This window comes from Novosphingobium sediminis, from assembly GCF_007991615.1.
GTDB lineage: Bacteria > Pseudomonadota > Alphaproteobacteria > Sphingomonadales > Sphingomonadaceae > Novosphingobium > Novosphingobium sediminis.
Map to the genome: position 1 here is coordinate 1 of NZ_BJYR01000005.1, position 56278 is coordinate 56278.

Annotated in this window: 55 protein-coding genes, 2 tRNA genes and 1 pseudogene (1 of these 58 cut by a window edge); 22 read left to right on the forward strand and 36 right to left on the reverse strand. The window is 64.1% G+C overall.

The window, feature by feature from the left end; all coding sequences use genetic code 11:
- Positions 1 to 73: 73 nt before the first annotated feature.
- The gene (locus tag NSE01_RS03255; RefSeq protein WP_147158204.1) at positions 74 to 1120 is read left to right on the forward strand and encodes an amidohydrolase family protein; all 1047 of its coding nucleotides are present in this window, start codon (positions 74 to 76) and stop codon (positions 1118 to 1120) included.
- Positions 1121 to 1299: 179 nt separating this feature from the next.
- On the forward strand, positions 1300 to 2277 hold the full coding sequence (locus NSE01_RS03260; RefSeq protein ID WP_147158205.1) for an NAD(P)H-dependent flavin oxidoreductase: 978 nt from the start codon (positions 1300 to 1302) through the stop codon (positions 2275 to 2277).
- Positions 2278 to 2320: 43 nt separating this feature from the next.
- Here NSE01_RS03260 and NSE01_RS03265 read toward each other — a convergent pair whose 3' ends face one another.
- From NSE01_RS03265 to NSE01_RS03280, 4 genes are all read right to left on the reverse strand, one after another.
- Positions 2321 to 2845 (reverse strand): AHH domain-containing protein, encoded by a 525-nt coding sequence (locus NSE01_RS03265; protein ID WP_147158206.1) that lies wholly within the window; start codon positions 2843 to 2845, stop codon positions 2321 to 2323.
- 100 nt (positions 2846 to 2945) lie between these two features.
- On the reverse strand, positions 2946 to 3680 hold the full coding sequence (locus NSE01_RS03270) for a hypothetical protein (protein WP_147158207.1): 735 nt from the start codon (positions 3678 to 3680) through the stop codon (positions 2946 to 2948).
- Positions 3681 to 3793: 113 nt separating this feature from the next.
- Positions 3794 to 4273 carry a flavodoxin family protein gene (locus tag NSE01_RS03275; protein WP_147158208.1) on the reverse strand — a complete coding sequence of 160 codons (480 nt, stop codon included), beginning with the start codon at positions 4271 to 4273 and terminating at the stop codon, positions 3794 to 3796.
- A 7-nt stretch (positions 4274 to 4280) separates the two neighbouring features.
- Positions 4281 to 5579 carry a hypothetical protein gene (locus NSE01_RS03280; RefSeq protein ID WP_246135008.1) on the reverse strand — a complete coding sequence of 433 codons (1299 nt, stop codon included), beginning with the start codon at positions 5577 to 5579 and terminating at the stop codon, positions 4281 to 4283.
- A gap of 247 nt (positions 5580 to 5826) precedes the next feature.
- Between NSE01_RS03280 and recJ the strand changes: the two genes are divergently transcribed.
- From recJ to NSE01_RS03300, 4 genes are all read left to right on the forward strand, one after another.
- On the forward strand, positions 5827 to 7602 hold the full coding sequence (recJ, locus tag NSE01_RS03285; RefSeq protein WP_147158209.1) for a single-stranded-DNA-specific exonuclease RecJ: 1776 nt from the start codon (positions 5827 to 5829) through the stop codon (positions 7600 to 7602).
- 101 nt (positions 7603 to 7703) lie between these two features.
- Positions 7704 to 7778, forward strand: a tRNA-Glu gene (locus tag NSE01_RS03290).
- Between the two features lie 74 nt (positions 7779 to 7852).
- Positions 7853 to 7927 (forward strand) — tRNA-Glu (locus NSE01_RS03295).
- Positions 7928 to 7958: 31 nt separating this feature from the next.
- The gene (locus tag NSE01_RS03300) at positions 7959 to 8180 is read left to right on the forward strand and encodes a hypothetical protein (protein WP_147158210.1); all 222 of its coding nucleotides are present in this window, start codon (positions 7959 to 7961) and stop codon (positions 8178 to 8180) included.
- A gap of 26 nt (positions 8181 to 8206) precedes the next feature.
- Here the strand turns inward: NSE01_RS03300 and NSE01_RS03305 are convergent, their stop codons facing one another.
- On the reverse strand, positions 8207 to 8893 hold the full coding sequence (locus tag NSE01_RS03305) for a DUF2490 domain-containing protein (protein ID WP_246135009.1): 687 nt from the start codon (positions 8891 to 8893) through the stop codon (positions 8207 to 8209).
- A gap of 277 nt (positions 8894 to 9170) precedes the next feature.
- On the opposite strand from NSE01_RS03305, the gene NSE01_RS03310 reads away from it, so the two are divergent.
- The 7 genes from NSE01_RS03310 to phoB all read left to right on the forward strand — a co-directional run bounded on the left by NSE01_RS03310 (position 9171) and on the right by phoB (position 16446).
- Positions 9171 to 10355, forward strand: coding sequence for a sensor histidine kinase (locus NSE01_RS03310; protein ID WP_147158211.1), 1185 nt, complete (start codon positions 9171 to 9173; stop codon positions 10353 to 10355).
- Positions 10356 to 10414: 59 nt separating this feature from the next.
- The gene (locus NSE01_RS03315; protein WP_147158212.1) at positions 10415 to 11461 is read left to right on the forward strand and encodes a substrate-binding domain-containing protein; all 1047 of its coding nucleotides are present in this window, start codon (positions 10415 to 10417) and stop codon (positions 11459 to 11461) included.
- A 16-nt stretch (positions 11462 to 11477) separates the two neighbouring features.
- Entirely contained in the window at positions 11478 to 12860 is a 1383-nt protein-coding gene (gene pstC, locus NSE01_RS03320; protein ID WP_147158213.1) for a phosphate ABC transporter permease subunit PstC, read from the forward strand.
- A gap of 10 nt (positions 12861 to 12870) precedes the next feature.
- Positions 12871 to 14142 (forward strand): phosphate ABC transporter permease PstA, encoded by a 1272-nt coding sequence (pstA, locus tag NSE01_RS03325; RefSeq protein ID WP_147158214.1) that lies wholly within the window; start codon positions 12871 to 12873, stop codon positions 14140 to 14142.
- A 1-nt stretch (position 14143) separates the two neighbouring features.
- Positions 14144 to 14971 (forward strand): phosphate ABC transporter ATP-binding protein PstB, encoded by an 828-nt coding sequence (gene pstB, locus NSE01_RS03330; RefSeq protein ID WP_147158215.1) that lies wholly within the window; start codon positions 14144 to 14146, stop codon positions 14969 to 14971.
- 22 nt (positions 14972 to 14993) lie between these two features.
- Positions 14994 to 15677, forward strand: a complete 684-nt coding sequence (gene phoU / locus NSE01_RS03335; RefSeq protein WP_147158216.1) for a phosphate signaling complex protein PhoU — start codon at positions 14994 to 14996, stop codon at positions 15675 to 15677.
- Between the two features lie 79 nt (positions 15678 to 15756).
- Positions 15757 to 16446 carry a phosphate regulon transcriptional regulator PhoB gene (gene phoB, locus NSE01_RS03340; protein WP_147158217.1) on the forward strand — a complete coding sequence of 230 codons (690 nt, stop codon included), beginning with the start codon at positions 15757 to 15759 and terminating at the stop codon, positions 16444 to 16446.
- Here the strand turns inward: phoB and NSE01_RS03345 are convergent.
- The 22 genes and pseudogenes from NSE01_RS03345 to NSE01_RS03445 form a co-directional block, all read right to left on the reverse strand.
- On the reverse strand, positions 16443 to 16715 hold the full coding sequence (locus NSE01_RS03345) for a DUF1467 family protein (protein WP_147158218.1): 273 nt from the start codon (positions 16713 to 16715) through the stop codon (positions 16443 to 16445). The two genes, phoB and NSE01_RS03345, sit on opposite strands and share 4 nt — an antisense overlap.
- 5 nt (positions 16716 to 16720) lie before the next feature.
- On the reverse strand, positions 16721 to 18373 hold the full coding sequence (locus NSE01_RS03350) for a ribonuclease J (protein ID WP_147158219.1): 1653 nt from the start codon (positions 18371 to 18373) through the stop codon (positions 16721 to 16723).
- Positions 18374 to 18429: 56 nt separating this feature from the next.
- Positions 18430 to 19215, reverse strand: a complete 786-nt coding sequence (locus NSE01_RS03355; protein WP_147158220.1) for a type III pantothenate kinase — start codon at positions 19213 to 19215, stop codon at positions 18430 to 18432.
- Positions 19199 to 19966, reverse strand: coding sequence for a biotin--[acetyl-CoA-carboxylase] ligase (locus NSE01_RS03360; RefSeq protein WP_307725963.1), 768 nt, complete (start codon positions 19964 to 19966; stop codon positions 19199 to 19201). The genes NSE01_RS03355 and NSE01_RS03360 overlap by 17 nt, the downstream gene beginning before the upstream one ends.
- Before the next feature lie 15 nt (positions 19967 to 19981).
- On the reverse strand, positions 19982 to 21445 hold the full coding sequence (gene nuoN, locus NSE01_RS03365) for an NADH-quinone oxidoreductase subunit NuoN (protein ID WP_147158221.1): 1464 nt from the start codon (positions 21443 to 21445) through the stop codon (positions 19982 to 19984).
- Positions 21445 to 23025: an NADH-quinone oxidoreductase subunit M gene (locus NSE01_RS03370; RefSeq protein ID WP_147158222.1), complete on the reverse strand. Its 1581-nt coding sequence runs from the start codon at positions 23023 to 23025 to the stop codon at positions 21445 to 21447. The genes nuoN and NSE01_RS03370 overlap by 1 nt, the downstream gene beginning before the upstream one ends.
- Positions 23022 to 25067: an NADH-quinone oxidoreductase subunit L gene (gene nuoL, locus NSE01_RS03375; RefSeq protein WP_147158223.1), complete on the reverse strand. Its 2046-nt coding sequence runs from the start codon at positions 25065 to 25067 to the stop codon at positions 23022 to 23024. The genes NSE01_RS03370 and nuoL overlap by 4 nt, the downstream gene beginning before the upstream one ends.
- Positions 25068 to 25074: 7 nt before the next feature.
- Positions 25075 to 25380 (reverse strand): NADH-quinone oxidoreductase subunit NuoK, encoded by a 306-nt coding sequence (nuoK, locus tag NSE01_RS03380; protein ID WP_147158224.1) that lies wholly within the window; start codon positions 25378 to 25380, stop codon positions 25075 to 25077.
- Complete coding sequence (locus NSE01_RS03385) at positions 25377 to 25994, reverse strand: NADH-quinone oxidoreductase subunit J (protein ID WP_147158225.1); 618 nt, start codon at positions 25992 to 25994, stop codon at positions 25377 to 25379. The genes nuoK and NSE01_RS03385 overlap by 4 nt, the downstream gene beginning before the upstream one ends.
- Before the next feature lie 27 nt (positions 25995 to 26021).
- Positions 26022 to 26507 carry an NADH-quinone oxidoreductase subunit NuoI gene (gene nuoI / locus NSE01_RS03390; RefSeq protein WP_147158226.1) on the reverse strand — a complete coding sequence of 162 codons (486 nt, stop codon included), beginning with the start codon at positions 26505 to 26507 and terminating at the stop codon, positions 26022 to 26024.
- Positions 26504 to 27019 carry a hypothetical protein gene (locus NSE01_RS03395; RefSeq protein ID WP_147158227.1) on the reverse strand — a complete coding sequence of 172 codons (516 nt, stop codon included), beginning with the start codon at positions 27017 to 27019 and terminating at the stop codon, positions 26504 to 26506. The genes nuoI and NSE01_RS03395 overlap by 4 nt, the downstream gene beginning before the upstream one ends.
- Positions 27016 to 28065, reverse strand: coding sequence for an NADH-quinone oxidoreductase subunit NuoH (gene nuoH, locus NSE01_RS03400; protein WP_147158228.1), 1050 nt, complete (start codon positions 28063 to 28065; stop codon positions 27016 to 27018). The genes NSE01_RS03395 and nuoH overlap by 4 nt, the downstream gene beginning before the upstream one ends.
- The gene (gene nuoG, locus NSE01_RS03405; RefSeq protein ID WP_147158229.1) at positions 28062 to 30071 is read right to left on the reverse strand and encodes an NADH-quinone oxidoreductase subunit NuoG; all 2010 of its coding nucleotides are present in this window, start codon (positions 30069 to 30071) and stop codon (positions 28062 to 28064) included. Before nuoG ends, nuoH begins: the two co-directional genes overlap by 4 nt.
- A complete protein-coding gene (nuoF, locus tag NSE01_RS03410) occupies positions 30071 to 31366 on the reverse strand; it encodes an NADH-quinone oxidoreductase subunit NuoF (protein ID WP_147158230.1) in 1296 nt (431 codons plus the stop codon). The genes nuoG and nuoF overlap by 1 nt, the downstream gene beginning before the upstream one ends.
- Entirely contained in the window at positions 31356 to 31523 is a 168-nt protein-coding gene (locus NSE01_RS21135; protein ID WP_170233749.1) for a hypothetical protein, read from the reverse strand. The genes nuoF and NSE01_RS21135 overlap by 11 nt, the downstream gene beginning before the upstream one ends.
- A 5-nt stretch (positions 31524 to 31528) precedes the next feature.
- Entirely contained in the window at positions 31529 to 32197 is a 669-nt protein-coding gene (locus NSE01_RS03415; protein ID WP_147158231.1) for a complex I 24 kDa subunit family protein, read from the reverse strand.
- Positions 32197 to 32547: a nuclear transport factor 2 family protein gene (locus NSE01_RS03420; RefSeq protein WP_147158232.1), complete on the reverse strand. Its 351-nt coding sequence runs from the start codon at positions 32545 to 32547 to the stop codon at positions 32197 to 32199. Before NSE01_RS03420 ends, NSE01_RS03415 begins: the two co-directional genes overlap by 1 nt.
- Positions 32544 to 33755, reverse strand: coding sequence for an NADH-quinone oxidoreductase subunit D (locus NSE01_RS03425; RefSeq protein WP_147158233.1), 1212 nt, complete (start codon positions 33753 to 33755; stop codon positions 32544 to 32546). The genes NSE01_RS03420 and NSE01_RS03425 overlap by 4 nt, the downstream gene beginning before the upstream one ends.
- Positions 33756 to 33769: 14 nt before the next feature.
- Positions 33770 to 34381, reverse strand: a pseudogene (locus NSE01_RS03430) (NADH-quinone oxidoreductase subunit C); the annotation flags it as partial.
- Positions 34382 to 34394: 13 nt separating this feature from the next.
- Positions 34395 to 34955 carry a NuoB/complex I 20 kDa subunit family protein gene (locus NSE01_RS03435; protein WP_170233750.1) on the reverse strand — a complete coding sequence of 187 codons (561 nt, stop codon included), beginning with the start codon at positions 34953 to 34955 and terminating at the stop codon, positions 34395 to 34397.
- Between the two features lie 5 nt (positions 34956 to 34960).
- Positions 34961 to 35335: an NADH-quinone oxidoreductase subunit A gene (locus NSE01_RS03440; RefSeq protein WP_147158368.1), complete on the reverse strand. Its 375-nt coding sequence runs from the start codon at positions 35333 to 35335 to the stop codon at positions 34961 to 34963.
- A 198-nt stretch (positions 35336 to 35533) separates the two neighbouring features.
- The gene (locus NSE01_RS03445) at positions 35534 to 36283 is read right to left on the reverse strand and encodes a prepilin peptidase (RefSeq protein WP_170233751.1); all 750 of its coding nucleotides are present in this window, start codon (positions 36281 to 36283) and stop codon (positions 35534 to 35536) included.
- Positions 36284 to 36403: 120 nt separating this feature from the next.
- Between NSE01_RS03445 and NSE01_RS03450 the strand changes: the two genes are divergently transcribed.
- The gene (locus NSE01_RS03450; RefSeq protein WP_147158237.1) at positions 36404 to 37600 is read left to right on the forward strand and encodes an acetyl-CoA C-acyltransferase; all 1197 of its coding nucleotides are present in this window, start codon (positions 36404 to 36406) and stop codon (positions 37598 to 37600) included.
- 34 nt (positions 37601 to 37634) lie between these two features.
- Here the strand turns inward: NSE01_RS03450 and NSE01_RS03455 are convergent, their stop codons facing one another.
- The gene (locus tag NSE01_RS03455; protein WP_246135010.1) at positions 37635 to 38105 is read right to left on the reverse strand and encodes an SH3 domain-containing protein; all 471 of its coding nucleotides are present in this window, start codon (positions 38103 to 38105) and stop codon (positions 37635 to 37637) included.
- 105 nt (positions 38106 to 38210) lie between these two features.
- Between NSE01_RS03455 and NSE01_RS03460 the strand changes: the two genes are divergently transcribed.
- The 3 genes from NSE01_RS03460 to NSE01_RS03470 are packed head-to-tail and all read left to right on the forward strand — an operon-like array spanning position 38211 to position 41003.
- The gene (locus NSE01_RS03460; RefSeq protein ID WP_147158239.1) at positions 38211 to 39239 is read left to right on the forward strand and encodes a 2-hydroxyacid dehydrogenase; all 1029 of its coding nucleotides are present in this window, start codon (positions 38211 to 38213) and stop codon (positions 39237 to 39239) included.
- Between the two features lie 32 nt (positions 39240 to 39271).
- Positions 39272 to 40579, forward strand: a complete 1308-nt coding sequence (locus tag NSE01_RS03465) for an ammonium transporter (protein ID WP_147158240.1) — start codon at positions 39272 to 39274, stop codon at positions 40577 to 40579.
- Position 40580: 1 nt separating this feature from the next.
- Complete coding sequence (locus NSE01_RS03470) at positions 40581 to 41003, forward strand: ester cyclase (protein WP_147158241.1); 423 nt, start codon at positions 40581 to 40583, stop codon at positions 41001 to 41003.
- Here the strand turns inward: NSE01_RS03470 and NSE01_RS03475 are convergent.
- The 7 genes from NSE01_RS03475 to NSE01_RS03505 all read right to left on the reverse strand — a co-directional run bounded on the left by NSE01_RS03475 (position 41000) and on the right by NSE01_RS03505 (position 49203).
- Positions 41000 to 41719, reverse strand: a complete 720-nt coding sequence (locus NSE01_RS03475; protein WP_147158242.1) for an alpha/beta fold hydrolase — start codon at positions 41717 to 41719, stop codon at positions 41000 to 41002. The genes NSE01_RS03470 and NSE01_RS03475 overlap by 4 nt on opposite strands.
- The gene (locus NSE01_RS03480; protein ID WP_147158243.1) at positions 41712 to 43121 is read right to left on the reverse strand and encodes an NAD(P)H-dependent flavin oxidoreductase; all 1410 of its coding nucleotides are present in this window, start codon (positions 43119 to 43121) and stop codon (positions 41712 to 41714) included. Before NSE01_RS03480 ends, NSE01_RS03475 begins: the two co-directional genes overlap by 8 nt.
- 9 nt (positions 43122 to 43130) lie before the next feature.
- The gene (locus NSE01_RS03485) at positions 43131 to 43883 is read right to left on the reverse strand and encodes a class I SAM-dependent methyltransferase (protein ID WP_246135011.1); all 753 of its coding nucleotides are present in this window, start codon (positions 43881 to 43883) and stop codon (positions 43131 to 43133) included.
- Entirely contained in the window at positions 43880 to 45007 is a 1128-nt protein-coding gene (gene prfB, locus NSE01_RS03490; RefSeq protein WP_147158244.1) for a peptide chain release factor 2, read from the reverse strand. Before prfB ends, NSE01_RS03485 begins: the two co-directional genes overlap by 4 nt.
- A 98-nt stretch (positions 45008 to 45105) precedes the next feature.
- The gene (locus NSE01_RS03495; RefSeq protein WP_147158245.1) at positions 45106 to 45648 is read right to left on the reverse strand and encodes a peroxiredoxin; all 543 of its coding nucleotides are present in this window, start codon (positions 45646 to 45648) and stop codon (positions 45106 to 45108) included.
- A 68-nt stretch (positions 45649 to 45716) separates the two neighbouring features.
- Positions 45717 to 48245 carry a penicillin-binding protein 1A gene (locus NSE01_RS03500; RefSeq protein WP_147158246.1) on the reverse strand — a complete coding sequence of 843 codons (2529 nt, stop codon included), beginning with the start codon at positions 48243 to 48245 and terminating at the stop codon, positions 45717 to 45719.
- A 73-nt stretch (positions 48246 to 48318) separates the two neighbouring features.
- A complete protein-coding gene (locus NSE01_RS03505) occupies positions 48319 to 49203 on the reverse strand; it encodes an N-acetylmuramoyl-L-alanine amidase family protein (protein WP_147158247.1) in 885 nt (294 codons plus the stop codon).
- 264 nt (positions 49204 to 49467) lie between these two features.
- Here NSE01_RS03505 and NSE01_RS03510 point away from each other — a divergent pair, with 264 nt between their 5' ends.
- The 3 genes from NSE01_RS03510 to NSE01_RS03520 all read left to right on the forward strand — a co-directional run bounded on the left by NSE01_RS03510 (position 49468) and on the right by NSE01_RS03520 (position 54494).
- Entirely contained in the window at positions 49468 to 50016 is a 549-nt protein-coding gene (locus NSE01_RS03510) for a hypothetical protein (RefSeq protein WP_147158248.1), read from the forward strand.
- A 59-nt stretch (positions 50017 to 50075) separates the two neighbouring features.
- Positions 50076 to 51014 (forward strand): glycoside hydrolase family 75 protein, encoded by a 939-nt coding sequence (locus NSE01_RS03515; protein ID WP_147158249.1) that lies wholly within the window; start codon positions 50076 to 50078, stop codon positions 51012 to 51014.
- Positions 51015 to 51677: 663 nt separating this feature from the next.
- Positions 51678 to 54494, forward strand: coding sequence for an Rne/Rng family ribonuclease (locus NSE01_RS03520; RefSeq protein ID WP_147158250.1), 2817 nt, complete (start codon positions 51678 to 51680; stop codon positions 54492 to 54494).
- Positions 54495 to 54579: 85 nt separating this feature from the next.
- On the opposite strand, the gene NSE01_RS03525 is transcribed toward NSE01_RS03520, so the two are convergent.
- The gene (locus tag NSE01_RS03525) at positions 54580 to 55212 is read right to left on the reverse strand and encodes a class I SAM-dependent methyltransferase (protein ID WP_147158251.1); all 633 of its coding nucleotides are present in this window, start codon (positions 55210 to 55212) and stop codon (positions 54580 to 54582) included.
- 303 nt (positions 55213 to 55515) lie between these two features.
- Between NSE01_RS03525 and NSE01_RS03530 the strand changes: the two genes are divergently transcribed.
- Both NSE01_RS03530 and NSE01_RS03535 read left to right on the forward strand, forming a co-directional pair.
- Complete coding sequence (locus tag NSE01_RS03530) at positions 55516 to 55698, forward strand: Flp family type IVb pilin (RefSeq protein ID WP_054120896.1); 183 nt, start codon at positions 55516 to 55518, stop codon at positions 55696 to 55698.
- A 213-nt stretch (positions 55699 to 55911) separates the two neighbouring features.
- On the forward strand, positions 55912 to 56278 hold the start of the coding sequence (locus NSE01_RS03535; RefSeq protein ID WP_147158252.1) for a succinate dehydrogenase iron-sulfur subunit. It continues 416 nt past the right edge of the window; 367 of the gene's 783 nt are visible here — the first part of the coding sequence; it begins with the start codon at positions 55912 to 55914; the stop codon falls past the right edge of the window.

Here is a 56278-nt window from a genome sequence, read left to right on the forward strand (position 1 = left end):
CCCCTTCCCTTTCCCGCCTCAACCTGCATACTCCCCTCGCGCGCCCGTCAGAGGCCGACCTTGAGAGAGAGCCATGCCCGAAGAGATCATCGAACCCGATCTGCCGATCATCGACCCGCACCATCACCTGTGGGACCTGAGCCCGCTGGTTGCCTCCTTCCCCAAGCCGCTGCATCCCTTCGTCGAGACGCTGGTTCCGGCCGCCTACTACACCTTCGATGCGCTCCACGCCGATACGCACAGCGGCCACAACATCGTCGGCACCGTGTTCATGGAATGCGGCGCGTTCTACCGCAGCGGCGCGGAAGCATCGATGAAGCCGGTCGGCGAAGTCGAGTTCGTCAACGGCGTCGCAGCCCAAGGCGCGAGCGGGCTCTATGGCAACTACCGCCCCTGCGCCGGGATTATCGGCCATGCCGACATGACGCTGGGCGACGGCGCGGTGCCCGTGCTCGAAGCCCTGATCGCCGCCGGAAATGGCCGCTTCAAGGGCATCCGCCACCAGGCCGCATGGGATGCCGATCCCGAAGTGCTCGGCCCCCCGTTCCACGCGCCGTCAGGGCTCTACCTGAGCGACGCCTTCCGCGCCGGGTTCAAGCACCTCGGCAAGATGGGCCTCACCTTCGATGCCTGGCTTCTCGAACCGCAGCTGCCCGATGTCATCAGCCTCGCCCGCGCTTTCCCCGATCAGCCGATCGTGCTCGATCATTGTGGCACCCCGCTCGGCGTTGGCCCCTACAAGGGCAAGCTCCACGAACGCTTCGACGTGTGGCGCGAGAACATCCGCGAACTGGCGAAGTGCCCGAATGTCTCGGTCAAGCTGGGTGGCCTCGCCATGGCCTTCTGCGCGATGCCGGAAGAAGGTCCCGCCGCCGGAGTCGGCTCCGAAACCCTTGCCGCGATGTGGCGCCCTTACATCGAGACCTGCATCGATGCCTTCGGTCCGGAGCGCGGGATGTTCGAAAGCAACTACCCGGTCGACCGCTGGGGCGCGACCTATCCGGTGCTATGGAACGCCTTCAAGCGCCTCGCCCACGGCGCCTCGGCAGATGAAAAGCACGCGCTGTTCGCCGGCAATGCCGCGCGGTTCTATGGCTTGGAGCACTTGCTCGACGCGTAGTGCTCTGCCCACCCCCAACCCCTCCCGCAAGCGGGAGGGGAGCAGGTCGCGCTGGTTTCCCCCCTCCCGCTTGCGGGAGGGGTCGGGGGTGGGCAGGACCATCACTTCTGCTCGTTTGACAGCCCCGCCCCACCTGCTAAAGCCCATTTAACCGCTCGCTTAAAACGGAGCTTTCCAGGATGCCGCTTCCCCCGCTGTTCAAGAATATGCGCCTGCCCGTCATCGGTTCGCCGCTGTTCATCATTTCCGGCCCCGAACTCGTTATCGCGCAGTGCAAGGCGGGAATCATCGGCAGCTTCCCCTCGCTCAACGCGCGGCCGATCAGCCAGCTCGACGAATGGCTGCACGAGATCACCGAGACGCTGGCCGCGCACAACCGCGATCACCCGGACAGCCAGGCAGCGCCCTTCGCGGTCAACCAGATCGTCCACAAGACCAACAACCGCCTCGACGAGGACATGGCGCTCTGCGAAAAGTGGCAGGTGCCCATGCTCATCACATCGCTGGGTGCGCGCGAGGATATCAATCAGGCTGCGCATCGCTGGGGCGGCATCGTGCTGCACGACGTTATCAATGATCGCTTCGCCCGCAAGGCAATCGAAAAGGGCGCGGACGGCCTGATCCCCGTCGCCGCCGGTGCTGGTGGCCACGCCGGTGCGCTTTCGCCCTTCGCGCTGATGCAGGAAATCCGCCAGTGGTTCGATGGGCTGGTCGCGCTTTCGGGCGCCATTGCGCACGGCCGCTCGATCCTTGCCGCACAGGCGCTAGGGGCGGACTTCGCCTATATCGGCTCGGCCTGGATCGCCACGGCAGAAGCCCGCGCGGCTGAGGGCTACAAGCAGGAGATCGTCGAAAGCCGCGCGCAGGACATCGTCTATTCGAACCTCTTCACCGGCGTGCACGGTAACTATCTCAAGGGCTCGATCATCAAGGCCGGGCTCGATCCGGATAACCTGCCGGTCAGCGATCCGTCCAAGATGAACTTCGGTTCGGGCGGCAATACTGAGGCCAAGGCGTGGAAGGACATCTGGGGTTCGGGCCAGGGCATCGGCGCGGTCACCAAGGTTGAAACCGTGGCCGAGCGCGTCGCGACGCTCACCGCGCAGTACCGCGAAGCCGCTGCCGGTCTCGCTGCCGACAGCGCCCCCTTCCTCTAAGCAACTCAGCCCCCTCCACGCCAGCGGAGGGGGCATTGGGCCTCTAAAGCCTGCTTTCCGTCGCTTCCCACAGCATCTCGGCCATCCGGTCGAGATGGCTGTAATCGAGCGCCGGATCGCGCCGGTTTAGCACGATCTCCTCGCCCTTGGGCGGGCTGAGCAGCCGCCGGCGCAACGCACGTTGCAGCAGATCGAGCCGCATTAGCGCCTCCATCCCTGCAAGCTCGGGATCGTAGCGGCGCGTACGGCTCCACCCGAGTTCGATCTGGCCGACCCGTTCGGTAACCATCTCCGAATACGTGCCATGCGGCCCGCGGTGTAACGGCAGGCCGATCCGCTGCGCGCCGCTCTCGGTCGCGGGCAACAGCAGTCCATTCGCGCGGAAATCGTGAAAGCCGATGCGATCGGGTGTGAGCGCGCCGATCATGCGGCCGAAGGCACGGCGATTGAGCAGCACGCGAGGCAGCAGATGATGGCGTTGCAGCCCGGGCGTATACCCCGCTTTGCCCGGTACATTCACCGATCGGAAGGGGATGCGTCCCCTGGCTATGTGTCCAGCAGGAACCATGCCGCCTTGTTCACACGCGAACCTTAACGCGGTACTTCCGAGCGTCGTTTATGTAAGCCTTCCAAGCGCGCTTCAATCGCCGCTTGCTAGCATCCTTTACCTAGCGCTGCTCGACGTTAAGCTTCCGGTTGCCTTCCGGCTCGATCCAGACTGCGCCCACACCCGCCAGCACGACTTCTTGCGGTGTATCGACAGGCCCGTGGGTAACCAGCCAATCGGTGAGGCGCACGGCAATGCGGCTATGCTGCCGGTTCGGCCCGCCACTGGGGGCGTGGAGCAGGAACTCCTGCCCGGTGAGGAACCCAAGCCCCTCACTCTCGATCCCGTGCTCATGGCGCGCCAGCGCAGTGAGTGCGAGCGCGGGGAACGGGCCGCCCGCAAGCCATACGCCAACTGCTTCGGAAAACCACGCCGGTGACATGGCGATGCGCGCCGGCCGCCAGACAATTGCCTGCAGCCCGGGCAACTGGGTGAGATGCCGCAGGATGGCGGCAGCGACACGCAGCACCGGAAGCAGGTTTTCGGCACCGGCAAGGTGCGGCCCGACCATGAACCAGGTCGCATCCAGCGCGTCGCAATCGAAATCGCCCGGCAAGGCGACCCGGTGCACCACGCCCGGAACATCGCACTTCGGGGCCGGAGCCAGCCCGGTGAGATCGAAGGTCAATCCGTCTCGCAGCAGCTCGGCAGATCCTTGCGGCGCCTGCGCAGAATTGAGCACGGAAAAGCCATCCGGTCCGACAGCGAGGTCGGCTACAGCATCCGCAGCCGGCCGGTCCTCCCGGTCGAACAGCAGCGCGGCAAGAGGCTCACGCCCTGCGACACGCTCGATCACCACCAATTGTGCTCCCTCACTCTGCCAACAGCAAAGACACCAATGTTGGGCAGTCGTCGAGTCCCATGCGTCTAATCTGGAACGGAATTGGATCGTTCAACCGCTCGTGCACCTTAGTACAGGCCCATTGCCAAACCGGCGCCGAAGGATCGGCCCAGATCGCGGCACTTTTGCAACGCCTCTGCCGGCACTGTCTTGGGCGCGAGAATCGCTTCAGTCGTCTGGGCATTGAGGTTCACAATCAGCCCTTCGGCGATTCGGCGCAGCCGCCATCCGGTGACAATCCGCTCGATCTGGCGCTCTGCACCAGATCCATCCGATCCCGCGGCAATTGCCGTGGCAAAGGGGCGTCCCTCGATCTCCCCGAGCAGCGGATAGTAGCAGCGATCGAAGAACTCCTTCATCGCCCCGCTCATCGTGGCGAGGTTTTCCGGACAGACGAACAGATAGCCGCCCGCCGCGAGGAGCAGTTCCGGAGTCGCCTCGCCCGCGCCGAGCAGGCGCACTTCCCCCTCCTCGGCCGCCCCCTCGTGCGCGGCTTCGGCCATTGCACGCGCAGCGCCGGTGCGGCTGTGCCAGATGATCAACAGCATATCGAAATCAGCAGCCGTCCCCATTGCCCCCGGCACTGTTCACCGCGCCGCCCAATGCGCCGCCGATCAGCCCGCCAAGGCCGCCCAATCCGCGCTTTTTCGGCTTGGACTGGCATTGCTGCTCCTGCTGCGATTGCTGCCCCTGGTTGCGCCCGTTGCTGGACGCTGCCTCATCCATGCCCGGCATGCCGAGCAGGAAGCCGGTCATCGAGCGGTGCCGGATATCGGCAGTCCATTCGGGCTTCCACGGCGTTTTGGGATTGGCCGGGCGCGGTGGATAGACGAAGCTTTCTTCGGGGCCGTAGGCATAGAGCGTGACCATCTGGAACTGCGGCGCGGCAGCCTTCACTTCCGCCGGCACCATGCAGGTCGTCGTCGCGGGCGCGAGGACCGTCTTCGACGCCACGAGCTTCGCCACAGTCGCGGGCGAGAGCCAATCGGAAAGGCCGCCACCAAACTCGCGCGTCAGGCTCGAAGACCACCACACCATGTCGGTCATCTCGCTGCCCTTGTCCATTTTCCCACCGATGAGCGAGGCGTGATAGCCGGTCGCATCAGGCAAGGGGTTCCAGCGCAGCAGCGTCGCGCCACTTGGCTGGGCAAAGGTGGATGTGCGCAGCGCGCCCATGAAATCCTTCGTGAGCGTGAAGTTCATATCCGGCGAATAGTTGCCCGCCACCTTGTGCGCCCCGATCAGCGAACTGTCGGTGCGGATTGCAACCTTGCTTTCGTCGTTGGGCCAGGCGCCATATGTCTTGCTGCTGGCGTAGGAGACGCGGCGCTCCATCGGCACGTTGCTGGACCACAGGCCGGGCGGCATCTGCCCCGCGGCGATCTTGGCGAAATCGATGACAACCGGCTGACCGGCCGGCGCATGTTCGCCGCAACCCCAAAAGATCAGTATGCGCCCCTTGGGCCGCTTGAAGTCGCGCTTCTCTGCGGGTTCTTCCGGACCGGACGGCACTTTCACGGGCGTCTTGAGCGGCACGGAGAGCCCGAGCTTGGCGCCGGCTGGCATGAAGTGATCGGCTTTGGGCGGCCCACCTGCGGGCGTCCGGCTCGAACCGAGATCCAGCCAGAGTTCGTGCTGCGGCGCATTGCGGTTGCCGCCGCCGAAAGCCATGCTCATGGCCGCACCCATGCCGCCGCCTTTCATGCCGGCCATGCCGCCCATCAGGCCCGATGTGGTCCCGGCGCGCATCTCGTAACGGGCGATCGGCGCTGCCGTCTGCGCAACGCCAAGCCCGACAAGCACCACACTTGCCGCCCCGGCGGCCATCATCAGACGCATGCTGTTCCTGGTCATCAGCTCAAACCCCTTTCAAGCGAGCGGAACCGCGGCTCCGCTTCGGCAAGTTCGTATGGCGCGACCAGACTTCTCTTTTGCCGATGCGACCATATCCGCAACCCTTCTGTCAATCGCGCTGCGCCGATGCGATGATCTGGCGCACATTCCTGCCACGGAATCCCTGCAGGGGAATGTGGGCAGGGGAATGTGGGCAGGATCTGCCCCACCCTTCCCCGCGCCGCCGCAATCGGTTAGCGCAATCGGCATGATCCCCGTCACGTCCATCACCCGTTCGCTATCTGGCCTCGCCTGGCGCTGGCGTGGTGGCAACATGGACCTTGGTAGCGGGGGACTGGGGCGGCTCGACGATCTGGTCGATCAGTTGCTCATGGCCCGCGGAGTCGAGCGGCACGATCTTGAACGCCACCGCCGCCCAACCTTGCGTAATTTTCTGCCCGATCCTTCGATCTTCAACGATATGGAACCGGCTGCGCAGCGCTTTGCCGATGCGATCATGAAGGGCGAAGCCATCGCGGTCTACGGCGACTACGATGTCGATGGCGCGACCAGCGCTGCGCTCCTTATCCGCTTTCTCGCCAGCCTCGGCATCAAGGCGCGGCCCTATATCCCGGACCGCCTGCTCGAGGGCTATGGCCCATCCGCAGAGGGCCTCGTCAAGCTGGCGCGCGAGGGCGCACAGCTCATCGTCACCGTCGATTGCGGCGCGATGGCCTATGAAGCGCTTTCAGCAGCGCGCGGCGAAGGCGTCGACGTGATCGTCGTCGATCACCACAAGTGTAATCCGGAGCTTCCGCCCGCCACCGCTCTCGTCAATCCCAACCGGCTTGACGAGAGCGACGAGGCGGCAAGCCATGGCCACATGGCCGCTGTCGGCGTGGCCTTCCTGCTCGCCGTGGCCACCTTGCGGACCTTGCGCGCACGCGGCTTTGTCGGTGCGTCCAATGCGCCTGACCTGATGGGACTGCTTGATCTCGTCGCGCTGGGTACGGTGGCGGATGTCGCGCAGATCAAGGGGGTGAACCGCGCGTTTGTCGCGCAGGGGCTCAAGATCATGGCACGCCGCGCCAATGTCGGCCTGGCTGCTCTGATCGACGCAAGCCGACTGACGCGCGCACCGACTTGCAGTGACCTCGGCTTCGCGCTTGGTCCGCGTATCAATGCAGCGGGGCGGATCGGCGATTCGAGCCTTGGCGTGCGGCTGCTGACCACCTCGGATCCGGATGAAGCCCGCACGATCGCAGCGCGTCTATCGGAACTCAACGACGAGCGCCGCGCGATCGAGCAGGCCGTGCAGGAAGCGGCCGAGGCGCAAGTCATGGCGCAGCACAACCGCAGTGTCGTGGTGGTCCACGGCGCGGGCTGGCACCCGGGCGTGATCGGTATCGTCGCTGGCCGCATCAAGGAAAAGACCGGGCGGCCCACCCTGGTCATCGCCGAGGATGGCGATTCGGAAGGCAACGGCAAGGGCTCGGGCCGTTCGATCCCGGGCGTTGATCTGGGTGCGGCGATCATCGCGGCCAAGGCGGCAGGCCTTCTGATCGCAGGCGGCGGCCATGCCATGGCCTGCGGCCTGACCGTGGCAGCAGGCGGCACCGAGCGCCTTGCCGACTGGCTCGACGAGCGCCTTGCCCGCGATGTCGCGGCGGCACGGCTGAGCCAGTCGCTCCAGCTCGATCTCAGCCTCGCACCTGGTGGGCTGACACCTGATCTCGTCGAACGGCTCGAAGCTGCGGGCCCCTTCGGCATGGGCTGGCCCGGTCCGCGCGTTGCTGTCGGTCCGGTGCGGCTGATCAAATGCGACATTGTCGGCGCCGATCACGTGCGCATGATCGCGGGCGGGAACGACGGCCGATCGTTCAAGGCCATGGCCTTCCGTGCGGCGGAAACCGAGATGGGGCAGGCGCTGCTCCACGGCGCGCGGGGCCGGGCATTCTGGCTCGCCGGCCGCGCGAAGATCGACGATTGGGGCAGCCGGCCGGCCGCAGAACTCCACGTCGAAGATGCCGCGTTCGCCGACTGAACCTACCCCTTTGGCCATCCCCACAAACTGCCACAGACAGGGGTTGACCAATCCGATCCATCGCCCTAGACGCGCGGACCTGCCACGCGGCCTCAGCCAGTGGCCCCTTCGTCTAGCGGTTAGGACGCGGCCCTTTCACGGCTGAAACACGGGTTCGATTCCCGTAGGGGTCACCACTGAGCTACCCAGCGCTTTGCGCCGGGTGGGAACAGAATAATCGGGGCGGGACCGCCGACCCGGTTCATGGCAAGGCCCCTTCGTCTAGCGGTCAGGACGCGGCCCTCTCACGGCTGAAACACGGGTTCGATTCCCGTAGGGGTCACCAGCCGGCAAGGTCGGCTTTTTCACGGCACGCGATGGACCTCGATTCGCTCAGCACGTTTTCCGAATTTGCGAGTGTCGGCGCGTTTGCGCTGATCTGCGGCGTGCTGGCGGGCCTGCGCGAACGCAGGGAACGCCGCCGCCGCGATCTGGACCGCATCAGCGCCGTTCCCTGGCAATTCATTTCAGCACTGTGTTCGATGCTGGCGATCATCTGCCTCGCAACCGCCGCGAAAGTCTATTTCGCGGGCGGTTGACGATTGGTGCGCGCGAAAACGCCGCGTCAGAAGTTTCCGGTCAGCGCCAGCAGGAATGCGTGGTCATTGTTGTCTGGAGCGCCGCGCACGAAGCTGTGCTGCAGCATGTAGCCCGTCTCGAACTTGACCTTCTTTGTAATCGGCGCCCCGATACCGACGAAGTTGCGCATCCGCTCCTCGCCGCGCACGCGCTGGAACGCTGAGGTATTGAGATCGAAAAAGCTCTCGTGGCTAACCACCAGATTGACCTTGCCCGCAATCGGCATCACCGCCTTGATTTGCGGACGCAGCCGCCACGCGGGGCCACCCTGCCCCTCGCGCCAGCGCTCCTCCAGCCGCAGGCGGCCGGAGAATTTCACGTTGCCGAGCTGCAGGAAGTTGTCGACGTTTACCTGCTGACGAAAACGGTGCTCCATGCGCGTGAAGTCGCCGTGGTCGTACTGCGGATTGTGGGTGTAACCCAGCCACAGCGTCACGTTCTTGGTCGGCTTGTAGCCGATCATCAGGTGGTTCTCGACTTCGTAGAGCCCGCGATTATCGCTGACTCGCACTTCGATTTCGTTGCTGGCGCGAAAACCGCCGCCGAGATCGACGTTGAGGTTGGCCGTGGCCCAAGCTTGGGCATCGTCGCGCGCGTGGGACGTGTGCGCCGCGCAAACGACCATGGCAGCAGCAAAGGAGGAGGCGGCAATGCGGGAGAAATTGCGGAGCAAGTTTGGAGCCCTTCGTTGAAGTGCTCGCGAACTATGAATGTTTGATGACATTCATGTTACAGAATGTGTCTTTCCTGACATGTTTTTGACGAGCCAGCTGCATTTGTGACAGCATTCGCCCCAGGCGGCGGGCACCGGCAGTGAAGCACCGTCCGCAGCTTGCAAGCATCCACCTGCCTCGCCTAATGGGCCCTGCCGGAAATACGCTTCGGCGCCGGACCGTGATCGTCATCACTTGTCACGGCTCGGTAACAGCGGTGGTATCAAGCAGCTCCTGATGGATTCGCCGAATCTTCCCTGGCCGAGTATGGCCGTAGCGCTCGCGACAGTGATTGCCATGGTCGTGCTTGGCACGAATCCTGGCCTTGGCGTGGCCGTGCTGATTCTATGGTTTGGCACCTTGTGGCTTTCCCGCCCCGAACCGGTCGTCGCCACGCGCGCGGCCGATGAAGGTTCCGTTTCACGCCAAGCCATGGTGGAACTGGTCGAACCGTTCAGCGTGCCGGTCCTGATGCTCGATGGGCAGCGCATCGCTGCGGCCAATGCAGCCGCTCGCGAAGCGCTCGGCGCACATATTGTCGGGCAGGACGCGCGCGTCGCCTTGCGCCATCCCGAAGCCATCACCCTGCTCGCCAAACCGCAGGGCGATGCCATTGTGCGCGGCCTGACAGGTGCGCGCAGCCTGTGGCACGTGCGCCGGGTCACCATCGACCAGCGCTACTCGCTGATCGAAATGGTCAACCGCACCGCCGAGGCGGATATCAGCCGCTCGCACACCGATTTCGTCGCCAATGCCAGCCACGAACTGCGCACGCCGCTTGCATCCATCATCGGTTACATCGAAACGCTGGCGGATCCCGATGCCAAAGTCGATGCCGCCACCGCAGCGCGCTTTCACGCCACAGTTCTGCGCGAAGCACGCCGGCTGCAGAATCTTGTCGAGGACCTCATGTCGCTCTCGCGCATCGAGGCTGAGAAGCATGACCTCCCGCGCGAGGCGCTTGACCTTGGCCAGCTTGCCGCCAGCATCGGCTCCGAGGTTGCCTCCAACGTCGGCGAGGCACGGATCGATGTTGTGGCCGGGCCGGCGATGGTAACCGGCGACCGCCAGCAACTCGACCAGCTGATTCGAAACCTCATCGACAATGCGCTGAAGTATGGCGCTCCGGATCAGCCGGTGCGCGTCGAAGTCTCGAGCAAGGATGGCGAAGCCGTGCTTTCCGTGACAGACCGGGGCGAAGGCATTCACGCCGATCATCTCCCCTATCTAACGCGCCGCTTCTACCGGACCGATCCGGGCCGCAGCAATGCCGCAGGCGGAACTGGTCTCGGCCTCGCCATCGTGAAGCACATTGTTGAAAGGCATCGCGGACAACTCGACATTGCGAGTCAGCTGGGCAAGGGCACCACGGTCACCGTGCGCCTTGCACTTGCGGCGACCGCTCCACCAAGGCTGTCATAAAACTGTCATGCAATGGTCACATGGGGCCGATCGACGCTGCGTCTAAGGGAAAACACAAAATGACTGCGAATCGCCTCATTTCCGGATCGGTACTGGTTCTTGCCACGCTTGGCCTCGCCGCATGCGGCGGCAACCAGGCGTCCAGCCGCGATCAGGTCCGCGCTGTTGGCTCATCCACGGTCTATCCGTTCGCGAAGGCGGTTGCCGAAGCGCTTGCCAAGGAAGATGCCTCGATCAAGTCGCCGATCATCGAATCGACCGGCACGGGCGCGGGCATGAAGCTGTTTTGCGCGGGCGTCGGCCCGCAGCACCCCGATATCGAAGATGCCTCGCGCCGGATGAAGAAGTCCGAATTCGAGGACTGCCAGAAGAACGGCGTGAAGGAGATCGTCGAGATCCAGGTCGGCCTTGACGGCGTCGCTTTCGCTGAAGGCACCGGCGGCCCCGGCATCGCGCTGACCCCGGCAGATGTCTACAAGGCGCTCGCAAAGACCCCGTTCGGCAAGCCCAACACCGCCAAGACCTGGAAGGACGTGAACCCCGCCCTCCCCAATGAGGCGATCCTCGTCTATGGTCCGCCTTCCACCTCGGGCACCCGCGATGCGCTCAAGGAACTGATCCTGACCAAGGGCTGCGAGAGCGATCCGGCGATGAAGGCGCTGAAGGACAGCGACAAGAAGAAGCATGATGCGGTCTGCGGCGATGTGCGCGAAGACGGCGCCTATGTCGATGCGGGCGAGAACGACAACCTCATTGTCCAGAAGATCGAGGCCAATCCCAAGGCTATCGGCATATTCGGCTATTCCTATCTCGAAGAGAACCGCGACAAGCTAAAGGGCCTTACGATGGGCGGCGTCTCGCCGACCTATCAGACGATCACCGACTACTCCTACCCCGGCGCCCGCCCGCTCTACATCTATGTGAAGAAGGCGCACCTCAAGGCGATCCCGGGCCTGCAGGCCTACGTGAACCAGTGGGCGAAGCTGTGGAGCAAGGACGGCGTGCTGGCCAAGGCGGGCATGGTCGTGGCGCCTGACGATGTGCTGGCAGCCAGTGCAAAGGCAGCAAGCGAACTGCCTGTGCTCGATGGCTCGCAGCTGAAGTAAGGACCGGCAGAGGCCCATGTCACCAGCCATTCTTTTCGTTCTGGCCTTTGGGCTGGGTCTGGTTGGCTGGCTGGCCGGGCGCTCGCGGGCGTGGGCCTTCCGCAAGGCTGCGCCGGGTGGTCGCATTAACTCGCTTCCCGACTTCCACGCGTGGTACGTCGGGTTGTGGGTCGCTGTACCGACAGTGCTCTTCGCGCTCCTGTGGGGCGCGATCAGCCCTGCACTCGTGTTGCAGCATGTCCTCGCCGATCCTGCGGCCGCCGCTCTTCCCGCGTTCGGGTTCGAGCGCGAGGCGATCATGGGTGAGGCCCGCGCTGTCGCGACTGGCGCGGCGCAGGCGGTGTTCAACAGCGAGGCGCAAGGGCTTGTTGAGCCCTATCGCGTCGCAATCACGCGCTATGAGACGATTGGTCTGATCGTCACACTGATCGTCGCCTTCGCCGGCGGCGCTTTCGCTTTCCTTCGCCTGCGTCCCGATTTCACGGCCCGCACCCGGGTCGAACGGTCGGTCATGGCGCTGTTGCTGCTTGCCTCGCTGGTCGCGATCCTGACCACGATTGGCATTGTCGCCAGCCTTGTGTTCGAGACGGTCCGTTTCTTCGGCATGGTCTCGCCTCTCGATTTCCTGCTCGGTGCGCACTGGGCGCCAGACCCGATGAGTACCGGTGCGCCCGAAGGCAGCTCGTTCGGAGCGATCCCCTTGTTCTGGGGTACCATCTATATCGGCGCGATCATCGCAATGGCCGTATCAATCCCGCTCGGACTGATGAGCGCCGTCTATCTCACCCAGTATGCCGATGCTTCGGTGCGCAAGGTGATGAAGCCCCTGCTAGAGATCCTCGCTGGCGTGCCAACCGTGGTCTACGGCTATTTCGCCGCCCTCACCGTTGCGCCAGCCGTCCGCGATGTGGCGCAAGCAATCGGCATTGCCAATGCCTCGACCGAAAGCGCCTTGGCGGCGGGGCTTGTGATGGGTGTCATGATCATCCCCTTCGTTTCCTCGATGGCGGACGACAGCATTGCCGCCGTGCCGCAAGCCATGCGCGACGGCAGCCTCGCGATGGGCGCAACCCGCGCCGAAACCATCCGCAAGGTGCTCATCCCCGCCGCTCTGCCCGGCATTGTCGCGGGCATCATGCTGGCAGTCAGCCGCGCGATTGGCGAAACGATGATCGTCGTCATGGCGGCCGGTGCTTCTGCCAACCTCACGGCCAACCCGTTCGCATCGATGACGACAGTCACCTTCCAGATTGTAGCGATGCTCACCGGCGAAGGCAGCTTCGATCACCCCGCGACGCTTTCTGCTTTCGCGCTCGGCATGGTGCTGTTCCTTGTCACGCTGACGTTGAACTTCATCGCCCTGCGCGTGGTGAAGCGCTACCGCGAAGCCTACGAGTAGGCCCATTCCCATGTCGACCGACAACACGTCCGCCCTCGAGGATCTTCGCGCAAGCCGTCAGGCGCGCATGGAGGCCGGCCTTGCACGCCGCTTCCGCGCAGACCGCTGGTTTCGCATCGCGGGGCTCGGCGCCGTCAGCTTTTCCGCGCTCATCCTCGTGTTCCTGCTCGTCTCCATGGCCTCCAGTGGCTGGGCTGGCTTTCACCGTACCGAGCTGCGCTTCTCCGTTCCTGTCCACGGCCATATAGAAATCGACCCGGCACGGCTCGCCCAACCCGATCCGCTGGGAGGGCTGGAATCGGCCGGACTGCCCGGCATCGTCAATGCAGCCGCGGTGCAGGCCTTGGGCCCCGGCGGTGACAGCCTGCTGGATAGCGGCGCCTGGCGCGATGTCGGCGCAACACTGATCGCCAATCCTTCGCTCCTCATGAGCAACGAGATCACCGTATCCCTGCCCGCGAGCGACGACCTCGCCAATGCCCTGCGCGGCGGCGGTGATGCAGCCCTGCAGAAGGTGGCGGGCGATCTTTCGCGCAAGGGCGTGCTGGTGCGTGCTTTCGATACCGGCTTCCTTGTCCGCGCCGATGCCACCAATCCGCAGAGCGTGGGCATCTGGGGGGCGCTCAAAGGCTCGATGATGACGATGTTCATCACGCTCGTTCTGGCGTTCCCGGTGGGCGTGCTTTCGGCGCTCTATCTGGAAGAGTACGCCCCGCGCGGCCGCTGGACCGATCTGATCGAGATCTCGATCAACAACCTCGCGGCGGTGCCGTCGATCATCTTCGGCCTCCTTGGCCTTGCCGTGTTCCTTGCCGTGTTTCCCAACTACCGCTCGGCCCCGCTGATCGGCGGCATGACGCTTGCGCTGATGACCATGCCCGTCATCGTCATTTCCGGACGCAACGCCATCAAGTCGGTCCCGCCCTCGATCCGAGACGCCGCGCTCGCCATGGGCGCGAGCCCGGTGCAGGTCGTGTTCCACCACGTCCTCCCGCTGGCCCTGCCCGGCATTCTCACCGGCACGATCATCGGCATGGCCCGCGCGCTGGGTGAAACCGCACCGCTGCTGATGATCGGCATGCGCGCCTTCGTCGCCAGCCCGCCGAGCGATTTCACCTCGCCCGCCACGGTGCTGCCGGTGCAGATCTTCCTGTGGTCGGACGAGATCGACCGCGGCTTCATCGAACGCACCAGCGCTGCAATTGTCGTGCTGCTGATCTTCCTCCTCGTGATGAACGGCATCGCGATCTACCTTCGCAACCGCTTCGAGAAACGGTGGTAACATGAACGCTCCTGTCCCGGCTGCTGAAGCGGCGAACTCGTCCGCAGCGCCCGTTTTTCCCGATCCGGTCAGCCCCTCGAAAATCAGCGCGCGCGGCGTTTCGGTCTATTATGGCCAGAAGCGCGCGATTGATGACGTGTCGATCGAGATCCCCAAGAACTACGTCACCGCGTTCATCGGCCCCTCGGGTTGCGGCAAATCGACATTCCTGCGCAGCCTAAACCGCATGAACGATACGATCCCCGGCGCCCGCGTGGAAGGTGAGATCCTGCTCGACGGGATGGACATCTACCGCTCGGCGATGGACGTCGTGCAACTGCGCGCGCGCGTCGGGATGGTGTTCCAGAAGCCAAACCCGTTCCCCAAGTCGATCTACGAAAATATCGCCTATGGCCCGCGCATCCACGGCATTGCGGCAAGCAAGGGCGAGCTTGATGGTATCGTCGAGCAATCGCTCCAGCGCGCTGGCTTGTGGGATGAAGTGAAGGACCGCCTTGGCGATAGCGGCACCGCACTCTCGGGCGGCCAGCAGCAGCGCCTGTGCATCGCGCGCGCGATCGCGGTCGATCCCGAAGTCATCCTGATGGACGAACCCTGCTCTGCGCTCGATCCGATCGCCACAGCGCGCATCGAGGAACTGATCGACGAACTGCGCGGCCGCTATGCCATCGTCATCGTCACCCACTCGATGCAGCAGGCCGCGCGCGTCTCCCAGCGCACCGCGTTTTTCCATCTCGGCAAGATCGTCGAATACGGTACAACCTCGGACATCTTCACCACCCCGCGTGAAGAGCGGACCAAGGACTACATCACCGGCCGATATGGCTAGGCCGCACGGATAAGGAACTGCGATGGCTGAGCATACCGTCAAGGCGTTTGACGAGGACATCACACGGCTGCGCGGCCTTGTTGCCGAGATGGGCGGCCTTGCCGAGCTTTCCGTGGCCGAAGCGATGGATGCGCTCGTCACCGGGAACCAGGACCTTGCCGACGGTGTGATCGCCCGTGACAAACGCATCGACCAGCTTGAAGGCGAAGTCGACCGGCTGTCCGTCCGCGTGCTCGCCCTGCGTGCGCCCATGGCCGATGACTTGCGCGAGGTGATCGCCGCACTCAAGATCGCCGGCGTTATCGAGCGCATCGGCGACTATGCGAAGAACATTGCCAAGCGCGTCGGCCATATCGAGGGCCGCAAGCGGTTCGAGCCGCTGACCCTGCTGCCGGTGATGAACGAACTGGCCGGCGACATGGTTCACGACGTGCTGACCGCATATGCCGCGCGCGATCCCATCGCCGCCTCCGAAATCGTCAAGCGCGACGCAAAGGTCGATGCCTTCTACGATAGCGTGTTCCGCAACTTCGTGTCGTACATGGTGGAAAACCCGGCCACGATCAGCTCGGTCGCGCAGCTGATGTTCGTTGCCCGCAATATCGAGCGGATCGGCGATCATGCCACCAACATCGCCGAAATGGTCTACTACGCCGCAACTGGCACCTACCTGCCCGAGCGCGACGACGTAATCCCACCGGCCTGATGATCCTCCGTCACGACCGCGTAACAATTGTCGTGTCTGCGCAAAGTCACTGTCAAGACTGACGCATCAGGGGGTATCGATGTCCGCGCCGAAGCTGCTGCTGGTAGAGGATGATACCGCGCTTGCCGAACTGGTCGAGTACCGGTTTCGCGGCGAAGGCTACGATGTGCGTACCACCGACGATGGTGACGAAGCCCTGCTGCTCGCCGCCGAGGATACTCCCGATCTCGTGCTGCTGGACTGGATGATCGGCGGCACCAGCGGGATCGAGGTCTGCCGCCGCCTGCGCCGCAACAAGGCGACTGCGCACGTACCCATCATCATCCTCACCGCCCGCAGCGACGAGGATGACCGCGTGCGCGGGCTCGAAACCGGTGCTGACGACTATGTCACCAAGCCGTTCTCTCCGCGCGAACTGATCGCGCGGGTCGGCGCTGTGCTGCGGCGTGTGCGCCCGGCGCTAGCTGGTGAGACGATCACCGTCGGCGATCTCGCGCTCGATCCCACGGCCCACCGCGTCACCCGGCGCGGTGAGGCGATCAAGATCGGTCCCACGGAATTCCGTTTGCTCCGCCACTTCATGGAGCACCCGGGCCGCGTATTCTCCCGCGGGCAACTGCTCGATGCGGTCTGGGGCAGCGGAAGCGACATCGAACTGCGCACGGTGGACGTCCACATCCGCCGCCTGCGCCAGGCCATCGCGATCCCCGGCGCAGCCGATCCGGTGCGCACCGTGCGCTCTGCCGGCTACGCGCTCGAAGGGGTCTAAACCCCCAGAAGCGGGGTGATATCGAGGTTCTGGATCGTGATCCAGTGGTTCACGTAGTTCGCGTAGTAGAGCCAGAACAGCACAGTCGAGAGCACCGAAGCCCGCAGAATGATGCGGCGCGGGTTGAAGTTTGCCGGGGCGCTCGGCGCTTGTCCGGGCACTTTTGCCACCCCCATCTCGTCCGCTGTGCGCACGCCGAAAGGCATCACGAGAAAGGCCGAAAGGACCCAGAACAGCGCCCAGATCGCGATGATCGACGTCAACTTCATGTGCCTCAACCTTCCCGCAGCATGACCTGGACGACCGGCTTCTTGCCCGACCAGCGCTGCGCCGCGCGCCGCACCGTCAGCCGCACAGTTTCGGCAATCGCCGCCCGGTCGCGCGCCTTCTCACCCTTCAGCGTCCCCAGCGCCTTGGCAACATCGCCCTGCGCTTCGGCCACGAACTCTTCCATGTCTTCTTCCAGCGGCAGGCCGACCGCCGCGATCTCGATGGCGGACTTGAGCTTGCCAACCGGCGAAACCGCGAGCGCCGCCACGACGACGCCGCTTTCTGCCAGCTTGCGCCGCTGCCCCATTGCACCGCCATCTGCCGGTGCAATTATGTCGCCATCAAGCACAAGTCGCCCGGCGCGTACTTCGGCGAGCTTTGCAGGCCCGTCGGGTGCGAGACGCACCACATCACCGTTCTTCTGGACAATGGTGCGCTTGATACCGCTTGCCTTGCCCAGGCGTGCCTGCTCCGCCATGTGGCGCATCTCGCCATGCACAGGCACGAGGATTTCCGGCCTGATCCAGCTGTAGAGCGCTTCCAGCTCAGGCCGTCCCGGGTGCCCCGAAACGTGAATCATGCCCTGCCGGTCGGTCAGGATTTCCACGCCCTTGGCCGCCAACTGGTTTTGGATGCGCCCGATGGCAAGCTCGTTGCCGGGGATCTGGCGGCTCGAGAAGACCACGGCATCGCCCTTCTCAAGCCGGATCGGGTGGCTGTCCGAAGCAATCCGGGCCAGCGCCGCGCGCGCCTCGCCCTGCCCGCCGGTTGCCAGCACAAGAACTTCGCCTCGCGGCAAGTCCATCGCGTCGTCCATCCGCACGATGTCCGGGAAGTTCTTGAGGTATCCGCTCGCTTGCGCCACGCCGATGATGCGGTCGAGCGATCGTCCCGCCACGCAGAGCTGCCGCCCGGTCGCCACCGCCACCTCGGCTAGCGTCTGCAATCGCGCCACGTTGGAGGCGAACGTCGTCACCACCACGCGCTTGCCCTTGAGGCCCTTCACCATCTCCATCAGACCGTCGCGCACCGCGCCTTCGGAGCCGGAGGGCTTGGGATTGAACACGTTGGTCGAATCGCAGACGAGCGCGAGCACACCTTCGTCGCCCAGCGCGGTCAGTTCGCCTTCGGTCGCAGGCACTCCGATCAGCGGCTCGTCATCCAGCTTCCAGTCGCCGGTGTGGAACACGCGGCCATGCGGCGTCTCGATCACCAGCGCATTGCCCTCGGCAATCGAGTGCGCCAGCGGCACATAGCGAATGTCGAACGGCCCGATGCTCAGCGAACCATCGTTGGGCACCACATTCAGCGTCACGTCTTTGGAAAGCCCCGCCTCGGCCAGCTTCTCAGCCACCAGCCGCGCGGTGAACGGCGTCGCATAGAGCGGCACGCCCAGATCTTGCGCGAAATAGGGCACCGCGCCGATATGGTCCTCATGCGCGTGGGTCAGCACCACGCCGAGCAGATCCTCCCGCCGGTCCTCGATGAACGACAGGTCCGCGAAAACAAGGTCCACGCCCGGATAGTACGGATCGGCAAAGGTCATGCCGAGATCGACCATCAGCCACTTGCCGTTGCAGCCGTAGAGATTGACGTTCATGCCGATCTCGCCCGATCCGCCGAGCGCGAGAAACAGCAATTCCTTACCGGGTTTCACAATAATTCCAATATACTAGTGGCTCAGAGGCCAAGGGCTCGCCGCAAATGCGATGGTCAGCGTGCGGCAACGCGTTCGGCCAGAATGGCAATGCCATCCAGCGTCAGGTCCGTATCGACATGGTCGAAAATCGAGGTGTGCTGGTCGAACAGCACCGCCAGCCCGCCGGTGGCAACCACCTTGGCAGGACGTCCGATTTCTTGACGCAAACGCGATATCAGGCCTTCCATCATGGCCACATAGCCCCAGAACACGCCGATCTGCATCTGATCTTCAGTGTTACGGCCGATCACGCTGCGGTTGTTGCCCTGTGGCGGCGCGATGGCGATGCGCGGCAGCTTGGCCGCCGCCGTTACCAGCGCATCTAGCGAGAGGTTGATGCCCGGCGCGATGATGCCGCCCTTGTAGGCCCCGTTTGCATCGACCACGTCGAAAGTGGTCGCAGTCCCGAAGTCCACGACGATCAGGTCGCCCTCATACTTCGCATGCGCCGCCACGGTGTTCACCGCGCGGTCTGCACCCAGCGAGCGCGGCTGTTCGACATCGGCGACAAAACCCCACTCCACCGGCGGCTGCCCGGCGACCAGCGGGTCGATACCGAAATACTTCTGCCCCAGCACCTGCAGGTTGTGCAACGCGCGCGGCACCACTGTGGAAATGAGGATCTGTCTCACGCGGTCAGGATCAAAGCCCTGTAGCTTCATCAACTGAAGGAGCCACACCGCATACTCGTCCGCCGTGCGCCGCGGATCGGTCGCCACGCGCCAGCGCGAACGGATCTCCCGCCCGTCGAACAGCGCGAACACGACGTTGGTATTGCCAACGTCAACCGCCAGAAGCATCTTGTCCTCCTACGTCAGAGCGGCTTGCGCCGATAAGCTCGACGTCTCCAGCGTGGATCGCACGTACCGAGCCATCCGCCAAGCGCAGAAGGACGGCTCCGTCGGGCTCCAGCCCTGCAAATCCGCCGATCACGTGGCCTTCTTCGCTGAGGTTTACCCCCAGTAGCGTACCTTTGGGGAGCGAACGGACAAGCCATGCCTCGCGGAGCATCGGCCAGCCGCCTGCATGCCATGCCGTGAGGTCCTCCGCCCAGGTTTCGGCCAGCGCAGATGCAAAGGCATCGCGGCTCACGTCGTAGCCAAGCCCTGCCAGCGATGCGGTCTTGCGGCCCGGCACATCCGGAGCTTCGGCGAGGTTGACGCCGATACCAACGACGACGGCATCGCGCTGCCGCTCCAGCAGAATCCCGCAAAGCTTGGCTTCGCCCACCAGCAGGTCGTTCGGCCACTTTAGGACCAGCCCGGACAGTGCCGGAACCACCGCCATCAGCGCCCGGTGCACGCTGAGCCCGGCCACTAAAGCCAAAGTTTGCGGCAAAGCCTCGGCATCGCGTAGGGCAACCGCGGTCGACCCCATGAAGTTGCCGAAGCCATCGGTCCAAACCCGCCCGGCGCGCCCGCGCCCGGCCGTCTGCCGGTCTGCTACCAGCCACTGCCCTTGAACCGGAGCTTCGCCGTGCGATAGCCGCTCCAGCAGCGCCGAATTGGTCGAGGCGGTCTCCGCCACCACCCTGATCAAGGGGTCAGGCACCGGAGGCTCAGCCGATCACGCGATGTGGAAGAGCGCGGCGGCCGCGTTGCCCGCCAGCACGCCCAGCGACTTCGTGAGCAGGTAACCGAGCGGCGAAATCGCGACGACCGAAACGAAAAGCAGCACCCGCTGCGCCATGTCGCTCTGGCCGGTCACCACATCGGTAGCCTCGTCGAAGTACATCACCTTGACGACCTTGATGTAGTAGAACGCACCGATCACCGAGGCAGCGATACCGATGGCGGCGAGCGAAAGCAGACCCGCCTGCACTGCCGCCTGGAACACCACGAACTTGCCCCAGAACCCGAACAGGGGCGGGATGCCCGCAAGGCTGAACATCACGGCAGCCAGCGCCAGCGCCAGCATTGGCCGGGTCTTCGACAGGCCTGCCATCGCTGCAATGGATTCAACCGGCGCCCCGTCCGCATCGCGCAGCATCAGCACCGCAACGAAGCCTGCGACCGACATCGCAACATAGATCGCGAGGTAGACCAGCATCGCCGCCGCACCCGCCTGGTTGGCGCAGGCAAGGCCGATCAGCATGAAGCCGACGTTGTTGATCGAGGAATAGGCCAGCAGCCGCTTGATGTTGTCCTGCCCGATCGCACCCAGCGCACCGATGACGATCGAGAGCAGCGCGACAAAGATCACGATCTGCTGCCACACGCCCGGCTGCGAACCGAACGCAAACAGGCTGACGCGCATCAGGAGACCGAGTGCTGCCACCTTGGGCGCGATCGCGAAGAAGGTCGTAACCGGGGTCGGCGCGCCCTCGTAGACGTCCGGCGTCCACATGTGGAACGGTGCTGCACTCACCTTGAAGGCAAGGCCCGCGAGCACGAAGACGACGCCGAACACTGCACCGGTCGAGAGTGTGCCTGCCAGCGCGCCGTGGATTCCGGCGAAGCTCGTGCTGCCGGTGAAGCCATATGTCAGGCTGATGCCGTAAAGCAGGATACCCGAGGCAAGCGAGCCCAGCACGAAGTACTTGAGGCCCGCCTCCGCCGAACGCTCATCGCTGCGCAGGAACGAAGCGAGAACGTAGGCGGCAAGGCTGTTCAGTTCGAGTCCGATGTAGAGCGCGAGCATGTCGGTCGCCGAGACCATCATGCCCATGCCCATCGATGCGAGCAGCACGAGCAGCGGAAATTCCGCGCGCATCGCCTTCTCGCGCTCGAAGAACGCCGGAGCGACGATCAGCGTGACCGCTGCGCCGATGTAGATCAGCAGCTTGCCAAACGCGGCAAAGGCATCGCCCGAGAACTGGCCGTTCCAGGCACTCGCCGCGGGGCCCATCACGGCCTGCGTCAGCGCAGGCACGGTCAGCACCGCGCAGACGGTGAGCACGGCAACCGCCGCAATCGAGATCACCCGCGAAGCCTTGTCACCACCCCAGGCGGCAGCGAGCAGCAGGATCAGGCTGGAAACGCTGAGGACTTCCTCGGTCCCGGTGATCGCCAGCGAACGGAGCAGTTCCATCAGCGTGCTCCCTCGTGCCGGGCCGCGTGAGCGGCTTGTTCACCGTGTTCCATTGCATCCCCATGTTCATGTGTCGCAGCGGCAGGCGGCATGGCCGCCAGCTGCACATCGGCATCGCCCCTCGGCCGCGCTTGCGCCAGCCGCGCATCCAGCGCCGCGATATCCTTGCGCATCGGCGCGAGGAAGGTTTCCGGATAGACGCCCATCCACAGCACCACGGCTGCCAGCGGGATCATCATCGCCCATTCGCGCTTGTCGAGATCGGGCATGGCGGCCGCGTCCTCGTTCTTCTGCACCCCGAACACCACGCGGCGATAGAGGTAGAGCATATAGGCCGCGCCGAGGATGATGCCGGTGGTGCAGATCAGCGCCACCCAGCTCGACTGCGCGTAGATGCCCATGAGCGAGAGGAACTCGCCAACGAAGCCGCTCGTGCCCGGCAGGCCAATCGAGGCCATCGTGAACAGCATGAAGAACAGTGCATAGGCGGGCATGTTGATCGCCAGCCCGCCGTAGCGGTCGATCTCACGCGTGTGCAGCCGGTCGTAGATCACGCCCACGGCAAGGAACAGCGCGCCCGCCACAAGACCGTGGCTGAGCATGATCAGCATCGAGCCTTCCAGCCCCTGCCGGTTGAACGCGAACAGCCCCACCGTGACAATCGCCATGTGCGCGACCGAGGAATAGGCGATCAGCTTCTTGATATCGTGCTGCACCAGCGCAATCAGCGAGGTGATCACCACCGCAGCCATCGAAAGCCCCCAGACCAGCGGCGCGAACTGCGCGCTCGCCTCAGGGAACATCGGCAGCGAGAAGCGAATGAAGCCGTAGCCGCCCATCTTGAGCAGCACGCCCGCCAGGATCACCGAGCCCGCAGTAGGCGCCTGCACGTGCGCGTCGGGCAGCCAGGTGTGCGTCGGCCACATCGGCATCTTCACCGCAAAGCTCGCGAAGAGGGCCAGCCAAAGCCAAGTCTGCGCCTTCACCGGGAAGCTGTAGGCCATCAATGTCGGGATATCGCTCGTGCCCGCCTCGTTCACCATCCACATCATCGCGATCAGCATCAGCACCGATCCGAGCAACGTGTAGAGGAAGAACTTGTAGCTGGCGTAGATGCGGTCCGCCCCGCCCCAGATGCCGATGATGAGGTACATCGGGATCAGGCCGGCTTCGAACATGATGTAGAACAGGAACAGGTCCTGCGCGGTGAAGACGCCGATCATCAGCGTCTCCATGATGAGGAAGTTGGCGTAATATTCGCCCGCGCGCTTCTCGATCGCGTTCCAGCTTGCACCGATGCAGATCGGCATGAGGAACACGGTGAGCGCGATCAGCAGCAGCGCGATCCCGTCGATACCGAGCTTCCATTCAAAGCCGGCGAAGATCGAGGCATGCTCCTGGAACTGCCAGGTCGGCCCGCCGATCTGGTAGTGCGACCACAGCACCGCGCCCAGCACGAGATCAAGCAGCGTCACCGCCAGCGCGATCATCCGCGCGCTCTCGCGTCCGGCCATGAGGCAGGCCACCGCGCCGACCAGCGGCACGAGGAGCATCAAGCTGAGAATTGGAAACCCGATCATCGTGCAATCACCCAGCTGACCGCGCCGACAAGGCCGACGAGCATGACCAGCGCATAACTGTTGAGGTATCCGGACTGCAGGCGCACCGCGATCCGGCTGCTCCGGGCGACCACCCAGGCCGCGCCATTGGGGCCAAAGCGGTCGATGATCCCGATATCGCCTTGCTGCCAGAACACCCGGCCGAGCGCCATCGCAGGCTTCACGAAGACCGCGTTGTAAAGCTCGTCGAAGTACCACTTGTTGTAGACGAAGCGGTAGAGCGGCCCGATCGCCGCGCTGAACGCCGCCGGAATGCCCGGATTGGCGATATAGGCCACATAGGCCCCGGCAAGGCCGGCCACCATTACCGCGAACGGCGCCCACTTCACCCACTCCGGCACGCCGTGCATCGCGTGGATCAGGTGCTCGCTGAAGGCCACGCTGTTCTTCCAGAACTCGCCCTCGCCTTCGCTGATGAACGAGCCGTGGAACACGAAGCCCGCGAGAACCGCACCGACCGAGAGCAGCACCAGTGGCAGCAGCATGACCAGCGGGCTTTCATGCGGATGATAGCCGCCGGTCCCGTCAGAGGCATGGCCGTGCGCATGGTGGTCATCGTGGCCATGTGCGTGGTCATCATGACCATGCCCATGCGCATCATGCACCGCGTGCTGGATATGCTCGCTCTGCTCCCAGCGCGGCTTGCCCCAGAACGTCAGGAACATCAGGCGCCACGAATAGAAGCTCGTCAGCAGCGCCGCAAAGATGCCCATGAAGAAACCAAAGTGGCCCGGAGCCGTCCCGCTGGCATAGGCAGCCTCGAGGATCGAATCCTTCGAATAGAAGCCTGCGAAGCCGAACACATCGACAATGCCAACGCCGGTGATCGCCAGCGTGCCCATCATCATCGCCCAGAAGGTGATCGGGATGTGCTTACGAAGGCCGCCGTAATAGCGCATGTCCTGCTCGTGGTGCATCGCATGGATCACCGAGCCCGCGCCGAGGAACAGCAGCGCCTTGAAGAAGGCGTGAGTGAACAGGTGGAACATCGCCGCACCCGGCGCACCGACGCCCGCCGCCACGAACATGTAGCCCAGCTGCGAACAGGTCGAATAGGCGATGACGCGCTTGATGTCCCATTGGGTCGTGCCGATGGTGGCAGCAAAGAACAGCGTCGCCGCGCCGACATAAGTCACCACATGCATCGCCGTCTCGCTCGTGGCGAACATTGGCGAGAGGCGGCAAACCATGAACACGCCTGCGGTCACCATGGTCGCCGCGTGAATCAGCGCCGAAACCGGGGTCGGGCCTTCCATCGCGTCCGGCAGCCAGGTGTGCAGGCCCAGCTGCGCCGACTTGCCCATCGCGCCGATGAACAGGAGGATGCACAGCACCGTCATCGTATCGAAGCGATGGCCGAGGAAGCCGATCGTGCTGCCCGCCATGCCCGGCGCTGCCGCCAGGATCGCGGGGATCGAGACGGTGCCGAACACCAGGAACGTGCCGAAGATACCCAGCATGAAGCCGAGGTCGCCCACGCGGTTGACCACGAAGGCCTTCATCGCGGCCGCGCTGGCGCTGGGCTTGCGGAACCAGAACCCGATCAGGAGGTACGAGGCAAGGCCCACGCCTTCCCAGCCGAAGAACATCTGGACGAGGTTGTCCGCCGTCACCAGCATCAGCATCGCGAAAGTGAACAGCGAGAGGTAGGCGAAGAACCGCGACTGGTCGGGCTCCTCATCCATGTAGCCCCATGAGTACAGGTGGACGAGCGCCGAGACGCTGGTCACAACCACCAGCATGATCGCGGTCAGCGTATCCACGCGCAGCGCCCACTGGAAGTCGAGATCGCCCGAGCGCACCCACTGGAGCACCGGCGTCACGCTTTCCTGCGCACTGCCGTTCAGGAACGAGATGAAGATCGGCCACGAAAGCGCGCAGCTGGCAAACAGCGCGAGCGTCGTCACGAGCTTCGCCGGCACCTTGCCGATCAGCCGGGCGCCAAGTCCTGCGACCAGCGCTGCCAGCAGCGGCAGGAATACGATAAATTGGATCGGATGCACGGCCCCGTTACCCCTTCATCCGATTGACGTCATCAACCGCAATCGTGCCGCGTCCGCGGAAGTAGATCACGAGAATGGCAAGCCCGATGGCTGCCTCTCCCGCCGCCACAGTCAGCACGAACATAGCGAAGATCTGGCCGACGAGGTCGTGCAGGAACGCGCTGAACGCGACGAAGTTGATGTTCACCGCCAGCAGGATCAGCTCGATCGCCATCAGGATGACGATCACGTTCTTGCGGTTGAGGAAGATGCCCAGCACGCCAAGCACGAACAGGATCGAGCTGACGGCCACATAGTGTTCGATACCAATCACAGCGTCACCCCCTGGCCGACAACCGGCTTGACGTTGACCGTCGCCTCTTCCGGACGGCGCGCAATCTGGCGGCCCACATTCTGCCCGCGCGTATCGCCGCGCTGGCGGTGCGTCAGCACGATCGCGCCAATCATGGCGACAAGCAGGATGATCCCCGCCGCCTCGAACAGGAACAGGTAGCGCGTGTAGAGCAGCGCACCGATCGCGGCCGTGTTGGAAAGCCCTTCCGGGGTCGCCGCATTGCCGCTCGACACGCCAAGCTGCAGTGCGCCGGCGTGCCAGACGCCGAGGCCAAGGCCGAGTTCGACGAGCAGCACCAACGCGATCAACAGCCCCAGCGGCGCATTCTTGATGAACCCGGCGCGCATCTCCGAAAAGTCGATGTCGAGCATCATCACGACGAACAGGAACAGCACCGCGACCGCACCAACGTAGACAATGACGAGCAACATCGCGATGAATTCGGCGCCGATCAGCACCATCAGCCCCGCCGCGTTGAAGAACGCGACGATGAGCCAGAGCACGGAATGAACCGGATTGCGGGCGAAGATCACGGAGATCGCGCTGAACAGCATGATCGCCGTAAACATGTAAAAGGCGAAGGCCTGGATCATGATCTGAAATCCATTTGGGGGCGGCCCCTAGCGGTACGGTGCATCGGCTTCAAGGTTCGCGGCGATGGCCCGCTCCCACTTGTCCCCGTTGGCGAGCAGCTTGGCCTTGTCGTAAAGCAGCTCCTCGCGCGTTTCGGTCGCGTATTCGAAGTTCGGACCCTCGACGATGGCATCGACCGGGCAGGCTTCCTGGCAGAAGCCGCAGAAGATGCACTTGGTCATGTCGATGTCGTAGCGCGTGGTGCGGCGCGATCCGTCGTCCCGCGGTTCCGCCTCGATGGTGATCGCCTGCGCCGGGCACACCGCCTCGCACAGCTTGCACGCGATGCAGCGCTCTTCGCCGTTGGGATAGCGGCGCAGCGCGTGCTCACCGCGGAAGCGGGGCGAAAGCGGGTTCTTCTCGAACGGGTAGTTGATCGTCGCCTTGGGCTTGAAGAGGTACTTCAAGGTCAGCCAGTGCGCCTTCACGAACTCCCACAGCGTGAAGCTCTTGATGATCTGTCCAAGCGTCATTGCCCGAAATCCACTTCGCTGTCCTCGTCCTTCGGCGGCTTGCGGCTAGGGTCCACGCACGAACCCGTCACGAACCAAGTCGGCTTGATCAGCGCTGGCCGTTCCTGACGGGAAAGCACGAGACCCGCCACGCCCTTGTCCAGATCAATATTCGTCAACTCGACCCACAACCAATGATCGGAACCGTTCTCCAACGTCTGCCGCAGTGAATAAGGCCAGAGCAACCGGCGCGCCTCGGTCGGGCCTTGCGCCCCCTTCAAGGGACCCGGCTTGCCCGTCTCGACCGAGTAGCCGGTCAAATCGTCGCCGCGATAGGCAAACAGGTCGGCCTTGCTCAGATCATCCGGCTGCGCCACCGGAAAGCTGACCGCGAAGGGAGCAGCCCCCCGCGTAGACTCCCAAGCCGCCTGGGTCGGCTCGCTCAGCGTCGACAGCTTGGCCGGCGGATCGTCGAACGTGCACTGGAATGTCGCCACCGCCGAGGCGGCGGCAAGCATGGCAAGCCCAATCATGCCGCAACCCCATACCGCGTCGCCATCAGATACCCACTGATCGCGAACACGAAGAACAGCGACAGCGGCAGGAACACCTTCCAGCCCAGCCGCATCAGCTGGTCATAGCGGTACCGCGGCACGGTCGCCTTCACCCAGCTGAAGATGAAGAAGAAGAACAGGATCTTGAGCAGCAACCACACCAGCCCCGGCACCAGATAGAGCACCGGAATATCGAGCGGCGGCAAGTACCCGCCCCAGAACAGCGTGGCGTTCAGCGTGCACATCAGCAGCACGTTGGCATATTCGCCAAGCCAGTAGAGCGCGAAGGCCATCGACGAGTATTCGGTCTGGTAGCCCGCGACGAGCTCGCTCTCGGCTTCGGTCAGGTCGAACGGCGCGCGCGCGGTTTCGGCCATGCCGGAGATCAGGAACATCACCCAGACCGGGAACAGCAGCGGGTTCGCCACGAAGCCGTTGATGATCCAGACGTGGTCCTTCTGCGCCTTGACGATATCGTTCAGGTTGAACGAGCCCGCCCACAGCACCACGCAGATGAGGATGAAGCCGATCGAGACTTCATAGGAAATCATCTGAGCTGAAGCGCGCATCGCACTGAAAAACGGGTACTTCGAGTTGGACGACCAGCCCGCGATGACCACCCCGTAAACCCCCAGCGACGAGATCGCGAGGATATAGAGCAGGCCGACATTGATATCCGCCAGCACCGCGCCCGAATTGAACGGGATCACCGCCCAAGCCATCAGCGCCACGGTGAAGGTGATGATCGGCGCGATCAGGAATAGACCCTTGTTCGCCGCCGAAGGAATGATGGTTTCCTGCAGGAAGACCTTCAGGCCGTCCGCGAACGACTGGAGGATGCCAATCGGCCCCACCACGTTCGGCCCCTTGCGCAGCGCCATCGCCGCCCAGATCTTGCGGTCGGCATAGATCACGAGCGCCACGGCCAGCATGACCGGCAGCGCGATCAGCAGAATTTCGGCGATCGTCGAGACCGTCCAAGCCGCCTCGAACGAGAGGCCCGTCCACTGGAAAAACGGGATCATTCCGCGGCCTCCGCAAAGCTCTCACCATGGAGCAGTTCTGCCGAGCAGCGCTGCAGTGTCGGGCTCGAACGCGCGATGGCGTTGGTGAGGTAGTGGTCCTTGATCGGGTAGCCCGCGATCACGCCTTCCGCCTTCGCGCCAGCAGGTGCGGCAGGCAGCGCTCCATAGTCGGCAAGGCCTTCGGTGCCGAGCGCAGGCACTTCGGCGACCATCGCCGCGCGCAGTTGCTCAAAGCTGTCGAAGCCGACCGAGACACCCAGCGCATCGGCCATCGCGCGCAGGATCGTCCAGTCCTCGCGCGCATCGCCCGGCGCGTAGACCGCGCGTTCGGAATACTGCACCCGGCCCTCGGTGTTGACGTAAGTGCCGTCCTTCTCGGTGAAGGCAGCAGCCGGCAGGATCACATCCGCCGCATGCGCTGCCTTGTCGCCGTGATGGCCGATATGCACGATCATCGAACCGGCAAACGTGGTGTAATCCACCTCGTCCGCACCCAGCGAGATCACCAACTTCGGCTTCGCGGCCACCAGATCACCCAGCCCGCCCGGCTGAGCATATCCCAGCATCAGCCCGCCCATGCGGCTTGCCGCCATGTGCAGCACATTGAAGCCGTTCCACTCGTCGGTAACCAGCTTGAAGCGCTCGGCAAAGGCAAGGCCCGCTTCAAGCGCGCCCTTGGCCAGCCCAGCGCCGCCAATGATGATCGCAGGCTTCTTCGCCCCCTCGAACGCGGCGACAACTTCCGCCGGCACATCATTGAGAATGGCGGAATCTTCGCCGAGGAAAGTAGCCGGATAGGTCGGCTCCCACGCCGCGCCGATCACGAAGACCTTCGCGCCCTTCTTGGCCGCCTTGCGCAAGCGCGTGTTAACCAGCGGCGCTTCATCGCGCACGTGGCTGCCCACAATCAGGATCGCGTCCGCTTCCTCGATGCCGTTCAGCGTCGAGTTGAACGCCACTGCAGCCATGTTCGTCGTGGTATAGGCAAGGCCGGTCTGGCGGCCTTCGAGCAGGCTCGAACCCAGCGCGCGCGCCAGAGCCTTGGCCGCAAACATCGTCTCGCAATCAACCTGATCGCCAGCAACCACGGCAACCGAAGCGCCCGGATTGATCCTGGCGACAGCGTCAAACGCCTCGGCCCAAGTCGCGGCTGTCAGCTTGCCGTCCTTGCGCAGCCACGGCTTGTCGAGGCGGCGACGGGTCAGGCCGTCCACGACATAACGCGCGCGGTCCGAAAGCCATTCCTCGTTCACGTCATCGTTGACGCGCGGCAGGATGCGCAGCACTTCGCGGCCCCGGCTGTCGATGCGGATGTTGGAGCCGACCGCGTCGGACACATCGATGCCGAGTGTCTTCTTCAATTCCCACGGCCGCGCTTCGAACGCATAGGGCCGCGAGGTCAGCGCGCCGACCGGGCACAGGTCGATCACATTGGCCGAAAGCTCGTGCTTCGCCGCGCCTTCAAGGTACGTCGAAATCTGCATCGCTTCGCCGCGATAGAGCGCGCCGATCTCGTCCACGCCCGCGATCTCTTCCGAGAAGCGCACGCAGCGGGTGCAGTGGATGCACCGCGTCATCGTCGTCTTGATCAGCGGCCCCATGTACTTCTCGGTCACCGCGCGCTTGTTCTCGTCATAGCGCGAGGCACCGCGGCCATAGGCGACCGACTGGTCCTGCAAATCACACTCGCCGCCCTGATCGCAGATCGGGCAATCGAGCGGGTGGTTGATGAGGAGAAACTCCATCACCCCTTCCCGCGCCTTCTTGACCATCTCGCTGTCGGTGCGGATTTCCTGGCCTTCGGAGGCCGGCAGCGCGCACGAAGCCTGCGGCTTCGGCGGCCCGGGCTTCACTTCGACGAGGCACATGCGGCAATTGCCCGCGATGGACAGCCGCTCATGATAGCAGAACCGGGGGATTTCCTTCCCCGCCAGCTCGCACGCCTGCAGGACCGTCGCGCCCGCAGGAACCTCGAGCTCTACGCCGTCTACCTTGACCTTTGGCATTACTCTGCCGCCTCCGACATTTCTGGCCGAACATTTTCCTCGATCCGTCGTTCCAGCTCGGGCCGGAAGTGGCGGATCAGGCCCTGGATCGGCCAGGCGGCCGCATCGCCGAGCGCGCAGATCGTGTGGCCTTCTACCTGCTTGGTCACCTGCTGCAGCATGTCGATTTCCTCGACCGCCGCATCGCCGGTGCGCAGGCGTTCCATCACGCGCCACATCCAGCCGGTGCCTTCACGGCAAGGCGTGCACTGGCCGCAGCTTTCGTGCTTGTAGAAGTAGGACAGACGGCTGATCGCGCGGACGATGTCGGTGGACTTGTCCATCACGATCACCGCCGCTGTGCCGAGGCCCGAGCCGACCGCGCGCAGGCCATCAAAGTCCATCGGCGCGTCCCAGATTTCCGCTGCCGGAACGAGCGGCACCGAGGAACCGCCGGGGATCACCGCCAAGAGGTTGTCGCGCCCGCCGCGGATGCCGCCGCAGTGCTTCTCGATCAGCTCGCTGAACGGGATCGACATCGCTTCCTCGACCACGCAGGGCTTTTCGACGTGCCCGCTGATCTGGAAAAGCTTGGTGCCCTTGTTGTTGTCGCGCCCGAAGCTGGAAAACCATGCGGCACCGCGCCGCAGGATCGTCGGCGCAACCGCGATCGATTCCACGTTGTTGACCGTCGTCGGGCAGCCATAGAGGCCAGCACCTGCCGGGAACGGCGGCTTGAGGCGCGGCTGGCCCTTCTTGCCTTCGAGGCTCTCTATCATCGCGGTCTCTTCACCGCAGATGTAGGCGCCCGCGCCCCGGTGGACGAAGACGTCGAAGTCATAGCCCGAGCCCGAAGCGTTCTTGCCGATCAGGCCCGCGTCATACGCTTCCTGCACGGCAGCAAACAGCGTCTCGGCCTCGCGGATATATTCGCCGCGAATGTAGATGTAGGCCGCCCGCGCGCGCATCGCGAAGCCCGCGACAAGCGCGCCTTCGATCAGCTTGTGCGGATCGTGGCGGATGATCTCGCGGTCCTTGCACGAACCCGGTTCGGATTCGTCGGCATTGATGACGAGGAAGCTCGGACGGCCGTCCTTGCTTTCCTTGGGCATGAACGACCACTTCATGCCGGTGGGGAAGCCCGCACCGCCGCGCCCGCGCAGACCCGAGGCCTTGATTTCCTCGATGATCGCGTCCTGGCCGCGCTCCATCAGGGCCTTGGTGTTGTCCCAATCCCCGCGCGCTTGCGCCGCCTTCAGGTTCCACGGCTGGTAGCCGTAGAGATTGGTGAAAATCCGGTCCTTATCAGCGAGCATCGTTCGCTCCGTTCTTCGGCGCATCACCACGCGTCGCGAAGGCAATCAGCAGTGCGGCCACGCCAATAGCCCAGCTGCCGAGCGAGCCATTCCGCGCGAGATCGAGCATGCCCAGCGCCATCAACACGGCACCAACGGCGATCAGGATGTGCTTCATGCCCATCACCATTCCCCCCGGTAATCGTGGTTCGCATCAACCATCGCGGTCAGCGTCGTCGGCCCGCCGAGCGGCTCGACCGTGTGGCGCCCCGGCGCCTGCGTTCCGGTCTTGGGCTGCTTGCCCGCGGCGAGGTCATCGAGGATGCGCGTCATGTCCGCCGCGGTCAGGTCCTCGTAGTTGTCGTCGTTGATCTGGACCATCGGCGCGGAGGCGCAGTTGCCCATGCATTCCACTTCGGTCAGCGTGAACACGCCGTCGTCCGTCGTGTGGCCCTTGTGCAGCCCGCGCGCCTTGCACGCCGCCAGAATGTCGTCAGACCCGCGCAGCATGCACGGCGTTGTCCCGCAGACCTGCACGTGGAAGCGGCCGATCGGGGCGATGTTGTACATGGTGTAGAATGTTGCGACTTCGACCACGCGGATGATCGGCATGTCGAGCTGCTTGGCGACATATTCCATAACCGGAATCGGCAGCCAGCCCTGCGTGTTCTCTTCCGCGCCCACCTGGCGCTGCGCCAGATCGAGCAGCGGCATCACGGCGCTGCGCTGACGGCCAGCCGGATAGCGCGCGATGATCGTCTTGGCCTTCTCTGCATTCTCCGCCGACCACGCAAAGGCGCCCCAGCGCGCGCGCAGTTCGGGGGTATCAGGTTCGATATGACGGTCAGCCATCAGCGAATGAACTCCACGCGAGAGCACTTCTCGCCTTCGAAAGAATAGACCGCGACAACGTCGAACGGCTCGACCAGCGCCGAACCATCGGTCGCAGGTCCGCGCGTCACATGTTCGCGCATCAGCACGTAGGTGCCGATGGCCTGCGCATCGACGATCTCGGCATGGTTCTGCGGCCAGCGCGCAAACGCGGCGGCAAGGCCGGAACGCGTCCCTTCCTTGCCTTCCCGCACGACAGCCCCGCGATAGTTCGCCTCGCAGGCGTCGTCGGTCATGTACGAGACGTAAGTGTCCACGTCCTGCGCGTTGTAGGCGGCAATCATGGCCTTGGCGGTGGCGAGGTTGCTCACCGGTCGCACTCCCCGAAAACCACGTCGATGGCGCCGATGATCGCGGTCACGTCGGGCAGCATGTGGCCCTTGGTCATGAAGTCCATCGCCTGCAGGTGGCTGAACGCGGTCGGGCGGATCTTGCAGCGATAGGGCTTGTTGGTGCCGTCGCTCACCAGATAGACGCCGAACTCGCCCTTGGGGCTTTCCGTCGCGACATAGACTTCGCCCGCCGGCACGTGGAAGCCTTCGGTGTAGAGTTTGAAGTGATGGATCAGCGCTTCCATCGACTGCTTCATCTCACCGCGCTTGGGCGGCACGACCTTGCGGTCGGTGCTCGAAACCGGGCCTTTGGGCATTTCCGCAAGGCACTGCTTCATGATGCGGGCCGACTGGCGCACTTCCTCAACGCGGACCATGAACCGGTCATAGCAATCGCCGCGCGTGCCCACCGGCACTTCGAAGTCCATGCGGTCATAGACGTCGTAGGGCTGGCTCTTGCGCAGATCCCACGGAATGCCCGAGCCACGGATCATCGGACCCGAGAAGCCCCAGGCAATTGCATCATCGCGGCTGACAATGGCGATATCGACATTGCGCTGCTTGAAGATGCGGTTGTCCACCACAAGGCTCATCGCATCATCGAACAGCTGCGGCAGGCGCGTATCGAGCCAGTCGGCAATGTCGGTCAGCAGCTTGAGCGGCACGTCCTGATGCACGCCGCCGGGGCGGAACCACGCCGCATGCATGCGCGCGCCCGATGCGCGTTCGAAGAAGTTGAGGCAGTCCTCGCGGATCTCGAACAGCCACAGGTTCGGCGTCATCGCGCCGACGTCCATGACGTGGCTGCCGAGGTTCAGCATGTGGTTGCAGATGCGCGTCAGCTCGGCAAACAGCACACGCAAATACTGCGCCCGCAGCGGCACTTCGATGTTGAGCAGCTTCTCGACCGCCAGCACATAGGAGTGCTCCATCGCGAGCGGCGAGCAATAGTCCAGCCGGTCGAAATACGGGAGCGCCTGGAGGTAGGTCTTGTGCTCGATCAGCTTTTCGGTGCCGCGATGGAGCAGACCGACATGCGGATCGACGCGCTCGACGATCTCGCCATCGAGCTCCATCACCATGCGCAGCACGCCGTGCGCGGCCGGGTGCTGGGGCCCGAAGTTGATCGTGTAGTTGGTGATGACCTCGTCGCCGGTGGTGGGCGACTGTTCAAGGCTCAGGCTCATGCCTTGTTCCCTTCAGCCTTTTCATCGCCGGGCAGCACATAGTGTGCGCCTTCCCATGGGCTCATGAAGTCGAATTGCCGGAGGTCCTGCGCCAGCTCGACCTTCTCGTAGACGACGCGCTTGTCCTCTTCGGAATAGCGCAGTTCGACATAGCCGGTCAGCGGGAAGTCCTTGCGGAACGGATGGCCCTGGAAGCCGTAGTCCGTCAGGATGCGGCGCAGGTCCGGGTGTCCGGCAAACAGCACGCCGTAAAGGTCGTAGACCTCGCGCTCGTACCAGCTTGCGTTCGGCCACAGCCCGGTAACGGTTGGCACCGGAGTCGCCTCATCGGTCGAAACCTTGACGATCAGTCGGTGGTTCTTCGTCAGCGAGAGCAGGCAGTAGACCACCTCGAACCGCTCGGGCCGCGAGGGATAGTCCGCACCCGCGATGTCCATCAGTTGCTGGTATTCGTGGGTGTCGCGCAGCGCGCGCAGCACGTCCACGATCCGCTCGCGCACGATGTGGATGACGATTTCGCCATGCTGCTCGATCGCCGAAACAACGTCGGCACCCAGCGCGGCAGTCAGCGTTTCGAGCACCCCGTCGAAGGGCGAATAGCGCGGGGCGGAATGAAGCACGGTCATGTCAGCAAACCCCTCAGCGCTCGATCGTCCCGGCGCGGCGGATCTTCCGCTGCAGCTGCATCACGCCATAAAGCAGCGCTTCGGCGGTCGGCGGGCAGCCGGGGACGTAGATGTCGACCGGCACGATGCGGTCACACCCGCGAACCACCGAATAGCTGTAGTGGTAATAGCCGCCGCCGTTCGCGCAGCTGCCCATCGAGATGACGTACTTGGGGTCCGACATCTGGTCGTAGACCTTGCGCAGCGCCGGGGCCATCTTGTTGCACAGCGTGCCGGCCACGATCATCACGTCCGACTGGCGCGGAGAAGCGCGCGGGGCGACGCCGAAGCGCTCCATGTCATAGCGCGGCATGTTGACGTGGATCATCTCGACCGCGCAGCAGGCAAGGCCGAAGGTCATCCACCACAGCGAGCCGGTACGGGCCCACTGGAACAGTTCCTCGGTCGAAGTGACGAGGAAGCCCTTGTCCGAAACCTCGGCGTTCAGGCTGTCAAAAAACGCGGCATCGGGCGCACCGGGAAGGTCCGCCGCCGTTGCCGGGATGATCGAAGATTGCGGCGCAGAGGGTGTCATTGTGCTCATTCCCAGTCCAACGCCCCTTTCTTCCATGCGTAGATGAAGCCGATGACCAGTTCGAAGAGGAACACCATCATCGTGCCCCAGCCGGCCCAGCCGCTCTGCTTCAGGCTTACCGCCCAGGGAAACAGGAAGGCAGCTTCGAGATCGAAGATGATGAACAGGATCGCCACGAGGTAGAACCGCACGTCGAACTGGCTGCGCGGATCCTCGAACGCGGGGAAGCCGCATTCATATTCGCTGAGCTTTTCGGCGTTGGGGTTGTGCGCGCCCGTCAGCCGCGACACGCCCATGGGGAGGAACACGAAAACGCACGAAAGCGCCAACGCGATGCCCAGGAAGATGAGGATCGGCAGATATTGCGCGAGATAGGGCAGTGATTGGGCCAAGGGGCTGACTCGCCTGTTTCTATGTCGCCCGCGCCCTAGTCCCGGCAGGCGTCCCGCGCAAGTGCGGCATAGCCCGATGAGGCTCAAATATCTCGCTTTTGTCTGTGGATGACGGGCATTTCGGCAGTTTTCCGCGCCATCCGGCACTGCATACGAATGATCAGGAAGTGATAACGATTTGCAGTATCACAATCCTTGCCATAGGAAGACCGGCCAGGCAGCCAGCGCCAGCAAGGTCCCTAATGGTAGCATTGTGTCCGGCGTAATCCGCTGACCAGCGCGCCAAAGCACCGCCGCAATCGCCAGACCACCAAGGCTCGCCACCAGCAATGTATGGATCACGCCGAGCGGGCCGAGCCAAAGCCCGATCGCGCCCAGCAGCGGCGGATCGCCGCCACCGAGCCCCTCCTGCCCGCGCCACGCGAGATAGCCCTGCCCCAGCAGCCAAAGTGCCGCAAACCCGAACACCCCGCCCACCATCGACTGCACGAGGATCATCACGTCATTGGCCCAGTACCCCATGACCAGTGCGAAAAGCGCGCCGCTCGCCCCCAGCAGTGCAGAAAGCTGGCGCGGCAACCACAGGTGCCTCAAGTCCAGCATCGCCAGCAGCAGCAATTGCCAGCCAAGCAGCATCGCCCAGATCGGAAAGTAGCTGAGCAGCACGGCAATCGCGCCGATCAGCGCTGCGCCCACTTCGGATGCAAGCTGCCAGCGATCGATGGCCGAGCCGCACTCCCGGCACTTGCCGCCCTGGATCACCCAGGACAGCACCGGGATCAATTCAAAGGGTTCAAGCTGCTTGTCGCAGGTGTCGCAGGCCGAGCGGTCTGCCACGATTGGCCGCCCGTCGGGCAGGCGAATGAGTACGACGCCCATGAAGCTGCCGATCACCGCTCCGAGGACCATGGCAGCAAGGATGAAAACTACGGTCAAGCCCAACACCCTGCATAGCTTTGCGTCATGCGCGCGAATTGAATTCGTCATTCCCGAAGGCTACATGAAACGACACAGCCCGGGGCCTGGCGCGGTCCCTTAACACAGGAATAGTTTCCAATGGCCCAATTCTCCGCTGCCGATCCGGTTGTCATCCTGTCCTTCGCGCGCACCCCGATGGGCGCGATGCAGGGCGCCCTCGCAGATGTCTCCGCCACCCAGCTTGGCGCCACAGCCGTCAAGGCCGCGGTCGAGCGTGCCGGGATTGCGGGCGAGAAGGTCGACCGGATCTACATGGGCTGCGTCCTCCCCGCCGGGCTCGGTCAGGCCCCGGCGCGTCAGGCTGCGATCCATGCGGGGCTTCCCGCCTCGGTCGAGGCAACGACGGTCGGCAAGGTCTGCGGCTCGGGCATGCAGGCGATGATCATGGGCGCCGAAGCGCTCGCTTCGGGCAGCATCGACATGGTCGTCGCGGGCGGCATGGAGAGCATGACGAACGCACCCTACCTGCTCAAGAAGCACCGCTCGGGCGCGCGCATCGGCCACGATACGGCCTATGACCACATGTTCCTCGATGGCCTTGAAGATGCCTACGAGCCCGGCCGCGCCATGGGCACCTTTGCGCAGGATACCGCCAACGAATACCAGCTGACGCGCGAGCAGCAGGACGCCTACGCCATCGAATCCCTGCGCCGCGCCCAGACCGCGATTGCCGAAGGCGCTTTCGCCGCTGAAATCGCCCCCGTCACGGTCAAGTCGCGCGCCGGTGAGACCGTGGTCGATACCGACGAAGCGCCCGGCAAGGGCAAGCCGGACAAGATCCCGGCTCTCAAGCCCGCCTTCGCCAAGGACGGCACGATCACTGCGGCAACCTCATCGTCGATTTCGGACGGCGCCGCCGCGCTGGTGCTGACGCGCGAGAGCGTCGCAGCCGCCGATGGCCTGGCTCCGGTCGCCCGCGTCGTCGCCATGGCCGCGCATGCACAGGCGCCGAAGGACTTCACCACCGCTCCGGTGGGCGCAATCACCAAGCTGCTGGACCGCGCCGGTTGGAGCGTGGCGGACGTTGACCTGTTCGAAGTGAACGAAGCCTTCGCCTGCGTCGCCATGTTCGCGATGCACGACCTCGGCATCCCGCACGAGAAGATCAACGTCCACGGCGGCGCCACCGCGCTTGGCCATCCGATTGGTGCATCGGGCGCGCGCATCGTCACCACGCTCATCGGCGCGCTCCAGCGGCACGGCAAGAAGCGCGGCGTTGCAAGCCTCTGCATCGGCGGCGGCGAAGCGACAGCAGTCGCGATCGAGCTGGTCTAAGCGAGAATCCTTAGGGGCCTGCGAAAGCGGGCCCCTATTCCGCGCCCCAGACGGCGGCCTTGGCCACGAAGCCGCGCTTGCCGTCGATATCGAACTTGCACCAGGCCGGGCCGCAATCGCCCAGCTTGCCTGTCACACCGGGCTCAGCCCGCCACAGCAGACGGCCGGTGCCATCGGAATTCTCCCGGATTTCCGCGATTGCGCCCTTCACCGTGGCAGTACGCGCGCGTGTTAGGAACTGCGCGAGCATCCAGCCGCGCGCACCGTCGACATCCTGCACAAGGCGCCAGCCGCCAATGATCCGCAGCACCTTCATCGGCAGCCCCGCGCGAACATAGACCCAGCTGATGCGGTATTCGCGCCCCGGACCCACGCGCAGATTGGCAGGCTGGCCACGCAGCGAGGCCCAGTAGGGGCCACTATCGTCGTCTGCCGCGCGCGCGGGCGCGGACATCAGCGCCGAGAGCAGGATCAGGATCGCAAATCGCTTTCCGGGCAGGGGCACGCTCAACTTTCCTCCATCATCGCTGCCCGGTCTGCGATACAGCATTCGTCGAACCGGGCAACCGGGTGCTTGACCGGAAGCGTTGAGGCGGCATAGCGATAGGCCATGTCCGCTACCGCTCACAGCACCGACTACCGGCCCACTCGCCGGATCGAAGGACGCCCCCGCGTCTTCGTTACCCGCCGCCTGCTGCCCGAGACCGAGGCGCGCATGTCCGAGCTGTTCGACGTGACACTCAATCCCGACGACCGCCCGCTTTCGCAGGACGAAATCCGCGCCGCGATGCAGGAAGCGCATGTCCTTGTTCCTACCGTCACGGACCGCATCGACGCCGAACTGATCGCCTCTGCCGGCCCGCAGCTAGGCCTCATCGCCAGCTTCGGTGCGGGCACCGATCACATCGACCTTGCCGCCGCCCGCGCGCGGAAAATCCTCGTCACCAACACGCCCGGCGTCTTCACCGATGATACGGCAGACATGACGATGTCGCTGATTATCGCTGTTTCGCGCCGCCTTGCCGAAGGTGGCCGGGTGATCCGCTCGGGCGATTGGGCCGGTTGGGCGCCTTCCACGCTGCTTGGCCACCGCATTTCGGGAAAGCGCCTTGGCATCATCGGCATGGGCCGCATTGGCCAGGCCGTTGCCCACCGCGCCCGCGCCTTCGGGCTCGAGATCGTTTACAATAACCGCCAGCGCCTGCCCGAAGCGTTCGAGCGCATGGTGGGCGCGCGCTATGAGGGCGATATCGACACGCTGGTGCGCGAATCCGATATCGTCACGCTGCATTGCCCCTCCACGCCCGAGACGCACTTCATCATGGACGCGCGCCGCATCGCGCTGATGAAGCCCGAAGCCTATCTCGTGAACACCGCGCGCGGCGATGTGGTGGACGAAAACGCGCTGATCGAGGCGCTGCAGGCTGGCCGTATCGGCGGCGCCGGGCTCGATGTCTTCGCGCACGAACCCAAGATAGACCCACGCCTCCTCGCACTCGGCAACGTTTCGCTCCTCCCGCACATGGGCAGCGCAACTTTCGAGGGGCGAACCGCCTCGGGGGACAAGGTTATTGCCAATATCCGTTTCTGGGCCGATGGACATCGTCCGCCCGATCAGGTCCTCGAAGGCTGGGCGTAAGACCTAAGCGAATCGCGTGGGGGAGTAAGTCAATGAAGAAGGTCTTCGCGGTGGCTCTTGCCGCCGCCGCGCTCGCGCTGCCCGCGCTTGGCCACGCACAAGCCGCGGAAGCCGTCGATGCGGCCGATAGCGGTGATACTGCATGGCTGCTCGCCTCCTCGGCGCTCGTTCTGCTGATGACACTTCCCGGCCTCACGCTGTTTTACGGCGGCCTCGTCCGCGCGAAAGGCTTCCTCGCCGTCGCGATCCAGGTCGGCGCGATTGCCGCAATCAGTTCGCTGTTGTGGATCGTGGTGGGCTACACGCTCGCGTTCGGCCCGGTTTCGAGCGGCTGGCTTGGCGGCGGTTCGGCGTGGATGCTGGGCCAGCTCGGCAATGTCCGCGAAGGCACGCTCATTCCCGAAAGCGGTTTCGCGCTGTTCCAGATGATGTTCGCTGCGATCACGCCTGCACTGATGGTCGGCGCATGGGTCGATCGCGCCCGGTTCGGCTGGGTCGTCGCGTTCTGCGCGCTGTGGGGCCTCATCGTCTATGCCCCGGTTGCACACTGGATTTGGGGCGGCGGCTGGCTGGCATCACGGCTCGGCACGATGGACTTTGCCGGCGGCATCGTCGTCCACACCACCGCGGGCGTTTCCGCGCTGGCCGCTGCGCTGCTCCTCGGCAAGCGCACCGGCTTTCCGCGCATGCAGATGCTGCCGCATTCGCCAGCGCTCACCATGATCGGCGCAGCCATGCTGTGGGTCGGCTGGTTCGGCTTCAACGGCGGCTCCTCGCTGACCGCGACCGATGACGCGGCCTCCGCCATCATCAACACCCACGCTGCAGCTTGCGCCGCCGCGTTGGCCTGGCTCGCGATCGAAAAGATCAGCATCGGCAAGCCCACCTCGGTGGGCTTTGCCACCGGCGCGGTGGCCGGTCTCGCCACCGTCACCCCGGCTGCCGGCTATATCGCTCCGGGCGCGGCCATCCTCTTCGGGCTCGCCGCAGCGGCGGTGTGTTATCCGATGATCCTGCTGGTCAAGCGCCGGCTGATCATCGACGATTCGCTCGATGTCTTCGCCGTTCACGGCATGGGCGGCATTGTCGGTTCGCTGCTGCTGGCAGTGTTTCTCGAACCCTCGCTCGGCGGAATCGGGTATAACGCGGGCATGGGCCTTACCCGCCAGCTCTTCGCGCAGGCTGCCGGTGTCGGCGTGGTCGCCGCATGGAGCGCGCTCGGCACCGTGATCTGTGCTCTTGCCGTCGCCATGGTCATCCCGATGCGCGTGACCGAGGACGAAGAGCGCGAGGGCCTCGACCTTACCAGCCACGGCGAACGCGCTTGGGAGTTCGAGTAACGTGGGCCGCAAGGCCCGCCTCGCTGCGTTTATCGAGCAGGTCTGGAATCAGGGCGAGGCTACGGCCGTCGAGGCCTATCTCGCCCCGGCCTATACGATCCACCACGATCCCGGCGACCCGTGGGAAGGCCGCACGCTAGACCCTGCGGGCTTTGCTGAACGCCTGATCCAGTCGCGGGCCCCCTTCCCGGACCAGCGCTTCACCGTGCTGCGGATGGCGGAAGACACAGATGCGGTGATCATGACATGGACCTGGGAAGCGACGCACCTCGGCGATTTTCCCGGCTTTCCCGCCACCGGCAAGATCATCCGAATGTCCGGTGCGACCGCCTATGGGTTCGATGAGGCTGACCGCCTGACCGGTCACTGGCAGATTGCCGACCGCCTCGGCGTTTTTCAGCAGTTGCAGGCTAACCGGGGTTAACCCAGCTCCTCGCGCAGCAGTTCCAACACTCTGCGCACCGCGCCGCTGGAGCTTGCCATTTCGAAGTGCTTGCAGGGCACTTCCACCACCCGGTCGGCCTGCCCTGCCTCACCCGAAGCGCTGCGCGGTGCGACAATGCCGTCGCGCTTCGACCACACCGCAATCGTGCGCACGGACGGCTTCACCGCCGGATCCTCAGGGAACGGCACGGCGTCCACCTTGTGATCGTTGAGCGCCTCATAGACGCGCCAGGCGTTGTTCGCCCGGCGGTCACCGGAAAACGGCGAACCCAGCGTCATTACCAGTCGGCACGCTTCGGGATGGCGCTGCGCCAGAACGCGCGCAAACATGCCGCCGAGGCTCCAGCCGATCAGCACGACCGGCTCACCCGCTCGCTCCGCCAGTTCGCAGACTTGCTCTTCCAGCCGCGCGATCTTGGCGGGTTGGGCGCCGGTGTTGACACCCTGCCCCCAGCCTTCGACCACGAACCCGGCCTTTTCCAGCGAATGGCGCAGCAGCGCAGTCGCACGATCCGAGGAAAGCAGCCCCGGAACGACGATGACCGGGCGCCCACGGCCAAACGGGGCGACCGCGACCGGCGGGCGCAATGGCGCCGCGTGGATCTTGGGCAAAGCGAGGAATTCGAGCGCCCAGCGCCAGCGCGGCGGCGCTTTTGCCGAAACTGGCTTCGCCTCTGCCGCCACGCCTTCAGTCACCGGTCAGGATGCGGTCAACCAGCTGCTTCACGGTGGGCGTGAAGTTGTTGGAATAAAACGGGTCCTGCTTGAACCGATAGGCCGCGTGTCCGGCAAACATCAGGTTCTCGTCAATCGGCCCGCCATGCGCGATGTCTTGCAAGGTCTTCTGAATGCAGAAGCTGCGCGGATCGGCGAGGCGTCCGGTCGTGTAGTCGTCGTGGTCCTTCCACGAGGAGAACCCGCAGTGCGAGAGGCAGCCCATGCAGTCCTTCTGGTCCTGCTGGATTTCCCCGCGCTCCGCCGTAGTCACGAAAACGATCGTATCGTCCGGCGTGCGCAGAGCATGGGTAAAGCCCGCACCGTACCACGTGCGTGCACGGTCGCGATCCGCCGGCGTCACCCAGAAATTCTTGCCCTTCACGCCCACGTCGAGCTGCACGGTGTGCTCGCCCGCCGAGACCTTGGAGTAGGGAATCTGTCGCTCGCTGCGGGCTTCGAGCGCGCGCAGGAACGGGTTGCGGACGGCCGAGGAATAGAAGCCCGTCGGCGAGAAACGGTGAAGCAGCACGTCGCCCGGCTCCAACGTGCGCAGGTGGTCCTTCCAAGCCTGCGGGATCGGGCTTTCCTGCGTCAAGAGCGGCCGTGTGCCGAACTGGAAGGCAATGCTGCCAAGCTCGGGATTGTCGATCCAGTTGTCCCATTCACGCAGAAACCAGACCCCGCCAGCCATCACGATCGGCACCGAATCCGGCACACCTTCGGCCCGCATCACATCGCGCAGCACTTTCACACGCGGGTACGGATCTTCCGGCTTCTTGGGGTCCTCGGCATTTGACAGGCCGTTGTGGCCGCCTGCCAGCCACGGATCTTCATAGACCACCGCGCCGAGCAGTTCGGGCACCTTGTGATAAGCCCGCTTCCACAGCGCGCGAAAAGCGCGGCCGGAGGAAACGATCGGCAAGTAGTTCACCGCATAGCGCGCGGCGATTTCCGCCAGCTTGTAGGGCATGCCCGCGCCGCAGGTCACGCCTGCCACGAGGCCGCGGGTCTTTTCCAGCACGCCCTCGAGGATCGGCTGCGCGCCGCCCATTTCCCACAGCACGTTGATGTTGATCGCGCCCTTGCCGCTCGCCAGTTCATAGGCGCGCCGCACCTGCTCGACCGCGCCATCGATGCCGTAGCGGATCAGCTGTTCATGGCGTTCCCGGCGCGTCAGCTGGGTATAGACTTGCGGGATGATCTTGCCGGTTGGATCGTAGCTATCCGCGTTGACCGCACTAACCGTGCCAATGCCGCCCGCGGCGGCCCAGGCGCCCGAGCTCATGTGATTGGTTGCAGCAACACCCTTCCCACCCTCGATGAGCGGCCACACTTCGCGGCCACCATAGCGGATCGGACTCAAACCCTTGAACGCAGACATCATCTTCCCTTAGACACCCCCAACCTTGCCATCGGCGCCCTTGGCACCAGCATGGCACGATCGCATCCGGCTCGGCTCAGGCGGCCCGCTGCCCGCGGGTACAAACTGAGCATAATAGCCTGATACATCCGGCTTACGGCGAAACGCAGACAAGCGAAAGCCCGCTGTCTCGAATTCGCAAAAAAGGAGCGCAGGCGGCGTACCGTGCTGGTCGGTAGGCCGGTCTGCATCAACCACGATGACCGCCCCGCCCGGCTTCAGTGCGGGCCACAGCCGCCACAGGAAGGGATAGGGCTCGGCGATCTCGTGGTACATGTGAATCATGAACACCCGGTCGAAGCTGCGCACCGGCAGACCGGGATCGTCTGGCGCGCCCTGCTTGATCGATACTGTCGTCAGCTGCTCGCGCTCGATCCGCGCGCCAAGGCGCCCCAGCGCGCCTTTATCGATGTCCTGCGCCAGCACGCGGCCCTTTTCGCCGACGCGTGCCGCCAGGCGCACCGTGTAATAGCCCTCACCTGCACCGATGTCCGCGACCGTCATGCCAGGGGCCACTTCGGCATCGTCCATCACGCTTTGCGCTTCGCCCTGCCTGTCGCGCAATTCCTCGTTCGACCACTGTGTCGACACGACTTTCGCCACCAGGCGATCCGCGCGCGGAAACGCGCGGTTCTGCGGGGCGCGATCAGCGTCTCCGGCATCTGCCGCGTGGCAGGCCGAGAGCACCATCAGCCCGGCCGAAATGGCCGCAAGCCGTGTCAATCGTCGTCTTCCACCGTCACCTTCTCGCCCGTCACCCGCTGCGCAAGCGCGGCGGCCATGAACGGATCGAGCGCGCCATCGAGCACGTCGGTCGGATTGGTGCTGACCACGCCTGTGCGCAGGTCCTTCACCTGCTGATAGGGCTGCAGCACATAGGAACGGATCTGGTGGCCCCAGCCGATTTCGGTCTTGGCGGCATACTCGCCGCTCGCCGCTGCTTCTCGCTTGGCGAGTTCGGCTTCATAGAGCCGCGCCTTCAGCATCCCCATCGCGGTCGCGCGGTTCTTGTGCTGGCTGCGGTCGATCTGGCTCGCCACGATGATGCCCGAAGGCACGTGGGTGATGCGCACGGCCGAGTCGGTCGTATTGACGTGCTGCCCGCCCGCACCCGAGGCGCGGTAGGTATCGATCTTGAGGTCGGCCGGGTTGATCTCGATCTCGATGTTGTCGTCGATCTCGGGGTAGACCCACACCGAACTGAACGAGGTGTGCCGCCGTGCCGAGCTGTCATAGGGGCTGATCCGCACGAGCCGGTGAACGCCGCTCTCGGTCTTGGCATAGCCATAGGCGTTCTCGCCCTTGATCAGCAGCGTCGCGCTCTTGATGCCGGCGGCTTCACCAGCGTGATAGTCCAGCAGGTCGACCTTGAACCCGTGCCGCTCGGCCCAGCGCGTATACATGCGCTGGAGCATTTCGGCCCAGTCCTGGCTCTCCGTACCGCCCGCGCCGGCATGGACTTCGAGGAACGCGTTGTACCCGTCTGCCTCGCCCGCAAGCAGCGCCTGGACCTTGTCCGCATCCGCCCGCTCAGCCAGCGCGGCAAGGCTCGCAAGCCCTTCCGCGACGGTCGCGTCATCGCCTTCCATCTCGCCAAGCTCGATGAACTCGACAGCATCGGCCATTTCGCGGCTGATCTCGTTCACCGTGCCGATCGACGCTTCAAGCCTGCGGCGCTCGCGCATCACCACTTCGGCCTGCTTGGGATCATCCCACAGCTTCGGATCCTCGACCCGCGCATTGAGCTCGTCGAGGCGGCGGACTGCACGGTCCCAGTCGAGGAACTTGCGCACAAGGCGCAGCGCAGCCTCGATGCGGTCAATATGGGCCTGCCCTTCGGCACGCATGACGGTTTTTACTCCAGATTGCGGGAGCCCAGCCGCTTAGCGAAGCGGCGCGCCTTGTAAAGGGCGTAAGGGCTCCGGAGGCCAGTTCCGGCCCGCGCTTAGCCCTTCTTGAGCTTCTGGACCGCTTCCAGCGTCAGCTTGACGTGATCCTTGTAGTCCATATCCGAATGAACCAGCACGATCTTGCCGGTCTTCGAAATCACATAGCTCGTCCGCTTGGTCAGCCCGCTCGAGATGCCCGCAACCTTGAGCGACACGTCATAGGCCTTGATCACGTCCTTGGTGGCAGTGGCCACCGCGAACTTGTCACGGCATTCGGCGGTGGAGAACTTCTGCAGGGTGGGCAGATCATCGTTCGACATGCCGAGCACGGTAGCGCCGGCCTTGGCGAAATCCGCCGTCGCTTCGGCAAAGGCGTGCGCTTCCATCGTGCAGCCCGAAGTGAACGCCTTGGGGTAGAAGTAGAGCACCACCGGCCCCTTCTTCAGCAATTCCTTGAGGTTTACCTTCATCTGCTTGCCGGCCAGCGCGCCCATCGTGGTGAAGTCCGGCGCGGCGGTGCCTTGCGCGAGTTCCGCATTCGCAGCGGCGGGGACAAGGAGGGCGAGCGCCGCGGTAGCGGCCAAAACATGCTTGATCATGGATCGAAGCCTATCAGCAACAATGCGGAGCGGGAACCGGCAATTGGTGAAGGGCGCCGCCGCCGCCCCTAGTAGATCCCGCCCTTGTCCTCGACAAAATCGCCTTCCTCGACCGGCACGTCATCGCCGCCGGCATCGCCCTTTGCCGCGCGGGCCTTGCGGATCGCCTCGAGCACCGCATCCTTCAGCGTCTGGTCTTCCGGTCGGAATGTGCGCGTCGGCTCGCTGTTGGGCTTGAACGCTTCCCAGATCACCGAGGCCCGACGAACGTCGTCATCCGGCGTCCCGCCAAACACCTGCCGCCCGCTCACCCGGTCGATCTTCACCATGCGGATACCTTCCGGCACGGTGAAAGGCGTGTCGCTCCAGCGCTTACGGGTCTGGAGGATGAAGTCCTTGAAGATCGGCGCTGCGATCCGTCCGCCCTGGGCATAGCCGCCAAGGCTGCGCGGCTGGTCATAGCCGAGGTAGAGCGCGCCAACGATATCTGGCGAACCACCGGCGAACCAAACGTTGGTCGGGCCGGAGGTCGTGCCGGTCTTGCCGAACAGCGGCAGGTGGAGATCGGCAAGCGTCAGCGCGGTGCCGCGCACGACCACGCCTTCCAGCATGTGCACCACCTGATAGGCGGTGCGCGGATCGAGCACCTGCCTGCCCGTTGGCTTCATCCGCGGCATGGGACTGCCGTCCCACTGCGCCATGTTGCAACCGCTGCAGTCGCGGTTGTCAGCCTTCCAGATCACCTTGCCATCACGGTTCTGCACGTAATCGACTAAAGTCTGCTCATGCTGACGGCCATGATTGGCGAGCGCGGCATAGGCATTGGCTATTTTCGCGGCGGTCGTGTCGCCCGCGCCCAGCGCCATCGAGAGATAGGGCTGGTAATCGCCGACGCCCACGCTCTTGATTGTACGCACAACCTTGTCCATGCCGACATCGTTGGCGATGCGCACGGTCATCAGGTTGCGCGATTGCTCGAGGCCCCAGCGCATCGTGTGGCTGCCCGAGCCGCCTTCGTTGCCGAAGTTCCTGAAGCACTTCTGCCCCAGCGCTGCGCCCTGATAGACGCAGAACGTGCCGTCGAGCACCATCGAGGCCGGCGTCATCCCGTTGTCGAGCGCGGTTGCGTAGACAAATGGTTTGATCGTCGAACCCGGCTGACGCACCGCCTGCGTCGCGCGGTTGAACGAGCCAAGGCGCGCATCAAAGCCGCCCTGCATAGCGAGCACGCGGCCGCTCTGCGGGTCCTCCACCACCATGCCGCCCGAGACTTCCGGAACCACCCGCACTGACCAGCCGCCGCCCGAGGGCGCTGCCGCGATCACGTCACCCGCCTTCATCGCCTGCGGCATCGCCCAGAGCGGCCCGGTGCTGCCATCGGCAAACCCGATCCGCCCGTCGTTCCCGCGCCGATCCAGCACCACGCCGATGCGCCAGTCCTGATAGCGGATGGAAAGGTTGCTCGTGATGAGTTCGGACTGCCAATTGCCGGAAGCGTCGATCCTGGCGATCGGTCCGCTCCAAGCCCGCCCGCCGCTGAACCGCACGAGGCCCGCGCGCAGCGCATTCTGCGCCGCGGTCTGCAACTCGGTATCGAGCGAGGTGCGCACCCACAGGCCGCCGGCATAGACGCTGTTCGGGCCATCCTCGGCATTCTCGCCGAACTTGTCGATCAGCTGACGCCGCACTTCCTCAAGGAAGTAGCCCGCATCCGCCGTGTAATTTTCAGCGCGGCGCTGCACCAAACCCAGCGGCTGCGCCTTGGCCTCGGCTGCCTCGGCCGGCGTGGCCCATCCGTTCTTGACCATCTGGTCGAGCACATAGGCGCGCCGCTCCAGCGCTTTCTCGGCAAACTTGGCGCGGCCATACGTTTCCGGCGCCTTGGGCAGGATCGCGAGGAACGCGACCTCATGCAGCTTGAGATCGCCGACATCCTTGTCGAAATAGGCGCGCGAGGCTGCCTGCACGCCGAAGCTCTGCCGCCCCAGCGGAATCTCGTTTAGGTAGAGCTCGAGAATCTGCTGCTTGGTCAGCACGCTCTCGATGCGCCGCGCGAGGATCATTTCCTTGAGCTTGCGCGTCACCGAATATTCGTTGCCAATCAGGATGTTCTTGGCGACCTGCTGGGTAATCGTCGAACCGCCGCGCGCGCGTTCGCCCGATCCGAACTTCATTGTGTAATCGACCATCGCGCCGATCAGGCCGGTGAAGTCCACCCCGCCGTGGCTGAAGAACGACTTGTCTTCCGCCGAGAGGAACGCGTGGATCAGCGGCTCGGGAAAATCGACATAGCGCAGCTGCACCCGCCGCTCACGGGCATAGCTCGATACGATCTCGCCATCGTTGCCGCGCACCATCGTCGGCAGCGGCGGCTGATAGGTGAGCAGCTTGTCTGCAGAGGGCAGCGTGCGGATCACCGTGACCCACAGGATCGCATAGAGCAGCACCAGCACGGCCAGCGCATAGCCCGCTCGCCGAACCCAGATGTTGCCGCGCCACAAGTCGCGCGCCCGGATCAGCAGTCCCGCCGCGTCACGCTGGATACGCCAGCGCACCGAAGTGCCGTCGGAACCGGGAAGGTCAGGATCATTCGCCATCTGCGTCGGGCCTTAGCATGGCCTTTTGCCCGATTGCCAGTGGGCGCGAACAACAAGCGGGACCACTCACCGCTCACGGAACCGCAGGCGCAACAGTCGTCCGCGCGAGATAGATCTCGATCGCCGAAGCCACCGAGGCCGCAAACCCCTTGCGCCACCCCGCATTGCCCAGCGCGCTCGCGTCGTTCGGAGAGCTGATGTAGCCCGCCTCGATCAAGGCGGAGGGCAGGTCGAGCGATTTCAGCACCACGAATGCCGCTTCGCGATCAGGATCGGTATGGAAGCGCACCTTGCCCTCCCCCTCGCGCAGCACCAGCGCGGCGAAGGCCTTCGAGCGTTCGCGCATCTCGCGCTGCGACAGGCTCACCAGAATGGCCGTGACCGCATCGGACTTTCCGCCAAGCTCGACGCCGTTCACGGTGTCGGCCTTGTTTTCCCGCCGCGCGACAGAATCGGCAAGGGCGTCGGAGCCGCGGTCAGAAAGCGTGTAGACCGTCGCTCCCGTGGCATCGGGCGATTCAGAGGCATCGGCGTGGATTGATACAAACAGATCAGCCTTGAGCCGCTGGGCGATCCCCGAGCGTTCTTCCAGCGCCAGAAAACGGTCGCCGTCCCGCGTCAGCGCAACGCGGACACGCCCATCCGCAAGAAGCGCATCGCGCAGCGCCAGAGCGAGCGACAGGGTAATCATCTTTTCGCGTTCGCCGCGCAATCCGCTCGCACCGGGATCGTGCCCGCCATGCCCGGCGTCGATTACAACAAGAGGCCGGCTGGCGTCTGCTGGGCCTTCGACCTTGGGCAAGCCGATCTGCCCCGTGCGCGAAGGCAAGGCAATGCGGATCACGGTATCAGGAACCCGTGCGGGCGCGACATACGCAAACGCAAACAGGATCGCGGCAGCCGTCAGCGCAGCCAGCGGCACCCCCAACACCACCCCGATCAGGACCCTTCTCTTCATCGCCTGCGGCTATGCATTGCAGGGGGCGCGACGGTCCAGCGCGAATTGGCGGAGCGGTGTTTCAACGCAGGCTTCGCGCCCGCCCGATAGCGGCGACCACGCATTCGCGCTTTCGCCATCGATCACGATTCCGACACCAAGGCGCACAGAATTGTATTTCGGAATAATATCGACGGTTAACAGATCGAATATTAAAATGCGATTGCACAGCGATAACGGTATATTATCCTCTGAGTTAAACGACTCGTGGGGGAGTAAACAGCCATGCCGATATCTGGTAATGGGTGGGAAATATTGATCGAACGCCACTCGATTCAGTCGAGAGCACAAGGCACAAGACCTCGGACCCGAACCGTTGGAAGCTATCAGGTTTTCAACAATGGCGTTCCAGTTCAGGGACTTTCGGGCACGACGGCTGAATCGCAAGGCCCGAGTTCAAATACAACTAAAGGTGTGCGTATCTTGTCTGGCACCTACCCGCTCGCCACGCAGAATGGCGGCAAGTACGCGACCATTCATTACAATCCCAACCCCAATCACACCGCTTTGCGACGGCCGGGCGTCGAACTGTTGAAGACCGGCCATCGCAGCGAAATCCTGATTCACCGGGGTATCGGCTTCCTCGCATCGGTGGGATGCATCAACTTGTGCAAGATCCTGCCCGATGCTTCGGAGCCCATTTCCTTCCCCGGCAGCCGCGCAAGAGTGATCGCCATGATCGACAATATGCGCAGCTTCCTCGGCGCCAACTTTCCCCACGATGACGGCTTCTCGATTCCGCAGGCAACGGCCGTGATCGTGGGCGACCCCTGATCCAATCGAGGCCCGATCCACGGCCAGCGCTTCGACAATTCGCAAGACGGGATTTCACGATGAACGCAAAATTTCTCGCAGGTCTGCTGGTCATGGCGCTTCCGGCGCAAGCTCTTCAAGCTGCGGACTGCGGCATGAAGCCAGCGTTCAAGCAGGCGGACAACAAAGGCTCATCATCCATCGCTGTGTGGCAGGACAATGCCCGGTCGGCGCTGCTTTTTGCAGACCGCATGAACGTCAACACCGATGGAACGCGGCGCTCCTACAGTGTCGACGACTTCTGGGGCACGACCAAGGCTTTGAACAATCTTTGCAATGCGATGTCGGACGGGTGCGCAACGCTGACGACCGAACCGCAGCTTCGCACCCGCCGCGAACTTACTCAGGAGGCAAAGGCGAAAGGGTGGCCGGCAGACCTGCTGACGAAAACCAAGATTTCGTCGTCCATTATTCCCTTCAAGAACGGGAAGCCCTGCCCCGAGGTGAATGGCTACCTCGTATCCGCCACATCGCTGCACAAGGCTGGAGCCTTCGATAGCTGCGAAATCGACAACTATGTCGATGCGCTTGCCACATCGGCAATCGTGCTCCCAAAGCAGGGAAAGAACGCGCCGCCGACGCAATTTGACGTTCGCGGGGCCGACGTTGGGGATCTGGTGGCCGTTCTCTCCGGCAACCAGCAGCTTGTGCGCTTCGCCGTGGTGGGCGACAAAGGGCCGCCAAAGGAACTTGGCGAGATTTCGATTGCCCTTGCCGGCAAATTGCTCGGCAAGCAGTCCCCGCCCGCCAACTACCGGGAAATCAGAGGCATGCCACCCTACGCCGGAATGGGCTGGACTGTCGGCAAAACCTACATGCTGGTCTTTCCCAAAAGCCGCAAATCCAGCGATCCCTATCTCGCGCAGGACCGGATCGACGCCGATGGTGCGGCGCTGCTCGAAGCGTGGGGTGGTGTGGAGCGCCTCAAGGCTTGCGCTGCGGTCTACAAGGCGAACTGAACCACTGTGCGTCCCGCGGCGATGTAGTTCTGTTGCCGGCGCCTTGCTGTGAGCGAAACCGCCAAACATGCCATCGGCTGACGCGGCAAAATCTCAGGCGTCCGCCCGCAACCATCCCGTCATGGTTTTAATTGCTGGTTGGCAAATCCAGTGCTAGCAGTGCCAATCTGGAATGAGCCCGATCGGCCTCAGCTCCGCCCCCGGACTTTGCTGCAATGCCCTCGCGCGCATCGCAGATTATCGGGACAAGGCGTTGCTCTGGCACGGTTTTTCGGTTCAATCCTAAAGTACAGGCGAGTGAGCATTCCGGTCGTTTTCCGGCCTCTCTCGCGCCAGAGGTTGATGTCTTGATGGAAAGCCGTGCAACGTTCGAGCCGAGGAGCCCCGCAGGGGCCCGTGCGGGCTTGGCGTGCACCGGTTCGTGCCAGTCGCCACGAACCATCCTCGGGGCAGACACGCACCAACCGCCGCCGAGCGGCGAGCGCAACGGACACGCAAAAGCGGCCTTTCATGCGCTCCGAACCGGCAAATCCGCATTCGCGAAACGCCTCCAAGCCGACCCGGTTGCAACCGGGCCCGGCCTTTATGGCACTCGCGCTTTCACATTGAACCGCGCCCAGAACCCGGGTTCACGCCCGAGGCCGCGCGGCTGGAGACTTTATAATGACAACGCGCATGCTGATCGATGCGCGCCACCAGGAAGAAACCCGGGTGGCGGTGCTCAATGGCAACCGGATTGAAGAGTTCGATTTTGAATCTGCCGATCACAAGCAGATCAAGGGTAACATATATCTTGCAAAGGTAACCCGCGTCGAACCGTCGCTGCAGGCGGCGTTCGTCGATTTCGGCGGCAATCGCCATGGGTTCCTCGCCTTCAGCGAGATCCATCCGGACTACTATCAGATCCCCAAGGAAGACCGCGAGGCGCTCCTTGCCGAAGAAGCCGCGCATGCCGAGGAAGAAGCCGCGCTGCGCGCCGCTGACGAGGCTGAAGAAGGCGATCTCGACGAGTTTGACGATCAGGGGGACGGCGGCGACGACCGCTTTGACTACGACGGCGATGAAGGCGTCACCGAAGTCGATACCTCGGAGAAGGACGAAGTCGCCACGATCGAAGGCGGCGTCGTCGAAAACGGTTTCGAGGACGAAGGCGCCGACGAGAGCGGCGAAGAAGCCGGCGAAGAGCAGGGTGAAGAAAGCGACGGACGCTCGCGCCGCCCTCGCCGCCAGCGCGCTCCCCGCGCCCAGGCGCGAGAGGCCGACGATCTGCGCGCCCGCCGTATGGCGCTGCGCCGCCGCTACAAGATCCAGGACGTCATCCAGCGCCGTCAGGTGCTGCTCGTTCAGGTCGTGAAGGAAGAGCGCGGGAACAAGGGCGCCGCCCTTACCACCTACCTCAGCCTTGCAGGCCGCTACTGCGTGCTCATGCCGAATTCGAGCCATGGCGGCGGCATCAGCCGCAAGATCAACTCGGCCGCTGACCGCAAGCGCCTCAAGTCGATCATGGCGGAGCTGGAACTGCCCCGCACGATGAGCTGCATCGTGCGCACCGCCGGCCTTCAGCGCACGAAGCCCGAGATCAAGCGCGATTTCGATTACCTTGCCCGCCTGTGGGACGAGATCCGCGAGCGCACGCTCAAGTCCTCCGCGCCCGCGCTGATCCATTCGGACAGCGACCTCATCAAGCGCGCGATTCGCGACATCTACAATCGTGACATCGAGGAAGTCGTCGTCGAGGGCGAGCACGGCTACCGCGCTGCCAAGGACTTCATGAAGCTCCTGATGCCCAGCCACGCCAAGCGTGTGCGGCAGTATGTCGATCCGGTGCCGCTGTTCCAGCGCTACGGCGCCGAAGACCAGCTCACCGCGATGTATGATCCGGTCGTCCAGTTGAAGAGCGGCGGCTACCTCGTGATCAACCCGACCGAGGCGCTCGTCTCGATCGACATCAACTCGGGCCGTTCGACCAAGGAACACGGCATCGAGCAGACCGCGGTCGCCACCAACCTTGAAGCCGCGCGCGAAATCGCCCGCCAGTTGCGCCTGCGCGACATGGCCGGACTTGTCGTAATCGACTTCATCGACATGGAATACGGCTCGAACGTCCGCAAGGTCGAGAAGGCCATGAAGGACGCGCTGCGCAACGATCGCGCGCGCATCCAGGTCGGCCGCATCTCGGGCTTCGGCCTCATGGAAATGAGCCGCCAGCGCCTGCGCACCGGCGTGCTTGAAGCCACCACGCGCGCCTGCCCACACTGCGATGGTTCGGGCCTTGTCCGCACTGCATCCTCGGCAGGTCTCTCGGCTCTGCGCATGATCGAGGACGAAGCCGCCAAGGGCAAGGGCACGATCATCACGCTCTATGCCAGCCAGGAAGCGGCGATCTACGTGCTCAATGCCAAGCGCGCCGATCTCGCCGAGATCGAAATGCGCTACGGCGTGTCGGTCGAGGTGATCCCGGAAGGCGAGAATGAAGGCGCGAAGATGCGCGTCGCCTCGCGCGGGCCCAAGCCTTCGTTCGTGCCGCGCTTCGAACCGATCATCGAGCCTGAAGAGGACGTGATCGAGGAAGACGATTTCGCCGATGAGGAAGAAGCCGAAGATCAGGACGAGCCGCGTGGCGAACGCCGGGATCGCGGCGCCGACCGTGACGAAGGTGATGGCGAAGGCGGCCGTCGCAAGCGCCGCAAGCGCCGCCGGGGCCGTGGCCGCGACCGGGATGGCAGCGAGAGGGATGGCGGCGATAACCCGCAGCCTGCTTCCGCTGATGGCGATGCCGAAGGCGATGATGATGACGGTGAGGACGGCGAGCGCGGCGAAGGCAGCGAACGCCCTGACGACCGTGGGGACGAGCGCGGCGAAGATCGCGGTCCGCGCAAGCGCCGCCGCCGTAGCCGCCGCCGTCGCGGTGGCCGTGGTGACGGCGATGCGCAGAGTGGTGAAGCCGAGACCACCGATTCGGAATCCGAAGCTGACGAAGCCGATCAGGTCGTGGAAACTGCCGACGCCGCTGCTCCTGAAGCAGCTGCCGAGGACGCCCCGGTCAAGCCGCGTCGCAGCCGCCGGAAGAAGGCCGATTCGGCTGAAGCCGATACAGCAGGGGCCGAGGCAGCCACGCCTGAAGCCGCAGCGGCTGAGGAAGTAGCGGAACCCGCTGCCTTGGAAGCCGAAGCAGAGGCCCCGGCAAAGCCCAAGCGCACCCGCCGCAAGAAAGCCGATACGGCAGAAGCTGAGGCGCCCGCAGCCGAAATCGTAGCAGAAGCACCTGTGGCTGAACCGGAAGCGGAAGCCCCGGCCAAGCCGAAGCGTACGCGCCGCAAGAAGAGCGACACTGTCGAAGCCGAGGCGCCCGCTGCAGAAGCTCCGGCGGAAGTCGCTGCCCCGGAAGCGGTGGCCGAAGCTGCGCCCGAAGCAACTCCCGCAGATGAAACGCCGAGCGAGCCGCGTCGCGGCTGGTGGCAGCGGACCTTCGGTGCCTGATCGGCACTGACGGGACCTCCAATCAGAAAGGGCCTCCCCAGCGCATCAGCCGGGGAGGCCCTTTTGCTATCTGAAGAGCCGAGGCTCAGGCGACGCGGGTTGCGGCGCCCCATTCCATCCATGCTGCCCAGCGCGGCGTGCCAGCGAGATAGCCCTGTCCCATCGGCGAAACATCGAAACCGGCATGCCGCACGGCTGCGGCGATCGGCCGCGTCAAGTGGCAGCCTCCGGCGATCGGTTTCCAAAATGGCTCGATGCGCTGCTGCCAGCGCTGCACATCCTCATCCGGCGCACTGCCGTGCTCGAGAAACAGGAACTGCCCGCCCGGCTTTAGTATGCGTCGCATTTCGGAAAGCACGCGGTGCGGATCACTCACCGAACACAGCGTGTAGGTGCAGACCACGGTGTCGAAACTCTCGCTAGCAAAGGGAATCGCCTCCCCCACGCCGTGCCGGATGTCCGCAGCCCAGCCCTTTTTCGCCGCTTCACTTCGCGCGAAATCGAGCAGCTTCTCTGACGGATCGATTCCGGCAAACGAGGTCACTGCGGCGGTATCGTAGAATTGTTGGTTGTAGCCGCCACCGCAACCAATCTCGAACACCGCGCCGCGCGCCTTGGGGACAACTTGCGCGCGCAAGTCCATGATCCCAGGTGCGCCGCAGCACGTGCGGATCAGGCGCGGCACCATGTGCCGGTCCCAGAATGCTTTCAAACCCATTATCCGTGCCCTCTCCCGTACAGACTATCGCTGTTCTTGCACGCCCGGACGCAGCCCTACAAGCGCCCGACGTACACGATTTCATGAGTCGAATCTTTGCCAGATTGTTTCTCCACGCGTCTAACAAGATTCCAAATGAGAGATTATCCCTTTGTTTAATATCCTAAATTTTTTGAGCCGCGGCCCGAGGAGCGTTCAGGGCGTTAGGGGATTGTTAGAAGATTGTGCGTAGATAAGGCCTTGCTCACCACGGAAGACACGAGGGGTGAGTGGCGCGTGGGGCGCCAACTCAGGAGATCGAACATGACGCTTTTCAAGAACCTGCTCGCTAACGAAGAAGGCGCGACCGCAATCGAATACGGTCTGATCGCCGCTCTGATCGCTGTTGCCGCCATCACCGCCATGGGCGCGCTGGGCAACTCGCTGTCGAACACGTTCAACCTGGTTTCGACCCAGATGAACAACGCTTCGGACGGCAAGCTCTAAGAGCTTCGCGCAAGCGAAACGTTCGGGGGCGGGGAACGAAAGTTCCCCGCCCCTTTCGTTTTTCTGCACCCCTCATGGGGCAAAGCGGCACCTGCCCGCACGACCTGTCACCTTGGGTAGGCCAACAAGCTCCCCTGCCCCCTTGCTCGCCGCCACGGTTTCGCTAAGGACTGATCTTCCATATTTTAGAACGAGATCAGCAAGGACGGCTCGATGGCGACCTTCACGCTTCCGAAGAATTCCAAGGTCAATGGCAAGTCGCGGCATTTCCCGGCGGCAACCCAGGGGCGGATCCAGAAGTTCAAGGTCTATCGCTACGATCCGGACAGCGGAGAGAACCCGCGTTACGATACGTTCGAGATCGATCTCGACCAGTGCGGCCCGATGGTGCTCGACGCCCTCATCAAGATGAAGGGCGAGCAGGACCCGACGCTCACCTTCCGCCGCTCGTGCCGTGAAGGTATCTGCGGCTCCTGCGCGATGAACCTCAATGGCCGCAACGGCCTCGCCTGCACCACCGCGATTTCGGATCTCAAGGGCGAGATCCGCATCACGCCGCTGCCGCACATGGAAGTGATCA

Bases quoted from the DNA above. Each gene is read 5' to 3' on its own strand.
- NSE01_RS03255 (WP_147158204.1), top strand. From the start codon at position 74: ATGCCCGAAGAGATCATCGAACCCGATCTGCCGATCATCGACCCGCAC.
- NSE01_RS03260 (WP_147158205.1), top strand. From the start codon at position 1,300: ATGCCGCTTCCCCCGCTGTTCAAGAATATGCGCCTGCCCGTCATCGGT.
- NSE01_RS03265 (WP_147158206.1), bottom strand. From the start codon at position 2,845: ATGGTTCCTGCTGGACACATAGCCAGGGGACGCATCCCCTTCCGATCG.
- NSE01_RS03275 (WP_147158208.1), bottom strand. From the start codon at position 4,273: ATGCTGTTGATCATCTGGCACAGCCGCACCGGCGCTGCGCGTGCAATG.
- NSE01_RS03280 (WP_246135008.1), bottom strand. From the start codon at position 5,579: ATGACCAGGAACAGCATGCGTCTGATGATGGCCGCCGGGGCGGCAAGT.
- recJ (WP_147158209.1), top strand. From the start codon at position 5,827: ATGATCCCCGTCACGTCCATCACCCGTTCGCTATCTGGCCTCGCCTGG.
- NSE01_RS03300 (WP_147158210.1), top strand. From the start codon at position 7,959: ATGGACCTCGATTCGCTCAGCACGTTTTCCGAATTTGCGAGTGTCGGC.
- NSE01_RS03310 (WP_147158211.1), top strand. From the start codon at position 9,171: ATGGATTCGCCGAATCTTCCCTGGCCGAGTATGGCCGTAGCGCTCGCG.
- NSE01_RS03315 (WP_147158212.1), top strand. From the start codon at position 10,415: ATGACTGCGAATCGCCTCATTTCCGGATCGGTACTGGTTCTTGCCACG.
- pstC (WP_147158213.1), top strand. From the start codon at position 11,478: ATGTCACCAGCCATTCTTTTCGTTCTGGCCTTTGGGCTGGGTCTGGTT.
- pstA (WP_147158214.1), top strand. From the start codon at position 12,871: ATGTCGACCGACAACACGTCCGCCCTCGAGGATCTTCGCGCAAGCCGT.
- pstB (WP_147158215.1), top strand. From the start codon at position 14,144: ATGAACGCTCCTGTCCCGGCTGCTGAAGCGGCGAACTCGTCCGCAGCG.
- phoU (WP_147158216.1), top strand. From the start codon at position 14,994: ATGGCTGAGCATACCGTCAAGGCGTTTGACGAGGACATCACACGGCTG.
- phoB (WP_147158217.1), top strand. From the start codon at position 15,757: ATGTCCGCGCCGAAGCTGCTGCTGGTAGAGGATGATACCGCGCTTGCC.
- NSE01_RS03345 (WP_147158218.1), bottom strand. From the start codon at position 16,715: ATGAAGTTGACGTCGATCATCGCGATCTGGGCGCTGTTCTGGGTCCTT.
- NSE01_RS03355 (WP_147158220.1), bottom strand. From the start codon at position 19,215: ATGCTTCTGGCGGTTGACGTTGGCAATACCAACGTCGTGTTCGCGCTG.
- nuoN (WP_147158221.1), bottom strand. From the start codon at position 21,445: ATGGAACTGCTCCGTTCGCTGGCGATCACCGGGACCGAGGAAGTCCTC.
- NSE01_RS03370 (WP_147158222.1), bottom strand. From the start codon at position 23,025: ATGATCGGGTTTCCAATTCTCAGCTTGATGCTCCTCGTGCCGCTGGTC.
- NSE01_RS03385 (WP_147158225.1), bottom strand. From the start codon at position 25,994: ATGATCCAGGCCTTCGCCTTTTACATGTTTACGGCGATCATGCTGTTC.
- nuoI (WP_147158226.1), bottom strand. From the start codon at position 26,507: ATGACGCTTGGACAGATCATCAAGAGCTTCACGCTGTGGGAGTTCGTG.
- NSE01_RS03395 (WP_147158227.1), bottom strand. From the start codon at position 27,019: ATGATTGGGCTTGCCATGCTTGCCGCCGCCTCGGCGGTGGCGACATTC.
- nuoH (WP_147158228.1), bottom strand. From the start codon at position 28,065: ATGATCCCGTTTTTCCAGTGGACGGGCCTCTCGTTCGAGGCGGCTTGG.
- nuoG (WP_147158229.1), bottom strand. From the start codon at position 30,071: ATGCCAAAGGTCAAGGTAGACGGCGTAGAGCTCGAGGTTCCTGCGGGC.
- nuoF (WP_147158230.1), bottom strand. From the start codon at position 31,366: ATGCTCGCTGATAAGGACCGGATTTTCACCAATCTCTACGGCTACCAG.
- NSE01_RS21135 (WP_170233749.1), bottom strand. From the start codon at position 31,523: ATGAAGCACATCCTGATCGCCGTTGGTGCCGTGTTGATGGCGCTGGGC.
- NSE01_RS03415 (WP_147158231.1), bottom strand. From the start codon at position 32,197: ATGGCTGACCGTCATATCGAACCTGATACCCCCGAACTGCGCGCGCGC.
- NSE01_RS03425 (WP_147158233.1), bottom strand. From the start codon at position 33,755: ATGAGCCTGAGCCTTGAACAGTCGCCCACCACCGGCGACGAGGTCATC.
- NSE01_RS03435 (WP_170233750.1), bottom strand. From the start codon at position 34,955: ATGACACCCTCTGCGCCGCAATCTTCGATCATCCCGGCAACGGCGGCG.
- NSE01_RS03450 (WP_147158237.1), top strand. From the start codon at position 36,404: ATGGCCCAATTCTCCGCTGCCGATCCGGTTGTCATCCTGTCCTTCGCG.
- NSE01_RS03460 (WP_147158239.1), top strand. From the start codon at position 38,211: ATGTCCGCTACCGCTCACAGCACCGACTACCGGCCCACTCGCCGGATC.
- NSE01_RS03465 (WP_147158240.1), top strand. From the start codon at position 39,272: ATGAAGAAGGTCTTCGCGGTGGCTCTTGCCGCCGCCGCGCTCGCGCTG.
- NSE01_RS03480 (WP_147158243.1), bottom strand. From the start codon at position 43,121: ATGTCTGCGTTCAAGGGTTTGAGTCCGATCCGCTATGGTGGCCGCGAA.
- prfB (WP_147158244.1), bottom strand. From the start codon at position 45,007: ATGCGTGCCGAAGGGCAGGCCCATATTGACCGCATCGAGGCTGCGCTG.
- NSE01_RS03495 (WP_147158245.1), bottom strand. From the start codon at position 45,648: ATGATCAAGCATGTTTTGGCCGCTACCGCGGCGCTCGCCCTCCTTGTC.
- NSE01_RS03500 (WP_147158246.1), bottom strand. From the start codon at position 48,245: ATGGCGAATGATCCTGACCTTCCCGGTTCCGACGGCACTTCGGTGCGC.
- NSE01_RS03505 (WP_147158247.1), bottom strand. From the start codon at position 49,203: ATGAAGAGAAGGGTCCTGATCGGGGTGGTGTTGGGGGTGCCGCTGGCT.
- NSE01_RS03510 (WP_147158248.1), top strand. From the start codon at position 49,468: ATGCCGATATCTGGTAATGGGTGGGAAATATTGATCGAACGCCACTCG.
- NSE01_RS03515 (WP_147158249.1), top strand. From the start codon at position 50,076: ATGAACGCAAAATTTCTCGCAGGTCTGCTGGTCATGGCGCTTCCGGCG.
- NSE01_RS03520 (WP_147158250.1), top strand. From the start codon at position 51,678: ATGACAACGCGCATGCTGATCGATGCGCGCCACCAGGAAGAAACCCGG.
- NSE01_RS03525 (WP_147158251.1), bottom strand. From the start codon at position 55,212: ATGGGTTTGAAAGCATTCTGGGACCGGCACATGGTGCCGCGCCTGATC.
- NSE01_RS03530 (WP_054120896.1), top strand. From the start codon at position 55,516: ATGACGCTTTTCAAGAACCTGCTCGCTAACGAAGAAGGCGCGACCGCA.